This window comes from Chryseobacterium sp. Leaf404 (genome assembly GCF_001424145.1).
Taxonomy (GTDB): domain Bacteria; phylum Bacteroidota; class Bacteroidia; order Flavobacteriales; family Weeksellaceae; genus Chryseobacterium.
Genome location: NZ_LMQM01000010.1, coordinates 71269 through 128939 on the forward strand (window position 1 = coordinate 71269; position 57671 = coordinate 128939).

The 57671-nt window shown below is 36.3% G+C and carries 62 protein-coding genes and 2 pseudogenes (1 of these 64 running past the window's edge); 40 read left to right on the forward strand and 24 right to left on the reverse strand.

Features of this window, described 5'->3' with window-relative positions:
* From ASG31_RS18540 to ASG31_RS06010, 6 genes and pseudogenes are all read left to right on the forward strand, one after another.
* Positions 1–460: transposase (locus ASG31_RS18540; protein ID WP_185113198.1), on the forward strand; the 460-nt coding region annotated here is incomplete at its 5' end.
* A 107-nt stretch (positions 461–567) separates the two neighbouring features.
* A pseudogene (locus ASG31_RS05990) lies at positions 568–1164 on the forward strand (transposase); the annotation flags it as partial.
* 6 nt (positions 1165–1170) lie between these two features.
* Positions 1171–1524: a transposase gene (locus tag ASG31_RS05995; protein ID WP_056029216.1), complete on the forward strand. Its 354-nt coding sequence runs from the start codon at positions 1171–1173 to the stop codon at positions 1522–1524.
* 158 nt (positions 1525–1682) lie between these two features.
* Entirely contained in the window at positions 1683–3173 is a 1491-nt protein-coding gene (locus tag ASG31_RS06000; RefSeq protein WP_056029219.1) for a hypothetical protein, read from the forward strand.
* 123 nt (positions 3174–3296) lie between these two features.
* The gene (locus tag ASG31_RS06005) at positions 3297–3752 is read left to right on the forward strand and encodes a hypothetical protein (RefSeq protein WP_056029222.1); all 456 of its coding nucleotides are present in this window, start codon (positions 3297–3299) and stop codon (positions 3750–3752) included.
* Positions 3753–3966: 214 nt separating this feature from the next.
* On the forward strand, positions 3967–4656 hold the full coding sequence (locus ASG31_RS06010; protein ID WP_056029228.1) for a DUF421 domain-containing protein: 690 nt from the start codon (positions 3967–3969) through the stop codon (positions 4654–4656).
* A gap of 53 nt (positions 4657–4709) precedes the next feature.
* On the opposite strand, the gene ASG31_RS06015 is transcribed toward ASG31_RS06010, so the two are convergent.
* The 7 genes from ASG31_RS06015 to ASG31_RS06045 form a co-directional block, all read right to left on the reverse strand.
* A complete protein-coding gene (locus ASG31_RS06015; protein WP_056029231.1) occupies positions 4710–5126 on the reverse strand; it encodes a hypothetical protein in 417 nt (138 codons plus the stop codon).
* 111 nt (positions 5127–5237) lie between these two features.
* Positions 5238–6527, reverse strand: coding sequence for a cryptochrome/photolyase family protein (locus ASG31_RS06020; RefSeq protein ID WP_056029234.1), 1290 nt, complete (start codon positions 6525–6527; stop codon positions 5238–5240).
* The gene (locus tag ASG31_RS06025) at positions 6499–7206 is read right to left on the reverse strand and encodes a lycopene cyclase domain-containing protein (RefSeq protein WP_082504498.1); all 708 of its coding nucleotides are present in this window, start codon (positions 7204–7206) and stop codon (positions 6499–6501) included. The genes ASG31_RS06020 and ASG31_RS06025 overlap by 29 nt, the downstream gene beginning before the upstream one ends.
* Complete coding sequence (locus ASG31_RS06030) at positions 7203–7661, reverse strand: sterol desaturase family protein (protein WP_056029239.1); 459 nt, start codon at positions 7659–7661, stop codon at positions 7203–7205. Before ASG31_RS06030 ends, ASG31_RS06025 begins: the two co-directional genes overlap by 4 nt.
* Complete coding sequence (locus tag ASG31_RS06035) at positions 7658–8119, reverse strand: SRPBCC family protein (RefSeq protein WP_056029240.1); 462 nt, start codon at positions 8117–8119, stop codon at positions 7658–7660. The genes ASG31_RS06030 and ASG31_RS06035 overlap by 4 nt, the downstream gene beginning before the upstream one ends.
* A gap of 9 nt (positions 8120–8128) precedes the next feature.
* The gene (locus ASG31_RS06040; RefSeq protein ID WP_056029243.1) at positions 8129–8965 is read right to left on the reverse strand and encodes a phytoene/squalene synthase family protein; all 837 of its coding nucleotides are present in this window, start codon (positions 8963–8965) and stop codon (positions 8129–8131) included.
* 9 nt (positions 8966–8974) lie between these two features.
* Positions 8975–10438 carry a phytoene desaturase family protein gene (locus tag ASG31_RS06045; RefSeq protein ID WP_056029246.1) on the reverse strand — a complete coding sequence of 488 codons (1464 nt, stop codon included), beginning with the start codon at positions 10436–10438 and terminating at the stop codon, positions 8975–8977.
* A gap of 547 nt (positions 10439–10985) precedes the next feature.
* Here ASG31_RS06045 and ASG31_RS06050 point away from each other — a divergent pair.
* The 6 genes from ASG31_RS06050 (at position 10986) to ASG31_RS06075 (ending at position 16649) form a co-directional block, all read left to right on the forward strand.
* Positions 10986–11624, forward strand: a complete 639-nt coding sequence (locus ASG31_RS06050) for a TetR/AcrR family transcriptional regulator (RefSeq protein ID WP_056029249.1) — start codon at positions 10986–10988, stop codon at positions 11622–11624.
* A gap of 87 nt (positions 11625–11711) precedes the next feature.
* On the forward strand, positions 11712–12797 hold the full coding sequence (gene dnaX / locus ASG31_RS06055) for a DNA polymerase III subunit gamma/tau (protein ID WP_056029252.1): 1086 nt from the start codon (positions 11712–11714) through the stop codon (positions 12795–12797).
* A gap of 116 nt (positions 12798–12913) precedes the next feature.
* The gene (locus tag ASG31_RS06060) at positions 12914–13411 is read left to right on the forward strand and encodes a hypothetical protein (RefSeq protein WP_056029255.1); all 498 of its coding nucleotides are present in this window, start codon (positions 12914–12916) and stop codon (positions 13409–13411) included.
* 382 nt (positions 13412–13793) lie between these two features.
* Complete coding sequence (locus ASG31_RS06065) at positions 13794–14873, forward strand: chorismate mutase (protein ID WP_056029258.1); 1080 nt, start codon at positions 13794–13796, stop codon at positions 14871–14873.
* A gap of 108 nt (positions 14874–14981) precedes the next feature.
* On the forward strand, positions 14982–15914 hold the full coding sequence (gene rsgA, locus ASG31_RS06070) for a ribosome small subunit-dependent GTPase A (RefSeq protein WP_056029261.1): 933 nt from the start codon (positions 14982–14984) through the stop codon (positions 15912–15914).
* Positions 15915–16232: 318 nt separating this feature from the next.
* Positions 16233–16649, forward strand: coding sequence for a nucleoside-diphosphate kinase (locus ASG31_RS06075; RefSeq protein WP_056029264.1), 417 nt, complete (start codon positions 16233–16235; stop codon positions 16647–16649).
* Between the two features lie 287 nt (positions 16650–16936).
* On the opposite strand, the gene rpe is transcribed toward ASG31_RS06075, so the two are convergent.
* Positions 16937–17587 (reverse strand): ribulose-phosphate 3-epimerase, encoded by a 651-nt coding sequence (rpe, locus tag ASG31_RS06080; protein ID WP_056029268.1) that lies wholly within the window; start codon positions 17585–17587, stop codon positions 16937–16939.
* A gap of 86 nt (positions 17588–17673) precedes the next feature.
* Positions 17674–18750 carry a M28 family peptidase gene (locus tag ASG31_RS06085; RefSeq protein ID WP_056029274.1) on the reverse strand — a complete coding sequence of 359 codons (1077 nt, stop codon included), beginning with the start codon at positions 18748–18750 and terminating at the stop codon, positions 17674–17676.
* Between the two features lie 53 nt (positions 18751–18803).
* Between ASG31_RS06085 and ASG31_RS06090 the strand changes: the two genes are divergently transcribed.
* Positions 18804–19511, forward strand: coding sequence for a DUF4294 domain-containing protein (locus tag ASG31_RS06090; RefSeq protein ID WP_056029277.1), 708 nt, complete (start codon positions 18804–18806; stop codon positions 19509–19511).
* 20 nt (positions 19512–19531) lie between these two features.
* Here the strand turns inward: ASG31_RS06090 and ASG31_RS06095 are convergent, their stop codons facing one another.
* Together ASG31_RS06095 and mnmD are read right to left on the reverse strand one after the other, a co-directional pair.
* Positions 19532–19948, reverse strand: a complete 417-nt coding sequence (locus tag ASG31_RS06095) for an NUDIX domain-containing protein (protein ID WP_056029280.1) — start codon at positions 19946–19948, stop codon at positions 19532–19534.
* A 121-nt stretch (positions 19949–20069) separates the two neighbouring features.
* Positions 20070–20744 (reverse strand): tRNA (5-methylaminomethyl-2-thiouridine)(34)-methyltransferase MnmD, encoded by a 675-nt coding sequence (mnmD, locus tag ASG31_RS06100; RefSeq protein ID WP_056029282.1) that lies wholly within the window; start codon positions 20742–20744, stop codon positions 20070–20072.
* An 83-nt stretch (positions 20745–20827) separates the two neighbouring features.
* Here mnmD and ASG31_RS06105 point away from each other — a divergent pair, with 83 nt between their 5' ends.
* The 9 genes from ASG31_RS06105 to ASG31_RS06145 all read left to right on the forward strand — a co-directional run bounded on the left by ASG31_RS06105 (position 20828) and on the right by ASG31_RS06145 (position 28312).
* Positions 20828–21901, forward strand: coding sequence for a branched-chain amino acid aminotransferase (locus tag ASG31_RS06105; RefSeq protein WP_056029285.1), 1074 nt, complete (start codon positions 20828–20830; stop codon positions 21899–21901).
* Positions 21902–22018: 117 nt separating this feature from the next.
* Positions 22019–22528: an FKBP-type peptidyl-prolyl cis-trans isomerase gene (locus ASG31_RS06110; RefSeq protein ID WP_056029288.1), complete on the forward strand. Its 510-nt coding sequence runs from the start codon at positions 22019–22021 to the stop codon at positions 22526–22528.
* A 78-nt stretch (positions 22529–22606) separates the two neighbouring features.
* Complete coding sequence (locus tag ASG31_RS06115; protein WP_117585836.1) at positions 22607–23611, forward strand: peptidylprolyl isomerase; 1005 nt, start codon at positions 22607–22609, stop codon at positions 23609–23611.
* Positions 23612–23678: 67 nt separating this feature from the next.
* A complete protein-coding gene (locus tag ASG31_RS06120) occupies positions 23679–24245 on the forward strand; it encodes a hypothetical protein (protein ID WP_056031298.1) in 567 nt (188 codons plus the stop codon).
* A 255-nt stretch (positions 24246–24500) separates the two neighbouring features.
* A complete protein-coding gene (locus tag ASG31_RS06125) occupies positions 24501–24914 on the forward strand; it encodes a hypothetical protein (RefSeq protein ID WP_131725508.1) in 414 nt (137 codons plus the stop codon).
* A 92-nt stretch (positions 24915–25006) separates the two neighbouring features.
* Complete coding sequence (kdsB, locus tag ASG31_RS06130; protein ID WP_056029298.1) at positions 25007–25729, forward strand: 3-deoxy-manno-octulosonate cytidylyltransferase; 723 nt, start codon at positions 25007–25009, stop codon at positions 25727–25729.
* 117 nt (positions 25730–25846) lie between these two features.
* Positions 25847–26509 (forward strand): hypothetical protein, encoded by a 663-nt coding sequence (locus tag ASG31_RS06135; protein ID WP_056029301.1) that lies wholly within the window; start codon positions 25847–25849, stop codon positions 26507–26509.
* A gap of 12 nt (positions 26510–26521) precedes the next feature.
* Positions 26522–27100 carry a glutathione peroxidase gene (locus ASG31_RS06140; RefSeq protein WP_056029304.1) on the forward strand — a complete coding sequence of 193 codons (579 nt, stop codon included), beginning with the start codon at positions 26522–26524 and terminating at the stop codon, positions 27098–27100.
* A gap of 423 nt (positions 27101–27523) precedes the next feature.
* Entirely contained in the window at positions 27524–28312 is a 789-nt protein-coding gene (locus ASG31_RS06145) for a hypothetical protein (protein WP_131725509.1), read from the forward strand.
* A 42-nt stretch (positions 28313–28354) separates the two neighbouring features.
* Here the strand turns inward: ASG31_RS06145 and ASG31_RS06150 are convergent, their stop codons facing one another.
* From ASG31_RS06150 to ASG31_RS06180, 7 genes are all read right to left on the reverse strand, one after another.
* Positions 28355–29719, reverse strand: coding sequence for an MATE family efflux transporter (locus tag ASG31_RS06150; RefSeq protein WP_056031302.1), 1365 nt, complete (start codon positions 29717–29719; stop codon positions 28355–28357).
* Between the two features lie 69 nt (positions 29720–29788).
* Positions 29789–30973 carry a sigma-54-dependent transcriptional regulator gene (locus ASG31_RS06155; RefSeq protein ID WP_056029312.1) on the reverse strand — a complete coding sequence of 395 codons (1185 nt, stop codon included), beginning with the start codon at positions 30971–30973 and terminating at the stop codon, positions 29789–29791.
* 346 nt (positions 30974–31319) lie between these two features.
* Complete coding sequence (locus ASG31_RS06160; RefSeq protein WP_056029314.1) at positions 31320–31979, reverse strand: YggS family pyridoxal phosphate-dependent enzyme; 660 nt, start codon at positions 31977–31979, stop codon at positions 31320–31322.
* A 163-nt stretch (positions 31980–32142) separates the two neighbouring features.
* A complete protein-coding gene (locus ASG31_RS06165) occupies positions 32143–34665 on the reverse strand; it encodes a copper-transporting P-type ATPase (RefSeq protein ID WP_056029317.1) in 2523 nt (840 codons plus the stop codon).
* Between the two features lie 89 nt (positions 34666–34754).
* On the reverse strand, positions 34755–35315 hold the full coding sequence (locus tag ASG31_RS06170) for an AraC family transcriptional regulator (RefSeq protein ID WP_056029320.1): 561 nt from the start codon (positions 35313–35315) through the stop codon (positions 34755–34757).
* Positions 35299–35712 (reverse strand): acyl-CoA thioesterase, encoded by a 414-nt coding sequence (locus tag ASG31_RS06175; RefSeq protein ID WP_056029323.1) that lies wholly within the window; start codon positions 35710–35712, stop codon positions 35299–35301. Before ASG31_RS06175 ends, ASG31_RS06170 begins: the two co-directional genes overlap by 17 nt.
* 83 nt (positions 35713–35795) lie before the next feature.
* Positions 35796–36209 (reverse strand): DUF6157 family protein, encoded by a 414-nt coding sequence (locus tag ASG31_RS06180; RefSeq protein WP_056029327.1) that lies wholly within the window; start codon positions 36207–36209, stop codon positions 35796–35798.
* 254 nt (positions 36210–36463) lie between these two features.
* On the opposite strand from ASG31_RS06180, the gene ASG31_RS06185 reads away from it, so the two are divergent.
* A complete protein-coding gene (locus ASG31_RS06185; protein ID WP_056029329.1) occupies positions 36464–36862 on the forward strand; it encodes an RNA recognition motif domain-containing protein in 399 nt (132 codons plus the stop codon).
* A gap of 78 nt (positions 36863–36940) precedes the next feature.
* Here the strand turns inward: ASG31_RS06185 and ASG31_RS06190 are convergent, their stop codons facing one another.
* Both ASG31_RS06190 and ASG31_RS06195 read right to left on the reverse strand, forming a co-directional pair.
* On the reverse strand, positions 36941–37408 hold the full coding sequence (locus ASG31_RS06190; RefSeq protein ID WP_056029332.1) for a BlaI/MecI/CopY family transcriptional regulator: 468 nt from the start codon (positions 37406–37408) through the stop codon (positions 36941–36943).
* 9 nt (positions 37409–37417) lie between these two features.
* The gene (locus tag ASG31_RS06195; RefSeq protein ID WP_056029335.1) at positions 37418–38020 is read right to left on the reverse strand and encodes a phosphatase PAP2 family protein; all 603 of its coding nucleotides are present in this window, start codon (positions 38018–38020) and stop codon (positions 37418–37420) included.
* Between the two features lie 125 nt (positions 38021–38145).
* On the opposite strand from ASG31_RS06195, the gene pdhA reads away from it, so the two are divergent.
* The 4 genes and pseudogenes from pdhA to ASG31_RS06220 all read left to right on the forward strand — a co-directional run bounded on the left by pdhA (position 38146) and on the right by ASG31_RS06220 (position 43215).
* The gene (gene pdhA / locus ASG31_RS06200; RefSeq protein ID WP_056029338.1) at positions 38146–39150 is read left to right on the forward strand and encodes a pyruvate dehydrogenase (acetyl-transferring) E1 component subunit alpha; all 1005 of its coding nucleotides are present in this window, start codon (positions 38146–38148) and stop codon (positions 39148–39150) included.
* A gap of 80 nt (positions 39151–39230) precedes the next feature.
* Positions 39231–40856, forward strand: a complete 1626-nt coding sequence (locus ASG31_RS06205; RefSeq protein ID WP_056029341.1) for a pyruvate dehydrogenase complex dihydrolipoamide acetyltransferase — start codon at positions 39231–39233, stop codon at positions 40854–40856.
* A gap of 149 nt (positions 40857–41005) precedes the next feature.
* A pseudogene (locus ASG31_RS18865) lies at positions 41006–41866 on the forward strand (GLPGLI family protein).
* A 113-nt stretch (positions 41867–41979) separates the two neighbouring features.
* Positions 41980–43215, forward strand: coding sequence for a PQQ-dependent sugar dehydrogenase (locus ASG31_RS06220; protein WP_056031305.1), 1236 nt, complete (start codon positions 41980–41982; stop codon positions 43213–43215).
* Between the two features lie 342 nt (positions 43216–43557).
* Here ASG31_RS06220 and pncA read toward each other — a convergent pair whose 3' ends face one another.
* Positions 43558–44163: a bifunctional nicotinamidase/pyrazinamidase gene (gene pncA, locus ASG31_RS06225; RefSeq protein WP_056029351.1), complete on the reverse strand. Its 606-nt coding sequence runs from the start codon at positions 44161–44163 to the stop codon at positions 43558–43560.
* 147 nt (positions 44164–44310) lie between these two features.
* On the opposite strand from pncA, the gene ASG31_RS06230 reads away from it, so the two are divergent.
* The 5 genes from ASG31_RS06230 (at position 44311) to ASG31_RS06250 (ending at position 47293) form a co-directional block, all read left to right on the forward strand.
* Complete coding sequence (locus ASG31_RS06230; RefSeq protein WP_056029354.1) at positions 44311–44856, forward strand: YfiT family bacillithiol transferase; 546 nt, start codon at positions 44311–44313, stop codon at positions 44854–44856.
* 8 nt (positions 44857–44864) lie between these two features.
* Positions 44865–45311: a DUF1569 domain-containing protein gene (locus ASG31_RS06235; protein WP_231433719.1), complete on the forward strand. Its 447-nt coding sequence runs from the start codon at positions 44865–44867 to the stop codon at positions 45309–45311.
* On the forward strand, positions 45308–45694 hold the full coding sequence (gene ytxJ / locus ASG31_RS06240) for a bacillithiol system redox-active protein YtxJ (protein ID WP_056029357.1): 387 nt from the start codon (positions 45308–45310) through the stop codon (positions 45692–45694). The genes ASG31_RS06235 and ytxJ overlap by 4 nt, the downstream gene beginning before the upstream one ends.
* Positions 45691–46281 (forward strand): Crp/Fnr family transcriptional regulator, encoded by a 591-nt coding sequence (locus ASG31_RS06245; protein ID WP_056029359.1) that lies wholly within the window; start codon positions 45691–45693, stop codon positions 46279–46281. The genes ytxJ and ASG31_RS06245 overlap by 4 nt, the downstream gene beginning before the upstream one ends.
* A gap of 211 nt (positions 46282–46492) precedes the next feature.
* A complete protein-coding gene (locus tag ASG31_RS06250) occupies positions 46493–47293 on the forward strand; it encodes a hypothetical protein (RefSeq protein ID WP_056029362.1) in 801 nt (266 codons plus the stop codon).
* Positions 47294–47489: 196 nt separating this feature from the next.
* On the opposite strand, the gene ASG31_RS06255 is transcribed toward ASG31_RS06250, so the two are convergent.
* Positions 47490–48203 carry a hypothetical protein gene (locus ASG31_RS06255; protein ID WP_056029365.1) on the reverse strand — a complete coding sequence of 238 codons (714 nt, stop codon included), beginning with the start codon at positions 48201–48203 and terminating at the stop codon, positions 47490–47492.
* 171 nt (positions 48204–48374) lie between these two features.
* Between ASG31_RS06255 and ASG31_RS06260 the strand changes: the two genes are divergently transcribed.
* From ASG31_RS06260 to ASG31_RS06270, 3 genes are all read left to right on the forward strand, one after another.
* The gene (locus ASG31_RS06260; RefSeq protein ID WP_056029367.1) at positions 48375–49211 is read left to right on the forward strand and encodes an SDR family NAD(P)-dependent oxidoreductase; all 837 of its coding nucleotides are present in this window, start codon (positions 48375–48377) and stop codon (positions 49209–49211) included.
* A 69-nt stretch (positions 49212–49280) separates the two neighbouring features.
* Complete coding sequence (locus ASG31_RS06265) at positions 49281–50201, forward strand: helix-turn-helix domain-containing protein (RefSeq protein ID WP_056029370.1); 921 nt, start codon at positions 49281–49283, stop codon at positions 50199–50201.
* 10 nt (positions 50202–50211) lie between these two features.
* A complete protein-coding gene (locus ASG31_RS06270; RefSeq protein WP_056029373.1) occupies positions 50212–50568 on the forward strand; it encodes a bleomycin resistance protein in 357 nt (118 codons plus the stop codon).
* 54 nt (positions 50569–50622) lie between these two features.
* On the opposite strand, the gene ASG31_RS06275 is transcribed toward ASG31_RS06270, so the two are convergent.
* Complete coding sequence (locus ASG31_RS06275; RefSeq protein WP_056029376.1) at positions 50623–52218, reverse strand: S8/S53 family peptidase; 1596 nt, start codon at positions 52216–52218, stop codon at positions 50623–50625.
* 165 nt (positions 52219–52383) lie between these two features.
* On the opposite strand from ASG31_RS06275, the gene ASG31_RS06280 reads away from it, so the two are divergent.
* The 5 genes from ASG31_RS06280 (at position 52384) to ASG31_RS06300 (ending at position 56179) form a co-directional block, all read left to right on the forward strand.
* Entirely contained in the window at positions 52384–53508 is a 1125-nt protein-coding gene (locus tag ASG31_RS06280; protein ID WP_056029379.1) for a DegT/DnrJ/EryC1/StrS family aminotransferase, read from the forward strand.
* The gene (locus ASG31_RS06285; protein ID WP_056029383.1) at positions 53508–53942 is read left to right on the forward strand and encodes a hypothetical protein; all 435 of its coding nucleotides are present in this window, start codon (positions 53508–53510) and stop codon (positions 53940–53942) included. Before ASG31_RS06280 ends, ASG31_RS06285 begins: the two co-directional genes overlap by 1 nt.
* An 85-nt stretch (positions 53943–54027) precedes the next feature.
* Positions 54028–54609 carry a hypothetical protein gene (locus ASG31_RS06290; protein WP_056029386.1) on the forward strand — a complete coding sequence of 194 codons (582 nt, stop codon included), beginning with the start codon at positions 54028–54030 and terminating at the stop codon, positions 54607–54609.
* Positions 54610–54685: 76 nt separating this feature from the next.
* Positions 54686–55708: a UDP-glucose 4-epimerase GalE gene (gene galE, locus ASG31_RS06295; RefSeq protein WP_056029389.1), complete on the forward strand. Its 1023-nt coding sequence runs from the start codon at positions 54686–54688 to the stop codon at positions 55706–55708.
* Between the two features lie 15 nt (positions 55709–55723).
* Positions 55724–56179, forward strand: coding sequence for an adenylyltransferase/cytidyltransferase family protein (locus tag ASG31_RS06300; RefSeq protein WP_056029392.1), 456 nt, complete (start codon positions 55724–55726; stop codon positions 56177–56179).
* Between the two features lie 76 nt (positions 56180–56255).
* Here the strand turns inward: ASG31_RS06300 and ASG31_RS06305 are convergent, their stop codons facing one another.
* A protein-coding gene (locus ASG31_RS06305; RefSeq protein ID WP_056029394.1) for a TonB-dependent receptor domain-containing protein crosses the window boundary here: on the reverse strand, positions 56256–57671 show its 3' portion. It continues 1098 nt past the right edge of the window; the window shows 1416 of its 2514 coding nt (coding positions 1099–2514); its start codon lies beyond the right edge, outside the window — the gene reads right to left on this strand; the stop codon is at positions 56256–56258.

Genomic DNA, 57671 nt, shown 5'->3' on the forward strand with positions numbered 1-57671 from the left:
GGATCACAATACCGTGAACCGTTTTCGTACCCATAAACTTGAAGCCGCCTTCAAAAATATTTTCTCCCAAGTGGTTTTGCTTTTGGCAGAAGAARGTTTGGTGAGCCTGAAACAGGTGTTTGTAGACGGAACCAAAATTGAAGCACAGGCGGGTCGCTACACTTTTGTCTGGGCAAATGSTATTAAAACCAACAAAGAAAAAATGCTTCGTCAGCTGGAAGAACTCTGGAAATACGCTCAAAGTGTGGCAAAGGAAGAAGATAAAGACCCTGAACCGCCGGAGTTCAAAGAGATCCTATTAAAACCAACAAAGAAAAAATGCTTCGTCAGCTGGAAGAACTCTGGAAATACGCTCAAAGTGTGGCAAAGGAAGAAGATAAAGACCCTGAACCGCCGGAGTTCAAAGAGATCAGCAAAGAAAAAATCCGRCAAACGGCAGAAAATATCAATGCCAAATTAAAAGGCAGCGGGGGTAAAACCGATTCCGACAAAAAAGCAAAAGCCAAACTGAATTACATTAAAAACAATTTTGAGAAAAACCTCGATAAATACGAAGCTCAGGAAGCTATTTTAGCAGAGCGGAATTCCTACAGCAAGACCGATGAAGATGCTACTTTCATGMGRATGAAGGACGATCACATGATGAATGGACAGCTCAAACCGGCTTATAATGCACAGATTTCCACAGAGAATCAAATCATCGTCAATTATACAATCCATCAGCAAACCAATGATATCAATACKTTGGAGCGTCATTTGGAAAATTTTGAGAAATTGTTTGGTAAAAAAAGAATGGAAGAGTTGGAAGAACTCACAGCCGATGCAGGTTACGGAAGCGAGCAGAACTACGAATTATTGGAACAGAACAATATTACACCATTTGTAAAATACAATACCTTCGACAAAGAGCAGGATGCCCATTATCAGGCGAAAATTATTGGAACAGAACAATATTACACCATTTGTAAAATACAATACCTTCGACAAAGAGCAGGATGCCCATTATCAGGCGAAAMACAAGACTTTCAGCAAAGAAAATCTGCATTACAAYRRGGAAGRMGATTTTTATATCTRTCCGATGGGACAAAAGATGGAAAAAACGCACGAAAGCACGCGCAAAACCAAGACCGGTTATCCTCAAAAGCTCTCCCATTATCAGGCTAAAGTCCGATGGGACAAAAGATGGAAAAAACGCACGAAAGCACGCGCAAAACCAAGACCGGTTATCCTCAAAAGCTCTCCCATTATCAGGCTAAAAACTGCGATGGATGCCCAATTAGAGGYGTTTGCCACAGTTCCAAAGAAAACCGAAGCATCGAACGGAACCATCATTTGGAAGATTACAAAGAGAAAATACGAAAGCTTTTAAACAGTGAAAAAGGCATTAAAAAAAGAAAGCAACGCTCGGTTGAAGTAGAACCTGTGTTTGCACATCTCAAGCATTGCAACAATTTTAAGCGGTTTACCCTCAAAGGTCTGAAAAAAGTAGAATTGGAGTTCGGTTTACACGCTTTAGCACACTAAGAAAGAAAGTTGCCTAAAGAGGACAACTTTTTCTATTTTYCAAAATAATATACATTTTACTGAAATAAAAAATCCGCCTCAAATTTTGTTGTGAGACGGATTCTTTTGTTTTGAGATTAAAAAATATAAGGTTTATATTTGCAGAAACAACGAACACGATGACCGGATCCGGACAGGAAAAGCTTCCCATTTACGCATTTTTTATTGCCCTCATTGTCAAAATATTTTTTCTGCTCACGCACCACATTCAGGAAGATGCTTTTATCACATGGAGAGTTGCCCAAAATCTTATGAATTATGGCGTAATCGGCTTCAACGGAGCCACCAAAATTTCTGCTTCTACTACGCATCTCTACGTTTTTGTTTCATATTTCTTCAATTTAATATTCGGTAAAGAAAATTTTATCGAACCTTTATTGATTTTCAATTCGATACTTTTTACGGTTGGAAGTGTTCTGCTTTCGCATCTTCTTTTTAGAGACAACAGACATAAAGCTTTATTCATCGTGCTTTTCGGTCTTTTACCTCCTTCAGTAAAAATATCAGTTCTTGGGATGGAATATGGAATTCTTTTCTTCCTGGAAATGGCTTTGCTGTATTATGGTTTCAAAAAAGAGAAAAAATGGGCTCTTTTGCTTTTGCCGTTGCTCATTATGTTTACCAGAATAGATACCGTTATTTTCCTAGGGATTACGTTTATCGTAGATTTAATCTGGACCAGAAAGATAAGATGGAATTATATTTTCGGAGGAATTTCAGCCTTTGCGGTTTCGGTTTCTTTCAATTGGTTTTACTTCGGCGAGTTTGTTAATAATACAATTGTTGCCAAAAAACTGATGTACGAAGGCAATTTTACCCTGAAGCAAAACTGGGAGTATTTTAACCTGAATTATGGTAATTTCTGGGGAATGATCAAGCTTCCCGCAGATTTTAATCCCATCACTGTTTTTGTAGCTGTTTTTGAATTGCTGTGTTTTATTTATCTGGTAAGACAGAGAAACAACAGAAACTTTTTTCTCTGGATTATTTTTCTTTTCGGATGGATAAAGCAGATTGTTTTTCTCTCTCAGAAAAGTCTTTTTGATTGGTATTACTGGGTTCCGCAGATACTTTTATTTGTTCCGGTTATTATTTTTGTTCTGGAAGTTAAAGAGAAAAAAAACCTTTGGCTGTCTTTACTGATTTTGTTTTACATTGTACCGATGGCAGTTTTCCAAACCGTACATTCATTGGCAACAGGAAATGGCGAATGGAATTACAGAAGACACATCGGGCTTTATCTTGATATTTATGAAAAAGATAAAAACCAATGGATTTTGCTGGAGCCCGCAGGTTATGTGCCCTATTTTTCAGGTTTAAAAACTATTGACGAAGTAGGTTTGACAGATAAAAAAATTCAGAAAGAAATTGTAAAAGACAAAAAAAATTACTGGCTGAATACTGTCATCAACAGAAGCCCGAAATACCTCCTTTCTTACAAAAATCTATTTGACGGAAAAGATTCAGCCTTTTATAAGCAAAATTATAAACTGATTAAAGAATTTAGAATTAAAGATCATTTACACAGTGAGAATACGGTTTTACAAAAGATTTACCGTCTCAAGCCTTCAGGTACAGATTATAATCTTTACGAAAGAATTAAAAAATAATTTCTGATGAACTTTTTAATCAATCGCTGTTAATCTTTTAAAATTAAAGCATATACATTCAATAATAACTTTGCGTACATAAGAATTATTGTTAATTTTGCATCTTAAACTTTTCGTTAAATTATGCAAGCCGCAGATGATCAGATAAAAAAAGTAGGTTTTTACATCAAACCCTTACCTGAATTCATTGCTCTTAACAACCATTCCCGTTTATTTGTAAAACATCAGTATTTTGGAATTATCATTTCTGCGGAAGACTTTATTTTAAAAACAGATGTGGGAGAAAGAGCGGTAAAAGCAAAATCGGTAATTTACATCGGCCCGGGGAAAACTTTTCAACTGCTCGGTAATGTATCAGAAAGGTCATCCTGTATTGTTTTCAGATCCTGTTTTTACGAAAAGACACCTCAGGACAGTTTTTCATCAACTCAAAAATTTTCTACAATACCAAATCAGATTTTTTTGTGGTTCCCATTTGCAAAAACTGCTTTTCTGAAAACAAATCTCTTGCAAAAAGGGTCAATGTTTTTAAAGCGAAAGAACCAAGCCTGTACATTTCTGCCGCTCATAATCTCATAGAATCTTTACTGCTGCATGCTTTTGAAAAGGAATAAGTTGAAATAATCATTGAAGACGAAAAATTTCATACAGTTTAGGCTTCAATGATGAAGGTAATTTTACCAATTTTCTTAAAAAACATACTGGCAAAATCCCCAGCGAAATGGGCGAAGTAGGATAGCAGGCAATTCTGCGGCTTGCTTTTTGAAGTTTTAATGTCTTTTAAAACTTTACTATGCAAATCGATTGGAATGAACTTTTTTTAGGTTCCGAAAGCTGGGACTTTCTTCTCCAGATTATCTTCCGTACAGCGGTGATGTTTCTCACTATTATTTTTGGCATCAGACTTTTAGGGAAAAGGGGCGTCAAACAACTTTCTATATTTGAACTTGTGGTTATTATCGGATTAGGCTCTGCAGCAGGAGATCCGATGTTTTACCGTGAAGTGGGTCTGCTGTCTTCGATTGTTGTTTTTGCTGTAATCATTCTTTTTTATTCTTTCGTTGTCTATCTTATAGGAAAATCTAAAAAGATTGAGATTCTGCTGGAAGGGAAACCTGTACTCTTGATCAAAAACGGGGTTTTTGCTATAGAAAATTTTAAGAAAGAAAAATTAGGCAGCGACGAATTTTTTGCTGAATTAAGAATGAAAAGTATTTCTCATCTGGGCCAGATAGAAACAGCAATAGAAGAAACTTCTGGCGAAATAAGTGTATTTTACTACGACGACGAAGATGTAAAGTACGGTCTTCCGGTGCTGCTACATTCGCTGGAGAAATCAACTACTGTTTTTTCAGAAGAAAGAAATTACTCCTGTACCTTCTGTGGCTTCACGGAAATTAAAATACCCAATGCTGATAATACCTGTGAAAACTGCGGGAAACATCATTGGATACCTTCGATAAACCGACGCAGGATTACGTAAAAAAAAAAGTTCTGACGTTAATCAGAACTTTTCGTTTTAAAACCTTTTAAATCTTAGGCAACAGCCGAATTGTCAAGTTTAATATTCTTGAAGATCGGCTTTCCGATAAGACTTGAGAAGATATTCTGTACCTCATGAATGTATCTGCATCTCACAGAGTTACCATAAATTTTCAGTCCTTCCAAAACTTTTTTTGCCGTAAGGTCAAAGTCGTATTTGATAAACTGTTCAGGTCTTTCATACCTGATTCTTTGTGCCGAGCTGTAAGTTTTCTGGAAACCAAGCTTCTGCAACCAGTCTTCGTCAATCAGAATCGGATCAATGGATTCCGCCGGTACGGTAAAACTTTCTAAATCATTATCGATTTTAACGGAATACTGACCTTCTTTCGGCTGCAAAATTTCCTTCACTGAATAAATTTGATTTTTATACTGAACCAAATTTGTAATTTTAAGATCTATTATATTCATAATGATGATGTGTTAATGGTGTATGTAACAACCTTTACAAAATATATGCCCCAAATAGTATCTGTGTGGTAGCTGTACAGATTTTAATCTCTTTTTAATATGAAATAAAGATCAATCTTCTTTGACAGCAGTTTTATAAACTTCAAGTGCCCGTTCACGGGCTTTTTTATGATCCACCATCGGATCTTCACTGTAGTCTTTGGGAAGCCATTCTGCACGATATTTTCCGTCTTTGTCAAATTTTTTCTGCTGCTCTTCAGGATTGAAGATTCTGAAGTAAGGTGCTGCATCACAGCCGCAACCTGCAGCCCACTGCCAGTTTCCGTTGTTGGAAGAAAGTTCGTAGTCTAAAAGTTTTTCAGCAAAGTAAGCTTCTCCCCAGCGCCAGTCTATCAGCAAATGTTTGGTAAGAAAACTTGCTGTAACCATTCTCACTCTGTTGTGCATAAATCCGGTTTCATTAAGCTGTCTCATTCCTGCATCTACAATTGGGTAACCCGTTTTGCCTTCGCACCAGAGCTTAAATTCTTTTTCATTATTCCGCCACTTAATGTTTTCATATTTTTCTTTAAAAGATTTGGTCACTACTTTTGGAAAATGATATAAAATCTGCATAAAAAATTCACGCCAGATCAATTCACTCAGCCAGACTTCGTTATGCAGGGTGGCAAAATCTACGCATTTTCTCACAGATACAGTTCCGAAGCGCAGGCCAACTCCCACTCTTGTAGTAGCGTCAAGACCGGGAAAATCTCTCATCTTATCGTAATCTTCGATGCTTTCTTTTGATAATTTCGGAACAGAAAATTCGATATCAGTTTTTTCAAAACCTATCTCTTTCAGACTGAGGATTTTAAAGGACTTATTTTGGTAAAATTTAGAAAAATCAGTTGTATTGTCCTGAATTTTTATCTGTTTAAAAGCTTCTTTCCATTTTCTGGAATAAGGTGTATAGACGGTATAAGGTAGGCCATCAGCTTTTACTACTTCATCTTTTTCAAAAATAATCTGATCTTTATAATCAGACATTTTGATATTTTTCTTTTCTAAAAACTTTATGATTTCAGAATCTCTCTCAATGGCCTGAGGTTCATAATCTCTGTTTACAAATACTGCTTCAACATCAAATTCCTGAGTTATTTTTTTGAAAGCATCAATCGGTTTTTCAAAATAAGTTTTGATGCTGCTTCCATGTTTTTTAAGTTCATCATTCATCTGTTCTAATGCCTGATGGAAATAATCTACCCGTTTATCTGCTTTGTTTTCCAGATGTGAAAGGATTTCTTTATCAAAAATAAATATCGGAAGTACAGGATTTTTCTGTTTTAAAGCTTCAGAAAGTGCCGTATTATCATCTAAACGCAAATCTCTCCTAAACCAGAATATATTTATTTTGCTCATATTTTTTAAATTTTAAAAAGAAAAAGAGATTCCAGAGAATCATCTCCAGACCATAGAAAAAATCTTCTACGGGAATGGTAAGAATTCTGAATCCCATAAATTCGTCGGGATTATAATTCACAACAGGGGAGGGAAGCCCGGTTCCTGTGAGCAAACCATTGACAAGCAAGAAGCCGGGACTTAAAATCACATAAATAATTACCCCTTTGCCCAGCCAATCGACTTTAAGAAGATATTTTAAGACCAAAATACTCAGAGCGCAGGTCACAAATGCAGTGAACGTGTAAAGCTGCTCGTAGAAATAAATTGCCAGCGCCAGTAGGGCAAAAGTGATGATATGAAGAAGTGGATTTTCAATTTTTTTCACCCATTTGAATTCAAAAAATTTATCAAGACAGAAATACGTGAAGATACAGGCAAAAGGAATACAGATAAAAAAAAGTATTTCCTCAATGGGAAGATTGTAAACCAAAAGCCCTAAAGTATATTGATGGCTGAACCACCACACTCCATTGGCTGTAAATATCATATCCCAAACCACAAAAAACATCGCCACAAAAAGCGATGAAAGTATGAACGCCCGAAAATATCTGTTGAATTTGATCTTGTGATGAAACGAAAAAATAAAACAGATAAAAACTGCAGAAAAGTTGATCAGCAAATAAGTAAACTGCATCATCTCAAATTTTTTTTGAAGAACATTTTAAAATATTTAACGGGTACCCAAAGAAATCCAAAGCATTCTCCATATTCTTTGCCCGTGTGTTTGTGATGCTGTTTGTGAGCCCTGCGGATGGCCAGCAGGTAAGGATTCTGGGTATTTCTCAAAATCTTGAATCGCTGGTGTATAAAAATATCGTGTACAAAGAAGTACGCCATACCGTAAAGTGTGATTCCTAATGCAACGTAAAAATATGCGTTGAAGCCATTGATGGTGCCGAAATACATCAGAATAATGGTAGGAATGGCAAAAATCAGAAAAAAATAATCATTGCATTCTATGTGTCCTTCATTTGAATGATCGTGATGATCTCTGTGAAGAAACCACATAAAACCGTGCATCACGTATTTATGAATGCACCATGTAATTCCTTCCATTGTAAAAAATGTGATGATGACAATTAAAAAATTCATCTTTTGTAAAATTTTGTTTCAAGAATTTTGTAACGGAAATTAAATATATTTTCGAGCTTGTTTTTCACAAGAATATTATGTGCGATTTCTCCTAAAAAGCCCAGTGGGAGTTCGTAGGTGACAATATCTGTCATTAAAACACCATTTTCATTTTCAGTGAACTCATGATGATGATTCCAAAGTTTGAAAGGCCCTTTCTTCTGAAAGTCTGTAAAGCTTTTATTTTTCTCAACCTGAGTAATTTCAGTCTGCCAGTCGAGTTTGATCCCGAAAAGTGGCGAGATGTAGTAATCAATTAGCATTCCTTCATAAATTTCGTCGTCATAAAGTTCTGTGCGAACAATGAAACTCATATCCTCCGGCGTGATATCTGAAAGATTTTTGGCAGCAGAGAAAAATTTCCAGGCGGTAGAAATATCACATTGTAGCTGCTGTTTGCGTTTAAGTGTGTGAACCATAAGACTTTATTAAATAACTGCGATTTTATACTGAAGATAACTGGTCATCATAACAGAAATTTTTCTCCCGTTTGAAATCCTGATTCTCTTTTTTAAAATAGCTGTTGCCGGTGTTCTTCTTATTTTGTTGAATAAAGAAATGTAATATCTGTAGGCCAGATATACACCAAATTTTGATGATTTGGGAAGCATTCTGATGCCCTCGAGCGCAAGTTTGAATTCATTTTGGATATCTTCCTCAATCTGTCTTTTCTCTTCCACATCAAAATTAAGAATATTGACTCCGGGGAAGTATGTTCGTCCCAGAATTTCAAAATCATCATTCATATCTCTCAGGAAATTCACCTTTTGGAAAGCAGATCCCAGCTTCATTGCGAAGGGTTTAAGCTTTTCAAATGCGGCAGAATCTCCATCCACAAAAACATGCAGACACATTAGTCCCACTACTTCTGCAGAGCCCAGAATATATTCGTTGTACAGTTCAGAATTATAATCAATCTTATCCAGATCCATTTCCATACTCCGGAGAAATTGGTGGATTAACTGTTGATCAATGTTGTACTTAACCACAGTTTCCTGAAAAGACTGCATCATCGGATTAAGTGATATCCTTTCAGATAAAGCTTCTTCGGTCTGTTTTTTAAATCTTTCCAAAAGTATTCTTTTATCATAGCCATCAAAACTGTCTACGATTTCATCTGCAAGTCTTACGTATCCGTAAATTGCATAAATTGCATTTCTGATCTTCGGAGAAAGTGCTAAAATCCCGAGAGAAAAACTGGTGCTGTACTGCTGTGTAGTCTGTTTACTGATCTTAAAAGAAAGGTCATCAAATTTTTGTTTCATAGTTTTTAATTATAGGGTGGCTTGATGCGCTGCAATTTTTCCTGAAATAATAGAAGGCGGAACTCCAGGACCCGGAACAGTGAGCTGACCGGTGTAGAAAAGGTTCTTTATTTTTTTATTTTTTAAAGAAGGTTTCAAAACCGCAGTTTGATTCAGAGTATTGGCTAGTCCGTAAGCATTTCCTTCATAGGCATTATAATTTTCTTTAAAATCATTAATGCAGAAGCTTTTATTATATATAATTTTTTGAGTCAAATCCTCAAAGCCCGTGTGTTTTTCGATTCTTTTGATCATTTGAGCGAAGTATTTTTCTCTCATATCTTCTGAATCTTCAATGCCTGTGGCTATGGGCATAAGCAGAAATAAATTTTCACATCCTTCCGGTGCTACTGATGGATCCGTCTGTGAGGGTGAGCATACATAAAACAACGGCTTTGAAGGCCATTTTTTATCCGTATAAATTTCGCTAGTGTGCAGATCCAAATCATTCTCAAAAAATAAAGTGTGGTGTTTAATTTTCACCCTTTCACTTATTCCCAAGTAAAAAATCAGGCAGGAAGGTGCAAAGGTCTTTGATTTCCAGTATTCAGATTTATAATTTTTTTCATCTTCAGAGAGGAGTTTGGTTTCTGTGTGATGATAATCGCAGGAAGCAATTACAGAATCAAATTCCAGCATTTTCCCGTTAACCAAAAGTGATTGTACTTTACCATTTTCGTTAATAATCTTTTCTACCGGAGAATTATTGTGAAAAGTTACGCCTAAATCCTCACAAATCCTCATCATTCCATCAATAATTTTATAAAAACCACCCATTGGATAGTAAGTGCCGAGTTTGTAACCGCCATAGTTCATTAAACTGTACAGCGCAGGGATGTTTTCAGGCGAAGCTCCAAGAAATATAACCGGAAATTCCATCAAAGTGCGGAGCTTATGATTTTTGAAATATTTTCCTACAAAACTTCTAAAATTGGAAAGCAGATCGAGTTTTACAGCACTTTTCAAAATTTTAAGAGAAAAAAATTCTGTCCATGAAAAGCAGGGTTTTGTAACGAAATCTTTCATTCCCACTTCATACTTATACTTTGCATCAGCCATAAACTTTTCGAGATTCTGGGCTGCTCCTGGCTCTATTGACTCAAAAAGGGTCTTCATCTCATCAAAATTTTCAGGCAAATTCAGATTACTGTCTGAAAAAACCATTTCGAATTGAGGATTCAGAGAGATAAGTTCATAAAAATCTGATGTTTTTTTACCGAAATCAGCAAAATAATCATCAAAAATGTCTGGCATCCAATACCAGCTTGGTCCCATATCAAAGACAAAACCGTTTACAGTCTCAAACTGACGTGCTCTGCCACCAAAAGTTTCGTTTTTTTCAAATATATGTACCTCATGACCACTTTTTGCAGCATACGAAGCTGCAGACAGGCCTGAAAAGCCAGAGCCGATAACGGCAATTTTACGTTTCATCTCGATTTTGGGGAATTTCTTGTTTTTTTTACATTCAATATATCTGCCAAATTCATTTAATTATGGGCGTTCAGAAAAAAAATGTGGTATTTGATTAAAATATTTTGAAAAAATGAACCGTGCGTATCAGAATTTTATATCTTTACAACATATTATTCACTGTCTCTTCAGATAACTTGGAACAGATTTTGGATAGCTTACTAAGCCAAACCTCACAAGATTTTATTAGTTTTTTTAAACGAAAAATATAATTTAATTACAATACACAACGAAGGAGGATTATTTTAATTGGTGATTTCAAATTTCTTTACGGAACAAGGAAAAATTATAATGAAATGAAGATTAAACGTATGTTTAAAATCATTTCAGACAAATGAGATTTTTATGTGCTGAGATGGTATTTTTACTGATGCAGGCAATCCATAAATTTTTAAACACAGATAAAGAATAAAAATTATTATGCTCACTTTAAATTTAAAATAATAAGTAAGTCTTATAAATTTTAAAAATGAAAAATTGCAACATTGCATAAATAATAAACAAAAAAATGCCAAGAAAAGTAGTACAGGGTCCTATCCGTGATAAGGAGAAGACCAAACAGAAGCTCCTGGGAGCTGTAGGAAAAATCCTGAAAACCAAAGGATATTCAGGTTTAATGGTAAGTAAAATTGCTGCTGTAGCAGGATACGACAAGAAACTTATCTATGAATATTTTGGTAGCACAGATAAACTGATTGACGAATATATTAAGTCTCAGGATTACTGGAGCAATTTTAACGGAGAGAAGGATATGGATCTTTCAGATGGTGGAAAAGAAATGTCTAAAATGGCAATGATTAACCAATTTGAAAATCTTAAAAAGAATAAAGAGCTTCAGAAAATTTTAGTGTGGGAACTATCTGAAAACAGATCTGTACTGAAGAAAGTAATGGAAGAACGCGAAGTAATTGGCGAAGAACTCCTTAAAAATATTACAGATCCTCATTTTGGTGATGATGCAACGAGATATCGTGCCATGACTGCCCTTATGGTAGCCGGAATTTATCACCTTAATCTTTACACCGCATATAACGGAACCACTTTCTGCGGGATTGACCTGAAATCTGAAAGCGGAAGAAAAGAAATTGAAGGTGCTATTGAAGAGATGGTGGATTATGCCTACGCGAAAAAAGCAGGAAAAAAGTAAATCTTCGTTACTGAAGATTTACTTTTTTGTCTAAAAATCTGAGGTATTTAATTTTCAGATTAAAACAATTATTCTTAATTTTGGGCAATGGAAAATTTTATAGTATCTGCAAGAAAATACCGCCCACAGCAGTTTGACACTGTAGTAGGGCAGTCTCACATTACAGATACTCTGGAACACGCCATTGAAGAAAATCAGCTTGCTCAGGCTTTGTTGTTTTGTGGGCCAAGAGGTGTGGGTAAAACGACCTGTGCCAGAATTCTTGCCCGCAAAATCAATGAAAAGGATGGTTCCGTTTCAGAAGATGGTTTTGCTTACAATATTTATGAGCTCGATGCCGCTTCAAATAACTCTGTTGATGATATTCGGGAACTTATTGATCAGGTAAGATATGCACCGCAAGTCGGTAAATACAAGGTTTATATTATAGATGAGGTTCACATGCTGTCTTCTGCAGCATTCAACGCATTTTTGAAAACTTTGGAAGAACCTCCTGCTCACGCCATTTTCATTTTGGCAACGACAGAAAAGCATAAGATTATTCCAACTATTCTTTCCAGATGTCAGATTTATGATTTCAAGAGAATTACAATTCTTGATATTCAGGAACATTTAAGACAAATCGCCAAGAAAGAGTCTATTCAGTATGAGGACGACGCACTATATCTTATCGCCCAGAAAGCTGATGGAGCTTTGAGAGATGCACTTTCTATTTTTGACAGACTTTCTACGTTTTCCCATAAAAATATTACTCTGGCAAAAGCTGCTGAAGTGCTTAATATTTTAGATTACGATCAGTATCTGAATATCGTGGATTTGGCCAGAGAAAACAATATTCCAGCGGTGCTTTCAGCATTTAACGAGATTGTAAAAAGAGGATTCGACTCTCATACTTTTATAGCCGGTCTCGGTAATCATTTCAGGGATTTAATGATGGCACAAAACGCGTCAACTATAGATTTAATTGAGGTTGGCGAGCAGACGAAATCCAAATTTGCAGAGCAGGCAAAAAGCTGGAGTCCGCAATTGCTGATCGATGGAATTGAAATCTGCAACCACGCAGATATCAACTACAAAAATTCTAAAAACCCAAGACTTACTGTTGAAATCGCTTTGATGCAGCTGTCTTCACTTACCGATGGGGCAGATGTTCTTAAAAAAAAAAGTTCTTAATACTGGCGCCTTTTCTGGATGAAAAACTGGAAATAAAAAAGCCAACCCCGGAAAAAAGGCCTGAACAGGTAAAAACAGAGATCCCTGAAGTAAAAATTCCTTCAGCGGAAATCAGTGTGCCAAAAAAAGTAGCAAAACCTTTGGCAAGACCTGCTTCGAAAGTTGGTTTGAGTATTTCTTCTTTTATGAATCAAACCGAAACTGTAAAGAAAGAAGAAGTTGTTGCTACTAAAAATGAAGATTTACCAAAAAATCATTTCACAGAAACCGATCTCCAGGCGGAATGGAATCTTTTGTTAAAACAGTTACAGAACAAAAATGTCTTTGTCTTTAATGCAATAAAAGGTTTTAGACTTACAAAAAAGGATGAGAATGTGATTGAAGTATTGTATCCTTCTGATTCTGCAAAAACTGAATTTGACAAAATCAGTGGTGAATTTTTTAATCATTTTAAAACGAAAGTTCATAATTTTTCGATAGAAATCGAGTACAAAAGAGACTTTGAAAATCTTAAGGTTGAAGTTTTAACCAAAAGAAAGATTTACGAAAAATTTATAGAAAAAAATCCGCTTCTGAGAGACCTTGATGATCTGATGAGGTTTGATTTAACTTAAATTTTATATATTTGTTGAACTATTTTCCTTACGGAGATAGATAAATTTAAAAAATAAATCATAATAAACTGATTTACGGGTGTTATTAAAATTTTAAATGAAAAATTTTTCAATTATAACTCTGTCTTCTAGCTCATCTTTTGGGTGTCAGGCTACTGAAATTATCAGTGGTTATTTTGGTTTGTTGGCAAATTATTATCGAAATTTAACTGGTTATTACCGTCATTATTGGTATAGCTAAATAAATTTCTTTTCCTAAAAACAAAACTTATTCTACTGAGTTTTCTGTTTCCTTAAATTTTTTTTAACGGCAATTTCGAAAAGAATTATAACGCATTTATAATTTGAATTTTCATGTATTTAAAACAAAAAAATAATTAATATGACACTTAAAGATTTAAACAGCAATTGGATCGAGGATCTGTCTCAACCGCTTATGATTGCAGGCCCCTGCAGTGCTGAAAGTGAAACGCAAATGCTGGAAACGGCAAGACGTATCAGAGAAACCAACGTTAATGTGCCAATCTTCAGAGCGGGAATCTGGAAGCCCCGCACCAAACCAAACGGCTTTGAAGGGGTAGGGGTGATTGGTCTCAACTGGCTGAAAAAAGTAAAAGAAGAATACGGTTTTAAAACTGCAACAGAAGTGGCCAATGCTCATCACGTTGCTGCAGCTTTGGAGGCTGATGTTGATATTCTCTGGATTGGAGCGCGTTCTACGGTAAATCCGTTTACGGTACAGGAAATTGCAGAAGCTTTAAAGGGAACTGAGAAAACAGTTTTGGTAAAAAATCCTGTAAATCCTGATCTAGCCCTTTGGATTGGTGCATTGGAAAGACTTTTAGGTCAGGATATTAAAAATCTTGGTGTTATTCACAGAGGTTTTTCAACCTACCAAAAAACGAAATACAGAAATAATCCCAACTGGCAGATTGCTTTGGATTTTAAAAGTCAATACCCAAAAATTCCGATGTTAATTGATCCTTCACACATTTGTGGAAACAGAACCGGCTTGGCAGATGTAACTCAGGAGGCATTAAATGTAGGTTACCAAGGTGCAATCATTGAAAGTCATTCTAATCCTGACGAAGCCTGGAGCGATGCCTCACAACAGATCACACCGGAAGTTTTGGCAGATTTAATCAACAATCTTAAGGTAAGAAATTCAGATTTTTCTGGTTTCGAAGGTGAAATGGGAAGGCACAGAACCTTAATTTCTGACCTGGATTTTCAGATTATTGAAATGCTTTCACAGAGAATGAAAATTTCAGAGAAAATTGGTAAACTTAAGAAAGAGAATGACATCGCTATTTTTCAGCCCGCAAGATGGAAAGAAATTACAGAATATGCTACTCAGAAAGCTACTGAGACTGGGATGTCTCCGGAATTTATAGAGAAAATTTTTAAATCTGTGCACGAAGAATCTATTGAAGTGCAAAACAAAGTGATGATTGACAAATAAAATTTTCATCACATAAAATTTGGGATTATAGGTCTGAAGAGCCAGTTAAAACAAAATGTTTTCTGCTTTTCAGACCTTAATTATTTATATTTGCATCAATATAAAAAAGTGAAAGGAAAAATCATAAAATCCACAGGAAGCTGGTATCAGGTATTAGAGCTTGATACTGATAAAATCTTTGAAGCAAGAATTAGAGGGAAGTTTAAACTGATTAAAACCCGCCTCACAAATCCCCTTGCTGTGGGCGATTATGTAGAATTTCAGCTCGAGCAGGATGATGTTGCATGGATTACAAAGATTGAAACCAGACACAATTACCTGATCAGAAAATCTGTCAATCTGTCAAAAGAAGCGCACATTATTGCTTCAAATATTGATGTTGCCTGTTTTATATTTACTTTAAAACATCCTGAAACGTCACTCGGTTTTCTGGATCGTTTCCTCGCCTGTTGCGAAGCTTACAATATTACACCGTTGATTTTATTCAACAAAATGGATGTTTTGAGTGAAGAAGAAGTGGAGGATGTAAAAGATATTGAGTTTCTGTACAATGAGATTGGCTACAACAGTCTTGAAATTTCTTCATATTCTAAACTAAATCTAGACGGTTTACAAAACTTATTGAAGCTCAAAACTTCCGTTTTTTTCGGTCATTCAGGATGTGGAAAGTCTACTTTGGTGAATGCTCTGCAACCTGATTTGAATCTAAAAACCTCAGAAATTTCTGATACGCATCTCAAAGGAAAACATACTACCACATTTGCCCAGATGCACTTCTGGCATTTTGGCGGAAATGTGATTGATACACCCGGTGTGCGCGAATTTGCGATGATTGATGTTCAGAAAGAAGAGATTCAACATTATTTTCCGGAAATCTTCAGGAAGAGAGAAGAGTGTAAATTTCACAATTGTCTGCACATTAATGAACCGAAGTGTGCTGTTTTAGCTTCATTAGAAACGGGCGAAATACAGCATTCCAGATATGCCAACTACATTAAACTGATGGACGAGGCAGAAGAAGAGGAAGCAAACACCTACTGATAGAGATTGGGTTTTTAACGGTTTTCTAATGTTTCATAAAGAAATGTTGATATTTTGGCTTATTAATTATTTCCATTTGCTGATTTGATAAAAAAAAGCACAAATTAATGCAAATAAAAAACCCAGCCGAAGCTGGGTAAAAACTAATAACCATGAAAACTCAAATTAAACATGAGAATCACAATCTAATAAACAATTACTGTGCCAAAGGATTGTGCTTAAAATCTTAAAAAAAGTTATTTTCCTGTTAAAAAAAACTTAAAAACAGATTTTTCATTTTTTTTCGTATTTTTGTGCAAATAATTTAAAAATAATTTTATGTCTAACATTACATTCACCATGATCAAGCCAGATGCAGTAGCAGACGGACATATTGGTGCAATTTTGGGGAAAATTTCTGAGGGAGGTTTCAAAATTAAAGCTTTAAAATTGACTCAGCTTACTGTGGCTGACGCTAAGAAATTCTATGAAGTTCATTCTGAAAGACCTTTCTACGGAGAGTTGGTAGAATTTATGAGTTCAGGGCCGATTGTAGCTGCGGTTTTAGAAAAAGATAATGCAGTTGAAGATTTCAGAACTTTGATTGGATCTACAAATCCTGCTGAAGCTGCTGAAGGAACTATCAGAAAAATGTTTGCAAGAAGCATCGGTGAAAATGCTGTACACGGTTCAGATTCTGATGAGAATGCTCTGATTGAAGCGCAGTTCCATTTTTCAGGAAGAGAGATTTTCTAAGAAAAATTGAATTTAAATAATATTAATTCCGGGAATTTCCCGGAATTTTTTGTTATATGTGAAAAATAAATAATTATTTCTGAAAAAAATTTAATAGTACCGTATTTTTACGGATTGACTTGTATCAAAAGTTTAAAGATATTTGTAATGAACAAAACGAAAGTTTTTTCACCAACTAAAAACTAAAGCACTAAACTAAAAACTGTAACCACAAGAATTCTCTTAACTTGAGATGAGAAAGGCTGCCAATTGGCAGCCTTTTTTGGCATTTTAATGAAATAATTTTTTTAAACTTTCAGAAGTTCAATCATCTTTTCCGGGCTGTCTGCGGAGAAAACAGCATTTCCGGCAACCAGTACATCAGCGCCGGCATCAAAAAGTTTTGCAGCATTGTCAATATTCACACCACCATCAATCTGAATGAGAGCTGTGGAGTTGTTGCTTACAATCAGATCTTTAGTTTCAGCGATTTTTTTGTAGGTATTGTCAATAAATTTCTGTCCGCCAAAACCTGGGTTTACACTCATCAGTAATACTAAATCTACATCTGCAATAATATCTTCAAGCATCAAAACCGGCGTGGAAGGATTTAAAACTACTCCCGCTTTTGCACCCAAACTCTGAATGTGATTAACCGTTCTGTGAAGATGAGTACATGCTTCATAATGTACAGAAACCAAATCGGCTCCGTGACTGATGAATTCTTCAACGTATTTTTCCGGCTCTACAATCATCAGATGTACATCTACAAATTTTTTGGCATGCTGCTGAATGGTTTTCATCACAGGAAATCCGAAAGAAATATTTGGGACAAATCTTCCGTCCATCACATCCACATGCAACCAGTCTGCCTGCGAACTGTTAAGCATTTCGATGTCACGCTGTAAATTTCCAAAGTCCGCAGACAGAAGGGAGGGCGCTATAAGCTTAGTTTTCATTTTTACTTTCTATTTACTTTTATCTTTTACTTTCACCTTTATTCTTTTTTACCTGGCTCTTATTATATTACCTGGCTCTTTTACCCTTAATGATACTTCAGTTTCATCTCAGGTTTAATTTCCAGAAGAGTTTCGTAGATTAATTTAATGACATTGCCGACGTCTTCTTTAGAAACCATTTCTACTGTTGTATGCATGTAACGCAGAGGCAGAGAAATCAATGCGCTCGGAACTCCACCGTTTGAATGGGCAAAAGCGTCTGTATCTGTTCCTGTGGCCCGGCTTGCAGCAGCTCTCTGATAAGGAATATTTTTAGATTTAGCCGTTTCAATAATTAATTCCCTTATTTTATGATGCACGCTCGGAGCAAAGAAAACTACCGGGCCGTCTCCACATTTCTGATCGCCTTCTTTCTTTTTTTCAATCATGGGCGTTGTGGTGTCGTGTGTAACATCGGTTACGATGGCAATATTTGGTTTAATTGTATCAGCAATCATATCTGCACCGTACAAACCAACTTCTTCCTGCACAGAATTGGTAATATACAATCCAAACGGAAGTGCTTTTTTATTATCTTTCAGAAGTCTGGCAACTTCGGCGATCATAAAACCACCGATTCTGTTGTCTAATGCACGGCAGACAAAATAACGGTCATTCATTTCGAAAAATTCATCAGGATAAGTGATCATACAGCCTACATGAATTCCAAGACCTTCAACTTCTTCTTTTGATATGGCACCGCAATCGATAAAAATGTTTTCTATTTTAGGTGTAGGTTCGTTTTGGTTGGTACTTCTTGTGTGAATAGCCGGCCATCCGAAAACGCCTTTCACAATACCTTTTTCGCCGTGAATATGCACAACTTTTGAAGGTGCAATGGTTTGGTCTGAACCCCCGTTTCTGATTACATAAATTAGTCCGTCATCTGTGATATAATTTACATACCATGAGATTTCATCAGCGTGAGCTTCAATCACTACTTTGAATTCTGCATCAGGATTAATGATTCCGTAGCAGGTTCCGTAATGATCCACTTCAATTTTATCTACGTAGGGTTTGATGTAATTCATCCAGACTTCCTGGCCTTTTTGTTCGTAGCCTGTAGGTGATGATGTATTGAGATACTGTTCTAAAAACTTTAGAGATTTCTTTTCGAATTTCATATAGAAAGGAATGATTTTTGCGTTGATTTTCTTTGATACGAAGTGTAAAAATAATGATTTTAAATAAAATTTTCTTCCCTTTTTTTGTTTTTTTTGCGATAACTGTTCATGCTCAAATCGGTGATACTCTTGGAATAAGACCTTTGAGTAAGTATCCCCAAGATCAGCTTAAAACGGACGAATACGGCCAAAAGTACTTCTACGACGAAAGACAAAAAGCAAGAATTTACGACATCAATGGGGAAACTGTGGTGGTAATGGATGAGTTGCGTCTGGTAAATAAACCGAAATTTAATAATCAACTTGACAAAAACTTCTATCTTTTCTTAAATAAGAAACTTTACAGGGTGTATCCGCTATTTCTTACAGCGCTGCAGCAGTACAGAGACATTCAGGCTGATATGCAGGATATGGATTCTGCTGCCAAGAAAAAGTTTGTAAAAGACCGGCAGAATATATTGGCAGACCAATATGAAAAACAGCTCAGAGATTTAACTACCACTGAAGGTCAGGTTTTTGCCAAACTAATGAACCGTGCTACAGGCAAAAATGTTTTTGAAATCATCAAAGAGATGAGAGGTGGCTGGAGCGCTTTCTGGTGGAATGTGAAAGGTAAAGTTGCAGACATTGATTTGAAAGCTCAATACAATCCGAGAGTTAACCGGACGGACGAATTTTTAGAATCCCTACTGCAGTCGAACTGGAATTCTGGATATCTGCAGCCCTACGCAGGCGCGAAGGATTTCAGATCACCAAGATAAAAAAATTCCTGTAACTGATTTTACAGGAATTTTTCTTTTAATTTATCGAAAACTATTTTGTCTACCGGAAGTGGGAAAGGGTTATCTGGTGTGTCAATATCAATCCACTCTGTGCGTTCAATACAGGGATCCATGATCAGAAAATCTTCCTCGTTGATTATTTTTACCAGATAATAAACAGTAAGAAGCTGCTCATTTTCTCTAAAGCGGGAGGTTAAAAAATGTTCCTGCGTGTAAAAATGTTCAAGGACTTCAATTTTTACATTCAGTTCTTCATCAAATTCTCTGTGAAGGCAGTCGGTGAGTCCCTCACCTAATTCAAGTCCACCTCCGGGAAGTTTCATCAACGGCTCGCCGGCATATTCTTCAAATAATGTAAGTACTTTTTTATCTTTCACGGCACAGGCGTACACCCGCACATTGATTTTATCTACCATATATTAATATTTGTATTGCTAATTTAAAGATTTTGTTTCGTATTAAACCTCATAAAATCCAATTAATCACCGGTAAATCTGAAACATCTAAATTTTAAATCTTAAATATTGAATTTTAAATCTAAAGCTTCCACGCGTTAATCATTTCGCGTTTTCCTGGAGGTCCCTGTTTCTTTTCCACATTAAAATTGAGTTCTTTCAGAATCCTCCTCACACTTCCTTTCGAGGAATAGGTTGTTAACAGTCCGTTCACATTCATTTTCTCTGAAACCATTTCAAATAAAGGCTTTTCCCAAAGATCTGGCTGTACTCTCGCACCAAAGCAGTCAAAATAAACAAGATTAATTTTGGGTAAGTCTATGTCTTTCAGAGTGAAAAAGTCGCATTTTATTTTTTTTAAATTAAAACCAGGTACAATTTCAATCAAATTATCCCAGTTTGACTGATGAATTTTCTGATAAATATTTTTTAATTCATCGTTATCAAAAAGTTCGAAGTAGGCCAAATCATTAATTTCAGATTCATTAATCGGATATTTTTCAAGAGTATAATAATTGATCTTATGATTTTTATCAGTTTTTAAATATTCATTAATACTTACCAAAACATTCAAACCTGTGCCAAAACCGAGTTCTAAAATATTAATTTCGCAATCATTTATTAAATTCAATCCATTTTTAATAAAGACGTGTTCTGCTTCCTGAAGAGCACCGTGGTGTGAATGGTAGTTTTCGTTTAAACCATTGATATATAATGTTTTACTACCATCGTTCGTGGTTTTTATTTCCCTTTTCACGCTTTTTTTGTCAAATTTAATGTAAAATTTTTATATTTAAAAAATTATATTAAATTTGTAGAACATCATAAAAAATTTAAGAAATGATAATTCAAAAAACAGAAAACTCCAGAATTTCTACATTCGACCCTAACAATTTTTCTTTCGGAAATGTTTTTGCTGATCACATGGTGATATGTGAGTACGAGAATGGAAAATGGGGCGATGTGAAAGTGGTTCCTTACGGTCCGATACCTTTTACTCCGGCGATGATGGGAGTAAATTACGGACAGGCTTGTTTTGAAGGCATGAAAGCCTATAAAGACAAAGACGGACAGGTTTTCCTTTTCAGGCCTGAAAAGAATTTTGAGCGTATCAATAAATCTGCGAAGCGTCTTGCAATGCCGGAAGTAACAGAAGAAATGTTCCTTGACGGGTTGAAAGCTTTGGTAAATATAGACAGAGAATGGATTCCTCAGGGTGAAGGTAATTCTTTATATATCAGACCGCTGATTTTCGCTACAGAGGAAGCTTTAAAAGCGAGAGTTGCCAATAAATATATGTTTGCAATCGTGGCTACACCGGCAAAAATGTATTACACAGAACCTATTTCAGTTAAAATTTCAGATCACTATTCAAGAGCGGCAAGCGGTGGTGTAGGTTCTGCAAAAGCGGCAGGAAACTATGCAGCATCTTTCTATCCAACTCAGTTGGCGATTGAAGAAGGTTACGACCAAATCATCTGGACAGACGATGCTACTCACGAATACTTTGAGGAAAGCGGAACGATGAATGTTTTTGTAAGAATCAACGACACAATTTATACACCACCTACATCAGAGAAAATTCTGGATGGTGTTACCAGAGACAGTTTCATTCAGTTGGCTAAAAAGAGAGGTTTTGAAGTTAAAGTTGAGCCTATCAAAGTAAAAGATGTGGTAGAAGCTCAGAAATACGGAACTTTAAAAGAAGTTTGGGGCGTTGGTACCGCCGTGGTAACTACAGTTTTCCAGGCTTTAGGTTATAAAGGTGAAAAATTAGAGCTTCCGAGACTTTCAGATGAAGAAAGTTTTGCTGTTACTTTAAAAAATGATCTTGTAAGTTTACAGACCAATTTAACCGAAGATCCTTTCGGATGGAGAGTTTTAGTGGAAAAAAATGTGTTAGAAACAGTTTAATTCATTTAGCATAAAATATAAAGCCGGGATTTTTCTTGGCTTTTTTTGTTTTTATATGTTCTCATAATTGCGTATTTTCGCATCGGTTTATATAAAATCATTACTAAATAATCTGCATTGAAAAAAATAGTTTTTTTATTAATTATCATTTTGGTGGGCTGTAAAAGAAATACAACGGTCTATCCCCCTGTGGGTGGCGTTTTAAGCCAATCTGATCTTAAAACTTCTAAAGAGAGAACCAAAAATCTCAATACTTTGGAAAGACAGCAGATTCAGGATTGGATGGGTAGTCAAAAAACCAGGTATTATCCTACAAAACTCAATTACTGGACTGATGTGGAAGGGTTTGACAGCAGAGAAAAGAAAGCAGATGATGTGGAAGTATCTTATTCGTATGAGCTGTATGATTTTGACATGACAAAAATTTACGAGAAACCTTTTGCCCGTAATCATGCAAGATTTGGCCACTTTGATGAAATTAAAGCCGTTGAAAATGCTTTGAGATATATGAAAGCGGGAGAGGAAGTTACTCTTCTGGTGCCTTCGTCACTGGCTTACGGTACTTTTGGTGATCAGAATAAAATAGACAATGATGTACCTTTAATTATAAAACTGAAATCAATATAAATGAAACTTCTAAATAAAAATATAATACTTGCAGCGGCAAGCATTTCGCTGATGAGCTGTACTCCAATCTATAAAAAAATGAACGTAGAAAAAGAAACTTACGAAAGTCTTGACAACGGACTTTATGCTAATCTTCAGACAACGAAAGGAAACATGATCGTGAAGTTGGAAGATAAAAAAGCACCGGTAACTGTAGCCAATTTCGTTGGTCTTGCAGAGGGAAAAATTGATAACAAAGCAAAAGGGAAAGGCGTTCCTTACTATGACGGAACTATTTTTCACAGAGTGATCAAAGATTTTATGATCCAGGGCGGTGATCCTAAGGGAACTGGCGCCGGAGATCCTGGTTATAAATTTGAAGACGAAAAAAATGACCTTAAGCATACAGGAAAAGGAGTGCTTTCTATGGCGAACTCTGGACCAAACACCAATGGTTCTCAGTTTTTCATTACTGAAGTGGCGACACCGTGGTTAGACGGGAAACACACCATTTTTGGTAAAGTGGTAAAAGGTCTTGAAACGGTTGACGCAATTGCAAATGTGGAAAAAGGTCCTCAGGATAAACCAAAAACTGATGTAGTACTTGAAAAAGTAGGAATTTTCAGCAAAGGGGATGAGTACAAAAATTACGACGCTGCGAAAACTTTCAGCGAAGGTAAATCTAAAATTGCTGCCAACAACAAAGCAATGGCTGAAAAAGCTGAAGCAGAAGCCAATAAAAATCTGGAAGCTCTGAAGGCAGGAATGCAGAAAACTGAATCTGGTTTGTATTACAAAATTACGAAAACAACAACAGGAGCAAGCCCTAAAGTAGGTGACAATGTTTCTGTGCATTACGCAGGAAAACTGGTTAACGGTACTGAATTCGATTCGTCATTCAAAAGAAATGAACCTATCGAAATTCCTATCGGGATGGGTAGAGTAATTAAAGGTTGGGACGAAGGAATTCTTTTACTGAAAGAAGGTGAAAACGCTACACTATTGATTCCGCCAGCGATGGGTTACGGTGCAAATGGTGCAGGAGGTGTTATTCCGCCAAATGCATGGTTGATTTTCGACGTTGAATTGGTTAAAATTAAATAATCAGACAATAAAATTCATAAAGCCATTCGTAAGGATGGCTTTTTTTATATTTTTACTGAAAAAAATTATGAAGACAAAACTTTTAATGAGCCTTTTTGTATTGATGAGCCTGCTTTTTTCTGCTCAAAACACTGATCAGAAAATGATTTCAAAGTCATTTTCGTCTTTTCTGGAAACTTTAAAATCTAAAGATATTGATAAGGCTGTTGACAATATATATCCTAAATTTTTCACTTTCTTTCCAAAAGATCAGATGAAAATGATTCTGAATATGACCTACAACAACCCGATTATGAAGGTTGAAATCATGAATTATAAAGTCACACAGGTGGGCAGTCCTGAACTGATAAACGGAGAATATTTTTCTATTGTGGATTATTCTACAAGAATCCGTTGTAACGCTGAAGGCATGCAGGAGGAAATGAGAAATAAGATCAAAGATGTACTGGTTCAGAAATACGGAAAAGGAAGTGTGGTCTACTATCCCAATGAAATGGCTTATTACATCAACGCAAAAACAAAAGCCTGTGCCATCTCAAAAGACAGAAAAAACTGGAAATATATTTTGGTGGAAAGGGAAATGAAGCAACAATTAAACAAAATTCTTCCAAAGAAGATTTTGGATAAGATTTAAATTAATTTATCTAGTTTGTAGGAAATTAGATTTGGTTTAAAGAAATTTTAAATGAATTTAAAAAGCCGGTTTTTAGTTGAAACCAAAATGTTGAGTTTTCTCACAGTCGGAATTATCATTTTGGTTATTCTTTGTGTCTGGATTTCTGGTATACAGTCTCACAGAACTTTGTTTCAGAATTCGATTATCTCAACTTCTGTTTTGGCTGTAGCTTTTTTTCTTTTTGTAAGTTTAGGATTGTATTTTGGTTTAAAATTGAAAGAAAATGTTGGTGCTATCGTCAGTAGAGAAAAGCTGAAAAGCCTTGCCGCCAAAAGACCTAAGCTTGAAGCTATCGATGGAGATTTTCCCGATATCGGCGATGGAGACGGCTGTGCCGGAGTTATTTTATCAGTTATTTTATGGTTTTTTATAGGTTTGGTTGCTGTATTTCTTCTTTATTTTCTGGGGATTTTCATTTGGGCTACAGTGCTTATCTTGATTGCAATGCTCTACTGGATTTTCTTCCGTGCGTTACGTTTGGTCTTTAAAAATTCAAAACATTGTAAAGATGATTTATTGAAAAGTTTTGGATTTGGTATTTTTTATTCATTCTTATATATATCATGGATCTATGGAATAATTTTCCTCCTTAATTTTTTACAGCATTCTGAAAAAGTAACTTTTTAAATTAATCATTCCACCTGCAGACAAATTCTCTCGTTTGCAACGTCATCTCAAAAACTTTTGCGACTTTTGTGTCTGAATTTTAAAGAAGATTTATGAAAATTATTGCAGTCATTCCCGCTCGCTACGAAGCTAGCCGTTTTCCCGCAAAACTGATGCAGATTTTAGGAGAAAAAACCGTGATCACAACAACGTATCAAAATGTGGTGGAAACAGGTTTGTTTGATGAAGTTTTTGTGGCAACAGATTCTGAATTAATTTTTAATGAGATCGAAAAAAACGGCGGAAAAGCAGTAATAACGGGACAACACGAAACAGGAAGCGACAGAATTGCAGAAGCCGTTCAAAACATAGACTGTGACATCGTTATCAATGTTCAGGGGGACGAACCTTTTTTAAAGCTTGAACCTTTACAGCAATTAATTGAAGTGTTTAAAGAAGATGAAAATCAGGAAATTTCTTTAGCTTCATTAAAAATAAAACTTCACGAAAAAGAAGAAATCGAAAATCCGAATAACGTAAAAGTGATTACGGACAATAATGGTTTTGCCCTGTATTTCAGCCGTTCTGTAATTCCTTTTCATCGGGAAATTTCGTACGATGTAGATTATTTCAAGCACATCGGAGTTTATGCTTTCAGAAAACATGCGTTAATTCAATTCTCAAAACTCGAAATGAAACCTCTGGAAATCTCCGAAAAAATAGAATGCATCCGCTATCTCGAATATGGAATGAAAATTAAATTGATCGAAACCAATTTCGTTGGAGTAGGCATTGACACGCCGGAAGATCTGGAGAAAGCAAGGAAATTAATTTGAAAATGTATCAATTAGATAATTTGAAAATGCTGTTGTTAATTTTTGCATTTTCAAATTATTTCATTCTCAAATTTTCAAATTAAAAAGACTTATATTTGACTTGATAAAAATGATTTAATGAAGAGAATTCTTTTAATATTCGTCCTTATATTTTCACAAAACATTTTCGCTCAGACTGCTAAGGAGATTATCGATAAAAATATCGAACTGTCGGGTGGTTTAACGCAGTGGAAACTTCTGAACTCTGTTTTACTTCAGGGGAAAGTGATTTTGGGTGTGAAAGATGAATATCCTATAAAAATCTATCAGTCACGTCCCAATTTAACTAAAACTGCCATCACCATTGGCGGCAAGGAGACGGCGATTGAAGGCTACGACGGCACTAAAGGTTACGCCATGAATTACGCTGCAAACAAGCTTCAGGAGTACAAAGAATATGTTTCCGAGAGTTTTGACAACGATTTTATTGATTGGGAAAATAAAGGTTTTGAGGCAAAATATTTAGGAAAGGAAAAAATCGGGAATATCTACTGCCACAAAGTGGAACTGACCAAAAATGTGAACAAAAACATCTATTTTTTTGATACCAAAAACTTCATGCTTTTGAAAGAAATAAAAAAAGATGATACTTTAGTGTATTCAGACTATAAAAGGGTAGGGAATTTGATGATGCCTTTCAGGATTGAATCTTCCAGCGCCAAAAAAGACGGCGACTACGTGATGATTCTCAACAAGGTGGAAATCAATAAAGTGTTTCCTGCCAGTACTTTTAAATTTTAATACAATTTTAATATGAAAAAGATGTTCATTCTGCTGCTTTCTTTTGTAGCATTCGTCAACAGTTTCGCTCAGAAAAAATCTGAAGCTTTGAAAACCAAAACCAAAGAACTTATGGGAAAATCAATTTACGATTACAAAGTAAATGCCCTTGAAGAAGGCAAAACCATTAATTTCGCTGACTTTAAAGGAAAGAAAATCCTAATCGTCAACACGGCCTCAGAATGTGGATTCACGCCTCAGTACAAAGATCTGGAGCAGATTTCAAAAGAATATGGAGATAAATTGGTCGTAGTAGGATTTCCTGCCAACAATTTTGGAGGACAGGAACCAGGAACTAACGTTGAAATCGGTGCTTTCTGTGAGAAAAACTATGGTGTAACTTTTCCTTTGGCAGCAAAAGTTTCTGTTAAAGGTGACGACATAGCTCCCATCTTTAAGTTCCTTACAGAAAAAGATTTAAACGGTGTAAAAGACAGTGACATCCTCTGGAACTTCACCAAGTTTCTTGTGGACGAAAACGGTAATCTTATCGGTTCTTTTAAAAGTGATGTGAAGCCTACTGATGAGGCAATTGTAAAGTATTTGAAATAAAATTCTTTTGGATTATAAATGAAAGCAACCTGATTTGGGTTGCTTTTTTTGTGGTAATATCAATATTCTAAGGGTCTGTTTAAATTTTTATTAAATCAATAAATATGGTTCAAAAACTCTTCGGCAAGTTCAGAGTGACACCATTAAATTGAGCGGTTAGTCTTAGTTTTGTCAGTCTAAACCTGTCGAAGACTCAATAAATCAAACTAGTAAAAATCAATATATTCAAACTGTTTTAATAGTTTTAAACAGGCTCTCATACGGAATTCAGGGCTTTGATGGGACCAAATTCCCTAAGAAAGAGGCGAGGGGTTTCCAAAATTTTTTTCATGGATTTAAAGTTAAAGATTTTAAAGATCAGACCCATGAAAATATTTAATTTTGAAAATCATTTTCAAATATATCTTTTCATTATTTTTGGGTATGAAAAAACTGATAATGATTTTGATGTTGATTTCTTCTATGAAATCATTTGCGCAGGATTCTTATTTTCTGGGAAAGACCAATTACTGCACTCCCGAGAAAGAAGATTCTAAAAAGAAATTTGATGCTGCTATTTTAGCATTGAATTCTCCCAAATATTACAATGGTGTAACGCAGATGTTACTGAAAGCCGTTAAAGAAGATCCCACCTATTGTGACGCACATTTTCTGGCAGGTTATTATTTCCGTTTACAGGATATGCAAAAAGAAGCTACTGTTTTGTATTACATTGCAGACAGTCTTTCGCAGAATAAAGCTCCCATTTTTAAGCAAAATCTTGCCATTCAGTTTATGAGGCTGGGTCAGGTAGAAAGAGCACGTGAAAAATATGAAGAAATGATCAGGTACTTTCCGGAAAATCCTGAAGGATATTACGGGAAAGCCAATACCTCCGTTGTAATAGGTGACTACGAAGCTGGGATTACCAATCTGAAAAAAGCCGAACAGCTTTACAGAGGAAGCATGAAGGACGACGGTAAATACATGTATGGAATTCTTTACGCTCTTAACGAAAAATATAAAGATGGACTTCTGTATCTGGAAGACGTGTACAGCAGTTATAAGAACGATGATAATTATGTTGCCCTGTATGCGCTTTCACAGATTAAGGTAGGGAAAAGTAACAATGATGAGAAGCTGATAAAAAAAGCCAGAAAAAATTACGATAAAATAAAAGGAAAACCGGTTACCGAAGATGTGATAAAGAAGCTCCAGGCGGAATTTCCGTAAAAGCTAAGATAATAAAAGCGGACAAATTTTGTCCGCTTTCTTTTATAATTTATTCGATTCAATTCTTTTTGATGATAAATTCAGGAAGCGTCTGACGAGCATACACGCAGAAATTGTCAATCCTAAACCAAGCGCAATCCACATTCCGAAAGCACCCATTTTCATCGTAACGCAAAGCACATATCCTAACGGAATTGTAATCAGCCAGTAAGCGATGAAAGTGTAGATAGAAGGAACTTTCACATCCTGCAAACCTCTCAGTATTCCCAGAGTCGTTACCTGAATTCCGTCTGAAAGCTGGAATAATGCCGCAATGATCATCAGTTTTGATGCGAGCATGATGACTTCCGTTTCTTCCGGTTTTGTGAAAAATGTGGGCAGAATATTTCTTCCTAAAACAAATACCAAACCACAGAAACACATGAAAAGGAAAGCGATTTTAAGATTATTGATTCCTATTTTTCTTAATTCTATGAAGTTCTGTTCGCCCAGTTTTCTTCCAATCATCACTGTTGATGCTACACTGAAACCTATACACAGATTAAAAGTAAAGGATGCCATGCTTAATGCAATTTGATGTGAAGCAATATCGTGAGCAGAAACCAGTCCACAGATGAACGCTGCCGCTGCGAAAGCCGTCACTTCAAAAAACATCTGTAAAGCAGTAGGGAAGCCTAATCTCAGCATTTTTTCAAACATTTCTTTAGAAAAGACCTGCATTTTCAGTGAAAAATCTTTGATGTACCGTCTCGTTTTCGGTTCTTTAATTAAAACGAAATAAAGGAAAACAACCATGAAAATTCTCGCAATCAAACTCGCTGTGGCAGAACCTTTCACGCCCATTTCGGGGAAAATCCAAATACCTTCTATTAAGACATAATTTAAAACAATATTAATCACATTCGCAATAATCGTTGCTTTTGTAACCCCAATCGTAAACGACAAACCCTCTGAAACTTCTCTTAAAGTCTGAAATGCCATAAATGGAACAATGCTGATGGCCATAATCCAAAGAAAACCCACTGTGTCGGGAATAATTTTTTCTGGCTGACCGGAGTGATAGAGCAGTGGTAACCCCGCAAAAAGAACAAGCATCAAGATAATCCCAACGGTCATATTAATCACAAATCCATGACTGAAAACTGAGTTAATCGTTTTATGATCATGCTGAGAATGTGCCTCAGAAACCAATGGCGGAATGGCAAACGAAAAACCCAATGCCAGAACAAACATCGAGAAAAATACGGCATTACCCAGTGAAACTGAAGCCAGCGCGTCGGCTCCTAAAAGTCTTCCTACAATAATATTGTCGAAGAGGTTTACAGAAACCTGCCCCACCTGTGTAAGCATTACAGGAAGAGCCAGAGTAAGGGCTTCTTTCGTGTAATTTTTATTTAAAAAGTTCATAATAATAACAAAAAAAATCTGCAGCATAAATACTGCAAATTTTTATTATTTAAGAGAATTAAGTATTAATTATTTTCTCACAAAACTTGCAACATCTTCCTGCGAAACTGTTGTTCCACCAAGAATGATTAATCTCTCCACCACGTTTCTCAGCTCACGGATGTTTCCTGTCCAGGAAAGTTCTTCCAAAGCTTTAATAGCTGAATCATCAAATTTTTTCAGAGCAGTTCCATGTTCGTCAGAGATCATTCCGGCAAAATGCTCAACGAGTAATTTGATGTCCTGTTTTCTCTCATCCAAAGGCGGTACATAGATTTCAATTACTGAAAGTCTGTGGTACAAATCTTCTCTGAATCTTCCGGCTTCGATTTCCTTTGCCATATTTTTGTTGGTTGCAGCCAAAACTCTTACGTCAACCTTAATTTCTTTGTCGCTTCCCACAGGAGAAACTTTACTTTCCTGCAGAGCCCTCAAAACTTTAGCCTGAGCAATTAAACTCATATCACCAATTTCATCCAAAAAGATAGTTCCGTTATTGGCCTGCTCAAATTTACCTTGTTTGTCTTTAATAGCTCCTGTAAATGAACCTTTTACGTGACCGAAAAGTTCAGATTCAATAAGTTCAGAAGGTATTGCCGCACAGTTTACTTCTATCATAGGACCCCTGTTTCTTTCACTCAAATTGTGAATAGCATGAGCCACCAGCTCCTTACCGGCACCGTTAGGTCCTGTAATTAAAACTCTTGCATCAGAAACAGCCACCTTGCCAATCATCTCCTGAATCTTTTTTAAAGGCTCAGATTCACCAATCATCTGGTATTTTTTGTTGACTTTCTTTTTAAGCGTTTTATTTTCGTTCTGAAGGTTTTTATTTTCTTTTTTAAGTGTTTCTTTAACCAACGCATTTTTTACGCTTGTAATCAGCCTGTTGATATCGATAGGTTTTGAAATAAAATCGTAAGCTCCGTCTTTAAGACATGAAACGGCAGAATCGATATCGGCATGACCGGAAATCATGATGAAAGTGCTCTCAGGTTTCAGCGCCATACTTTGTTTCAAAAGTTCTGTACCCGATAATTTAGGCATCTTAATATCAGAAATGATTAAGGCGAAATCTTCTTTTTCAATATGCTTGAGACCTTCCAGGCCGTCTTCGGCAACAATAAATTCGTAATCTGTAAGTTCATCAGAAAGAATACTGTGGAGTACTCCGGAAATAGCTTTTTCGTCTTCTACGATAAGGATTTTTTGCATAGTCGCAATTTAATTAAATTTTCGCTGATAATTAGCAAATATTATTCCTAAAAATATATTAACTACTATTAAACGAAAATGTTTTGATAGTTCTTTTGTCTTGAAACAAAAGAACCAAAAGTTCAAGACTTGGAAATTTCGGCTAAAATTTTAAAGTATTTTCTAAAATTTCCAAAACTCGGGCGGAAATAGTAATTTGTGCTTTTAAGAATAATTTTTGCTGCCACTCAAACAGTGGAGATTTCTTAACGAAAATAATTTAAAATTGCTTAACGCCTCCAATTCCTATGTCACAAATGAAATTCAAGTCATGTGCGGATACTAATTATTAAAGAGTGATTTAAATTTATTTCGTATAATCCCTTCTTCCAAAAATAGCAGAACCAACGCGCACTGAATTGGCACCGCACTCAACCGCAATCGGAAAATCATCGCTCATTCCCATAGACAGGGTTTTTAATGGATGTTTACCGTTAAGTTTATCGAAAAGATTTTTTAAAACTGAAAATTCATTTTTAATTTGATTTTCATCTTCCGTGAAAGTCGCCATGCCCATCAAACCGTTGATTTCCACATTTGAAAAATCTCCACCGATAAACTTTTCAAATAAGTTTTCAGCTTCCGAAACTTCAAGTCCGAATTTTGAGTCTTCCTCAGCGATTTTCACCTGCAGCAAAACCTTTATTTTACGGTTGTTTTTTGCAGCTTCTTTGTTGATTTCATTTAAAAGTTTCTCAGAATCCACACTTTGAATGGTGTCTACAAATTCAGCGATGTATTTTACCTTGTTGGTCTGCAAATGCCCAATGATATGCCACTGGATGTCTTTGGGAAGCAGAGGATATTTTTCTGTCAGTTCCTGCACTTTATTTTCGCCAAAAACCTTTTGTCCGAAATCATAAACCTCCTGAATTGCCGAAATGGGATGCGTCTTTGAAACCGCTACAAGCTCCACATTTTCCGGAAGCTGTTTTTTTATATCGTTGTAATTTTCCTGTAAACTCATGAGGGCAAATTTCTGAAATTTTAATTAAAAAAAACAATTGTGATTAACTTTGTCAAAGCTTTTTGCGGGTAGAAACTGCTTTGACAAAGTTTTTTTTGGAATTTTCTCGATTATAAAACTTTGTCAAAGTAAAAAGTTTGAAAACATAACTTTGACAAAGTATCTACACCTTCAAATCAACAGAATTTAAGCGTAAAGAGTTTAGAATTACTGATAATGAGCTGAAACTCATCGCAGCTGCAGCAATCATTGGTGAAAGGAGAATTCCAAAAAACGGATACAGTAATCCGGCGGCAATCGGGATGCCTAAAACGTTGTAGAAGAAAGCAAAGAACAGATTTTCTTTAATATTTTTCAGCAGTTTTTCGCTTAGAATTTTTGCTTTTGCGATACCGGAAATATCGCCTTTCAGTAATATGATTTCAGCAGTTTCAATGGCAACATCAGTTCCGGTTCCCATGGCAATACCGATATTGGCTCGGGCGAGGGCAGGAGAATCGTTGATGCCGTCACCTGTCATTGCGACAATTTTTCCCTGTAGCTGAAGTTTTTTTACCTCATTCAGTTTATCTTCGGGAAGGCAATTGGCTTTAAAATTTTTTATTCCTAACTCCTGGGCAACGGCTTTCGCTGTATTTTCGTTGTCGCCCGTCATCATGATAATTCCAATACCTTCATCTAGCAGATGTTGAACAGCTTTTCGCGAACTTTCTTTAATTTTATCGGTAAAACTGATAAATCCTAAAACCTCATTTTCCTGAGCGATGTATGAAATTGTATGTGCTTGAGATTGAATTTCGGCTGCTTTCAATTTCAAATCTTCAGAGATCTGAATTTGATTGGATGCTAAAAGATTTTCATTTCCTAAATTAACCATTTTCCCGTTGATGATTCCTTTAATTCCTTTCCCTGAAATATTTTCGAAACTGCTCACTTTTTCCGCGGAAATATTTTCTGATTGAGCATTAATAACAACCGCATTTGAAAGTGGATGTTCAGAATTTTGATTTAACGAAAATGCAAGTTTTAAAATTAAGTTTTGATTGCCGTCTGCAGATTCAATGTGTTCCAGAGAGGGCTTTCCTTCGGTTAAAGTTCCTGTTTTGTCGGTAATTAAAAAATTTACTTTATTCATTTGTTCAAGAGCTTCTGCATTTTTAATGAGGATGCCGTTTTTTGCGCCTTTGCCGATTCCTACCATCAAAGACATCGGCGTTGCCAGGCCTAAAGCACATGGACAGGCAACAATCAATACCGCAACTGCGTTCACAAAAGCAAAAAGAGTTTTTTGGTTTTCAGGACCGAAAATCTGCCATAAAATAAATGTTAAAACTGAAATTAAAATGACAACAGGAACAAAAACTTTAGCCACTTTATCCGTCAGTTTTTGTATTGGTGCGCGGCTTCGGCTGGCATCATTGACCATTTTAATAATCTTTGCCAACAAGGTTTCATCGCCCACTTTTTCAGCTTTCATCACGAAGACTTGATTTCCGTTGATGGTTCCGGCACTCACTTTAGAATCAACATTCTTCTCTACGGGAATTGGCTCGCCGGTAATCATGCTTTCATCAATCACGGAATTGCCTTCGATAATTTTTCCGTCGACAGGAATTTTTTCGCCGGGTTTTACTTTTAACAGATCTCCAATTTTTACTTCAGACAAAGGAACTTTTTTTTCTTCACCATTAATCATCAGATTGGCTTCATCAGGAGAAAGATTCATTAATTCTTTAATTGAATTTCCTGTTTTTTTGTGCGCTAAAGCTTCCATGAGCTGTCCTAAAATTACCAAAGTGAGAATCACGCAAACTGCCTCAAAGTAGAGAGGAATTTCATGGTTGTGACCACGGATTTCGTGTGGAATAGAATTTGGAAAAATCAAAGCGACGATGCTGAAAATGAATGCAGCTGTAACGCCCAGAGATATTAAACTGAACATGTTTAAAGTCAGCGTTTTGAACGAGATCCAGCCTCTTTTCATCAGAAACCATCCCGAATACAGCAGAACAGGAAGTGTAAGAATTAATTCAAAAATGCCCTGAATTTGATGGGAAATAGGAAAATTAATAAACATTCCGCCCATCGAAAGAATAAAAACAGGAATGGTAAATGCCAGAGAAATAAGTAATTTCCGTCTCAAAACAGAGTAAGTCTCATCAGAATCATCACCGTTTTTATCAGGATATTTTACGAGATCCATACCGCAAACCGGACAGCCAACATTGGAATCATAGACTTTATCACCTTCACAAAACATGGGGCAGTAGTATTTTCCAGCCATTTCATCAGTAATGGGCGATGAGTAATCAGTAATATTTTCAGATTGGTTATTGCTTATTACCAATTTCTCATCAATTATTTCAAGATGCATGTGGCAGACAGGGCAACCAACGTTGGCCTCATAGACTTTATCACCTTCACAGAACATCGGACAATAATATTTTCCAATATTGTCTTTAAAATTTTCGGGAAGATTTGTTGATGAAAATTTAGGCTTATAATTGGGATCTTTTTCCAATTTTTCCTCAATGGGAATGAGAAACATGTTGCAGGTGGGGCATCTTTTACCCTGTTGAAAATACACTTTTTCGCCCTCACATTCCATCGGGCAGTAGTAGACCGAACTTGGGGAGATTCTTTCGCTTGGATGCGGTTTTTTATGTTGATGAGATTTGTTTTCCATTGTTTGAATTTACGATACAAATTTCAGGAAAGCAAACGGGAATCTGTTATAGATTTAAGGATTATGTTTACAGAATTGAGGTTTTAAGTTTAAATTAAATCTAAAGCTCTACGGTTATTGATTTTAAGTTTTTTAAATTCGGTCGGGGTAAAACCAGTGATTGACCGGAACTGGGCAGACAGATGCTGAACGCTTTTGTAGCCAAGCATTCCTGCAATTTCGGTAAGGGTAAATTCATTGTAGAGCAGAAGTTCCTTCACTTTTTCAATCTTTTGGAGAATGAAAAACTGTTCAAGAGTTACAATTTCATTTTGTGAAAACATTTTCGAAATACTGCTGTACTCTTTATGTAAATTAAAACTTAAAAATTCTGAAAGAACAAAGTTTTCGGAAATATTTAATTCACTTATTTTATTGATAATCAGATTTTTAATTTTCTCTACAAGTTGATGAGTGGAATCTTTAATTCGTTTAAAACCAGTTTGTATCAGTGACTTTTCAATTTTATCTAAAACCTCCTCCGGGATTTCTTCCACAGTTTCAACTTCACCTAAATGAATGGATTGAATATCTGTTTTTTCACTCTCGAAAATTTTTGCTACTGCCGAAATGCAGCGGTTGCACACCATATTTTTAATGAAAATCTTCATCGTTGTCTTTTGATTTTAGCCTGTCTTTTACAAACTCTACTTTTGTTTTGCCATGCGGCTTGGGGTTTCCGTCTTCATCAAGGTTTACCATCACGATTCTGTCGACTGTAATGATCGTTTGGTGCGTCATTTTATTTCTTACCTGACAGGCCAAAGTTACAGATGTAGAGCCGAATTTTGTCACTTCAATACCAATTTCAATAATATCTCCCTGCTTGGCAGAACTCACAAAATTAATTTCTGATATAAATTTAGTGACGATTTTTTTATTTTCAAGCTGAATGACGGCGTAAAGAGCAGCTTCCTCGTCAATCCACTGCAGTAAACGTCCTCCAAATAGTGACTGATTTGGATTTAAATCTTCAGGTTTTACCCATTTTCTCGTGTGATAATTCATTGAATGTAAGTCTAATTTAGTGGGTTAGTTGATGAATGGATGTATGGATGAGTCATTTAGATTATATACTAATTGATATCGCTTTAATTTCTTTTTGAACGCATAGCTTTTACTTTGTGAACAGAATCGTCTTTTAGAAATTGGGTGTATTCTTCAGATTCCGTGCTGAAAATTGCAATTTTACTTTCGTGGTTATGATGAATTCCGAAGCCATATCTTTTGCAGAGAACTGAAGAGCGTAGGCAGGGTTGTCCCTTTGAGAAAAATTTTGCCCTTTCATTATCTCTTTCCTCATCCGTTAAGTCTTTTTTTCTGGCGAAAACTTCAAAGACTACATCATCAGAACTGTAGTGATAAGGTTTACTACGGATCATTTCGTACTGAATTTCTCCAGCGGTTGCCGTTTTTCTGCTCGGAGGTGCCTCTGAGAACTTGACCGGGCAGTCTGCAGCTACTTCAATAAATGTATTCTGATAATCTGTTGTATGGATTTTCATCTGTAAAACTCAATTATGACCTCTAATTTATGAAAAAAAACAATTAAAAACTACACAAGATGGTTATATAAAGTGCGGATTCATCAGTAATTAAAGATTATTTTAATATTTATGCAAATGATTAAAAAAAAACTTGATTTTGAAATTTTTAATTGTATCTTGCAGACGTTTATATTTGGAATCAATATTTGTTCATTACTGTATGTTGTTTTTCTTTTATATACCAAATCTTTACTAATTTAATTTTTTTTACAATGAACATTTTTGTTTCAAACATCAATTACGCAACTAAAGAACATGAGTTGCAAGACCTATTTTCAGAGTTTGGAGAAGTTTCTTCAGCTAAAATCATTACAGACAGAGAAACTGGTCGTTCAAGAGGTTTCGGATTTATCGAAATGGGCGACGAGGAAGGACAACAGGCTATCGAAGCTTTGCATGAGAAAGAATTTAACGGAAAAGCGTTAAACGTTTCTGAGGCTAAGCCAAGAGAAGATAAACCAAGAAGAAGTTTTGACAATAACAGAAGCGGTGGCGGTGGCTACGGTGGCGGTAACAGAAGCGGCGGTGGCAGCGGTTACGGAGGAAATAACAGAGGCAACGGTGGAGGAAGTTACGGTGGTGGAAACGACCGTGGCGGAAATCGTTGGTAAAAATTAAGGCGGCTTTTTTAAAGCCGCTTTTTTTGTATAATGATCTGAGAATATTCTCAGATTTTTTTGTTTGACAGATTAATCTTTTTTCTTTTTCTTCTTTTTATCCTTTGCCTTCTTATCTTTTTTAGGATTCAGAATTTCATCAGCAATTTCTAATCTTGGAGCCTTCATTTTCGGAGCTTTTAAGTCTAAATCGTGATCGAAATATTCATTCAGATCTTCTTTTACAACCAGATTTTCCCTTAGCAGAAAAGCAATAATCTCTTTGCCCGAATTATCAAAAAAGTTTTCCGATATTTCTTTCAACAGAAAATTTCTGTAATCTTCAACGGGAACCAAAACACTGTATCTGAAAATCCTTCCTTCTTTTTCGGTTTTTAAATATCCTTTTTCAACCAGAATTTTAAGATACGTTGAAACTGTATTCTGGTGCGGTTTCGGATCAGAATGTTGCTCCATAACATCTTTAAGATAGAATGAATGAAGCTTCCAGAAAAGTCTCATCAGATTTTCTTCTGCAGAAGTAAGGTGATTGATCTTCATATAAATAATTTAATTCCTGTATTGTATATCGCAATAAAGATAGAAAAAAGAAACTGAAAAAGCTATAAATGCCCCTAAAATAACCTCTTTCGGCGTGTGTCTCTTCAAAATAACCCTCGTTAAACCCACCAGAACTGCTATAAAAAGCCATAGGAATCCCATGTAAGGTTCGATGTTATAAAATAATGCAGCCACAAAGACATTGAAAGCAGTGTGCATCGAACTTTTAATAAAATAATTGCTGATCTGCAATGCCAGCAGCAGAATCAAAATAAAAAGCATCACAAAATCCACCTGATTGTACATCAGATAGGCAATAAGGATATAAAATACAACACAGAATCCTATAAAGAAATAAAGCGTTTTTCTCTGCGTGCGGTTTGAAACATCCATATTGGTGTAGAGCCCTGTTTTTACATGATAATAAATCCAGCCTACTACAGGCAGGATAATCATCAGCAGAATCGGTAAAAAATGGGTGAGAGACTGTTTGATGTTATATTCATGCACGCTCATATACACGAAAAAAAGGACAAGAGAAACCAAAGGGTTAAAAAAATCTGATATAATTCTCGAAATTTTGTGTAAAGATGATGTCTGTTTTTCTTCCATTTTAATTTTAATGATGTAAATATAATATTATACGGAAAAAAACAGTTGCTTCATATATAATAAAACAAAGTTTTTTTTATATTTTTGCTCAACTATTTCATAATAAATAAGCAAGAAGCTAGCACATGAAAGAATTTTCTAAAGAGGTGTACCTAAAGTGGTATGAAGATATGACTATGTGGAGAAGGTTTGAAGACAAATGCCGTTCTCTCTATCTAAAACAAAAAATAAGAGGTTTTTTACATTTGTACAACGGTCAGGAGGCTATTCCTGCTGGTTTTACGCATGCAATGGATTTAACAAAAGACAGTATGATCACTGCATACAGATGTCATATCCATCCAATGGCAATGGGCGTTGATCCTAAAAGAATCATGGCAGAACTTTGTGGTAAAGCTACAGGTACTTCCGGTGGTATGGGTGGTTCTATGCATATTTTCAGTAAAGAACACAGATTCTACGGTGGTCACGGTATCGTAGGAGGTCAGATTCCTTTAGGAGCAGGTATTGCTTTCGCAGATCAGTATTTTGACAGAAAAGCAGTAAACATCTGTTTCTTCGGAGACGGTGCTGCAAGACAGGGATCTCTTCACGAAACTTTCAACATGGCGATGAACTGGAAACTTCCTGTAATTTTCGTTGTTGAAAACAATCAATACGCGATGGGAACTTCTGTAAAAAGAACAGCCAATCACGAAGATATCTATAAATTAGGTTTAGGTTACGAAATGCCATGTCTTGCTGTAGACGCAATGGATCCTGAGAAAGTGGCTGAAGCTGCTTACGAAGCTATTGAAAGAGCAAGAAGAGGTGACGGGCCAACTTTCATCGAAGCAAGAACTTACCGTTTCAGAGGTCACTCTATGTCTGATGCTGAGCCTTACAGATCTAAGGAAGAAGTGGCAATCGCTAAAAATGACGACCCTATAGAACTGATCAAATCAAGAATCCTTTCTAACAGCTGGGCTACAGAAGAAGAACTGGAAGCTTTGGATAACAAATCAAGAGATTTCGTTGAAGAATGTATTGAGTTTATGGAAAACTCTCCATATCCTGATACTGAGAAAATCTACGAGTACGTTTACGCTCAGGAAAACTATCCGTTCTTAGATAAATTTGAAAATCAATAAAATTAAATTAATTTGAAATTTGGCATTTGAGTTTCCCTAATCTCAAATCTCGAATCTCAAAATTCAAATCAATATAAATTATGGCAGAAGTAATTACAATGCCACGTCTTTCCGATACAATGACGGAAGGAAAAGTGGCTAAGTGGCATAAAAAAGTAGGAGATAAGGTGAAAGAAGGAGATATCTTAGCCGAAATCGAAACCGACAAAGCAGTACAGGATTTTGAATCTGAAATTGAAGGAACACTCTTATTTGTAGGTGTAGAAGAAGGAAATGCAGCAGCTGTAGATTCTGTTTTAGCCATTATCGGTAAAGAAGGTGAAGATATTTCTTCATTAACAGGAGGAAGTGCTCCTGCAGCTGAAGGTTCTTCTGAAGAGAAAAAATCTGCGGAAGAATCTAAAACTGAAAACGAAGCTACAAGTGTAGAACAGACTTCAGCAGAAGTTCCTGCCGGTGTGGAAGTAATCACAATGCCGAGACTTTCAGATACAATGACTGAAGGTAAAGTGGCTAAATGGCATAAAAACGTTGGAGATACCGTAAAAGAAGGAGATCTTCTTGCTGAAATCGAAACAGATAAAGCCGTTCAGGATTTTGAATCTGAATTTAACGGCGTTTTATTAAAGCAGGGCGTTGAAGAAGGTGGTGCTGCTCCTGTTGATACCGTTTTGGCAATCATCGGCCCTGAAGGTACTGATGTTTCTGCTGTAGGATCATCAAAGCCGGCGGAAAAATCATCAGAAAAATCTTCCGACAAACCAGCAGAACAGAAATCTGAAACAAAAACTGAAGAAAAACCGGCTGCACAGGCGTCTGCTTCTTCTTCAGACAGAGTGGCAATTTCTCCTTTGGCTAAAAAAATGGCTCAGGATAAAGGAGTTGACATTCATTCAGTACAGGGTTCCGGTGAAAACGGAAGAATCGTTAAGAAAGATATTGAAAACTACAAGCCTTCTGAAAAAGCTGCTGCAACAGCATCTGCGCCAAGTGCATCTGCTCAGGTTGCTGTGAATTTTGTACAGGGTGAAGATACTGAAACTCCAAACTCTCAGGTAAGAAATATTATCGCAAAACGTCTTTCTGAAAGCAAATTTACTGCTCCTCACTATTACCTGATGGTGGAGATCAATATGGATAAAGCGATTGAAGCAAGAAAAGAAATCAACACACTTCCGGATACGAAAATTTCTTTCAATGATATGATTATTAAAGCGACTGCAATTGCTTTAAGAAAACATCCGCAGGTAAATTCAAGCTGGGCAGGAGACAAAGTAATCCACAGAGGAAATATCAACATCGGTGTTGCGGTGGCAATTCCAGACGGATTGGTAGTTCCGGTGCTGAAGAATACAGATCATATGTCTTACACTCAAATTTCTGCTGGCGTAAAAGATATGGCTGGAAGAGCGAAGAGCAAAGGTCTTAAGGCAAACGAAATGGAAGGTTCTACTTTCTCAATTTCGAACCTTGGAATGTTTGGTATCGAAACTTTCACAAGTATCATCAACCAACCAAACTCTGCAATTCTTTCTGTAGGTGCGATTATTGAAAAACCTATCGTAAAAGACGGTCAGATTGTAGTAGGAAATACAATGAAGCTTTCACTGGCATGTGACCACAGAGTAGTGGACGGTGCTACCGGAGCTCAATTCTTACAGACTTTAAGAACTTATTTAGAAAGCCCGTTATCTTTATTGGTATAACATCTTTTTAGATTTATGAATACAAACCTCTCAATTTTGGGAGGTTTTTTTTGTTTTAAATAAGATTGTCACCAGTTCAATTTTACATTTAGAAATTAAAATTATTTTGCAGGAAAAAAATAATATCCTATTTTAGTGAAAAAATATAAATGAAAAAAATAATTCTTGCAACAGTTTCGTTTTTATGCATTTTCAGTTACGCCCAGAATCAGCGTTTTTCGTATGAATATAAATTCGTGGTAGATTCATTGGAAAAAGATAAAGTAGAAACAGAAATAATGCTTCTGAAAGTCTATTCCAAAGGATCACAGTTTTACAGTAAAGCGACAGCAGAGGCAGATTCTACAAGGCTTGCTGAGATTTCAAAACAGATAAGTTCCGGAATTATAAATATGAAAGGTATGGCAACCGGCGGAAAAGTAAGGCATCACGTAGAAAAAAACTATCCGGATTATCAGATCAGTTACTTTATAAAATTAGGGGGCGAAGAATACATGATGGCTGAAACCAGAAAACAGGAATGGAAAATCTCACCCGAAAAACAGAAAACAGGAGAGCTGATGACACATAAGGCCACCTGTAATTTTGCCGGAAGAAACTGGACTGCATAGTTCGCAGCAGACATTCCGATACAGGATGGCCTTTACAAATTTCATGGTCTTCCAGGGCTGATTGTTAAAATTGAAGATGAGACAAAATCACATTTCTACGAATTAAAAGGAATTCAGAAGATGAATACTGATACTGCTTTCAAAAGTTTTAAGGATAAAAAAAGATTTAACGCTTTGATTGTCTTAGATCACAAAAAATTTAAAAAAGCATATCTGGATTACAGAGCAGACCCAAACAAAGGAACCAGGCAGATGATGGCGTCAGGAGTTATCTACCGCGTGACCGATGCATCAGGAAATCCTGTAGACATGAATAAAATAATGAAAGATCGCGAGAAAAAGCAGATTGAATCCAATAAAAAGAATAATAACCTTTTAGAAGTAGATCTGCTGAAATAATAACATAATGCCCGGAATTAAATTTCGGGTATTTTGTTTGGCCAATCAGAGAATGGATGGCTTGCATTTTGTTGCTGTGTAAAATACTTTCACCAGCACAAAAAAAATATTTTATGAAATTACAAAAGACTTATCTACTGCTTGCAGCTGCATTTTTCACTTTCAGCTGCACCGCAGAAATGGAAGAAAATCTACCTTCTCCACCGGACGAGGCACTTCTTGCTCCTGTAGAAACCAATCCTGCAAATACATCGTATGCTCCCGCTTTTCCAGGCCAGACAAGAGCAGGGGGAGTAAAAACCGTAACACCCATTAAAACTGAAGTCATTGCCACCACTTTATCTTCACCCTGGGGCATAACATCAATGCCCGACGGCAGATTACTCGTGACCCAAAAAACAGGCGCAATGAAAATTGTTACAGCCACAGGAGCGGTGGGAGCGGCTATCACAGGAATTCCGGCAGTCAATTCAAATGGGCAGGGCGGTCTTTTAGGGTTGTGCCTCGATCCTCAATTTGTAACAAACAGAATGATCTACTGGGTCTTTTCTGAAAATGTAGCAGGAGGAACAGTAACTTCAGTTGCTAAAGGAAAACTTTCCACAAGTGAAACAGCAATCGAAAACGCAACAGTAATTTACAGAGCAGCTCCATCAGCATCAGTCGGAAATCTGCATTACGGAGGACGAATTTTATTCGATTCCACCGGAAACCTTCTGGTAAGCACCGGAGAGCGTTCAGATATTACTACCAGACCCCTCGCACAGTCTGTGAGTGCGGCCTTAGGTAAAATTATCAGAATTACAAAAGACGGTCAGCCGGGACCCGGTAATCCAACTTTCGCAGGAAGCGGTTCTCTGCCAGAATTATACAGCATTGGCCACAGAAATCCTCAGGGAATGGCAATTCATCCTACAACCGGTGAGCTTTTTCAAAGCGAGCACGGCCCGAGAGGAGGTGATGAAATCAATAAAGTAACCGCCGGAGCCAACTACGGATGGCCAACGATCACTTATGGAATAGAATATGACGGCGCAACGATTGGTTCGGGAATTCAGCAGCAGGCAGGCATGCAGCAGCCGGTTTATTATTGGGATCCTGTGATTTCACCAAGCGGAATGACCTTCTACAGGGGAAACAATATTCCAGAATGGCAGAACAATCTCTTCGTAGCGGCCTTATCCGGTAAACATATCGTAAGACTTGTGATTAAAGACAGTAAAGTTTACGGTGAAGAAAGACTTCTGGCAACAGAAGACCAACGTTTCAGAGACATTACACAAGGCATTGACGGTGCTTTATATGCAGTCACAGACGGAGGCAGACTCTACAAAATATCAAAACAGTAAACACAAAATCTCCGTAATGGAGATTTTTTTATGTTCCTTACTGTGAAACTGAAAATTGATTCTGTAATTTTATTTTTTTAGGAGCCGGGAACCTGCTTTCCGCTACTACTCCTCACGCCACCACTTTTCCCCTCGCCAGTTGCGGGGTAACCGCTGCAATCAGGGCTAGTTACGATTCGTAATTAAAACCACTTGATATGCCGAAACACCTTAATTTGCACCCCAAATCCCAAATCACAAATCACAAATCTCAAACCTCAAACCTCAAATCAGCAAATGTCATTCTGAGCGAAGCCGAAGGCCCGAATCTTGCACCCCGAAGCCCGCCTCCAGCACCCAAAATCACCCTAAAACCGTAACCCCTTTCTGAAGCAATTCAAAAATCGCGTCTTTACCATTATCAGGTTTTACATTTACTGCCCGTGTTCCGTTGAAGTGAACGCAGGTAACATATCCGTTGGCAACGGCATCTGTAGCCGTAAATTTCACACAGTAATCCAAGGCCAAACCAACGATTTCAACCAGTTGGATGTCGTGGTATTTTAAAAAATCGTCAAGCCCCGTTTTCATAAAATGATTATTATCCTGGAAACCGCTGTAGCTGTCAATTTCAGAATTTGTTCCTTTCTGAACCGTGTGCGTGGCTTTTTCAATATTCAAATCAGGATGAAACTCTGCACCTTTTGTTCCCTGTACGCAGTGGTCTGGCCACATAAACTGCGGAACTCCGTTCAGAATGATGCTTTCACCCACTTTTCTGTTGTTGTTGGAGGCAAAACTTTTGTGATTGGCAGGATGAAAATCCTGAGTAAAAACAATCTGGTCATACTGGTTTTCTTCCATTAAAAGATTGATGTAGGGAATAATTTCTTTAGCATTGGGAACCGCAAGAGAGCCGCCTTCACAGAAATCATTCTGTACATCTACAACGATAAGAGCTTTTTTCATATATAATTTTTTTAATTGAGAGCCTTAAAATTTAACTTTAAAAATACTGTAAAATCATTTTAAAACTCTTCTTATTTTCGATAAATTTACAGCAGACTAAACTCAAATATTTGTCCAAAATAAAATTATCGGACAAATAGACACGCTATGGAAAACTTACAAAATCTCAGCAGTAGACAATATCCAATCGGTCATTTTAACGAACCGCAGGACATCACAGATATTCAGTTAGATGAATACATAAAAGTCATTAAAAACTTTCCCGGAAAACTGAAAACTTTAATTGAAAACTTCTCAGACGAACAGCTCGATACACCATACCGTGAAAAAGGCTGGACGGTGAGACAGCTCGTCAATCATCTTGCAGACAGCCATTCCAACAGTTTTATCAGATTTAAATTAGCCCTTACTGAAGAAAACCCAGTGATAAAGCCCTATGAGGAAGCCAAATGGGCAGAATTGCAGGACAGTGCATCGATCAGCATCAAACCTGCAATGAAAATGCTGAAAGGAATCCATCAAAGATGGTCTCATCTGCTGAAATCGCTTACAAACAGACAGTTTGACCGCACTTTTCATCATCCCGAGCAGGGCAGGAACTATAATTTGAGAATCTGTCTTGCACTTTACGTCTGGCATTGCAACCATCACTTTGCCCACATAGAAAATCTGAAAAACGAACAGGGTTGGTAAGAAAAAGTTTGCATACAACAGCCGATTTTCTTGAGATAAAGCAGAGAATATCAAATTTAAAACCTGAAGCAGAAAGGAAATGGGGTAGGATGAATGTAGCACAGATGCTTACACACTGCAGTAAAGTTTTAAAAGTTCCAATGAAAAAAACAGTGCTGCCCAAAACATTTTTCCTTTTCAGATGGATAGGCATTTTCACGAAATACGAAATGAAAACCTTCAATAACGGAATTCCGCCAAATATGCCTACTTTTAAAAAACTAATCATTAATTTTGACTGTGATTTTGATGTTTCGAAAAAAGAGCTTCTGAAAACCCTTGATGAGTATGCAGAATTCAGAAAAAACGATAAATTTCTTTCTGAGCACCAGTTATTCGGAAAAATGACAGACGAAAACTGGGGTTTTATGGAGTACAAACATCTTGAACATCACTTAAAACAATTTAGCGTATGAGTTTATTTGGAAAAATATTTGGCGATAAAAAGGAAGAAAACGACAGCAGTCTGCCTTTATGGAAACTGATTGAAAGCGAAAATGATCTGGCAAAAGCGGTAGAAGCTTCTGAAAATAAAAAAGTGGCCATTTTTAAGCATTCCACAAGATGTTTCATCAGCAAAACGGTACTTAAAAATTTTGAAGCAGAACTTCATGACAGCGAGAATAACGATGCGGAATTCTATTTTTTAGACCTGATCGCCTACCGAGCAGTTTCCAATAAAATTGCCGAAGATTTCAATGTAAGACATGAAAGCCCGCAGCTCATTGTATTTGAAAACGGAGCAGTAAAAAATTCAGCATCACATCAGGATATTTCTTTAAGCCAGATTACAGAATGAGCAACATACAGAATTATTTAGCCAACGTATTTGAAGTTCCCGCAGAGAAGCTTAATCTTTGCAGCATCCAGTACGAATCGAGAAAAGTGAGTAAGCACGAGTTTCTTTTACAGCAGGGCGAGATTTGCCGCAACACTTTTTTTGTGGAAAAAGGTCTCCTCAGAATGTATTCTATCGACAAAAACGGGAAAGAGCACATCATACAGTTTGCCCCGGAAAACTGGCTGATGGGCGACAGAAGCAGCCTGTATTTTAATGAAAAATCCAAATATTTTATAGAAGCTGTTGAAGATTCTGAGATTTTATTTCTGAATCCCGATTTCTTCAGCAAACTTTTGGAGGAATTCCCGAACAGCATCGAAAGAAATGATCTGATTATACAGAAACATGTGCGGAGTCTTCAGGATAGAATCAATTCTTTGCTCGGCGAGACAGCAGAGGAACGTTACATGAAATTCACAAAAATGTATCCCGATCTCATGATGAGAGTGCCTCAATGGATGATTGCATCGTATCTTGGGATTACTCCTGAGAGTTTGAGCCGTGTGAGAAAAGAACTGGCAAGGAAGAATTTTATTACAGATTAGGATAGGAATGTATCTAATCTTTTTTAAAGAAACTGAATTTGCAATAAAATTCATTTTATAATTATCACAGAAAGACAGATACTATTTACTGTATACAATCCCTTTTATTTAATCATGAAAGGGATTTTTTATTGTAAAATACCACAAAATGACGATTGTCTGGAGGTTTAAAATTATGTAAATTTGATAAATACCTCAAAAACTAATATCTATGAAAACTTTAATTGGCTTAACCTGTAAAGTGCTTTCTGTAGTTCTAATTATTTTAGCGTTCCTTGAATGTAAAAATGGTGATAAAGAAAGCATGTCTTCAGATTCTGTGGAATCTTCTAAAGACTCTACTCAGAGTAGTGGAATAGATTCAACACAGACAAGTCTGGATACCTTATCAATAAAACCTGATTCTTTAATTACAAATAAAAGTATTGAGAACAATATATCTTTAGCAGATGATATTAGAGCAAACACAGCAGTTTATGCTCCGCAGGAAATGACAAAAAATCAAACTTACACCGTGTTTGCAATGGTAAGTCTAAAAGAAATTGCGTTAGTTAAGAAACGTTTAATCGAACATGCAGACAAGTTAAATGATCAAAAAATTTTAGAGACTGATATAAAGTACGCAAAAACAACATTTTCGACTAATAAAATCAAGGTTTCATTAAAATGTGATGATGAAGTTTTTAAAATTATAGATTCAGATGACGGAATCATTAAGGCAATTGATGATAAAAATGATGAGATTTTTTGGAAATGGCACATTAAAGCAAAAAACTACACTTCCAAATCACCTCTAATTTTTATTTTTCAGTCAGTAGATAATGACGAAGTGCTATTTGAACAACAGTTTGATGTAGATGTGAATGTGTCTGTCAAAAATACTTTTGGGGGATATTTTCAGTATTTAGCAGACGAGCTTAAATATACGATACCGTCAATCATTCTTCCTCTGATAACATTTGTATACGGAGTGTTTTTAAGAAAAAGAAAGAGTGCAAAGAAAGAAGTTTAAGGTAAATTAAACGTTGTCAAGGTTAATATTCAGAATTTAAATAACCTTACAAGGATTATCGGGAAGCAAAAATTTTACTAACTGTTTAATTTTTTTCTGCTATGTAGTGCTATTTGTTTAGGATGTACCGATGATACACCGATGATATTCCCAAAAATGGCGAAATGATGACAGAATTTTCAGACTGTTTAATTTTTTAGGGTAAAATATACTGACCAAATTTAATCAGCCAGAGATAAAATCCTAAACATCCACCTAACAAGCCTGCGCAGAGAAAGGTTAAAACCTGATTTTTAGGTAGCAGACGGAGAACGGTAAACAAAACGATTAAACCAATAATCCCTGTAATGCTGTGAATTGTCCAGATGTTGAGGTCTAAAAACCGTGCAAGTCTCAGCTCATCACCTCTCATTGATTTTTCGCCTGTAAAAATGTAATTAAGAGTCCATCCAAAGGAATTTGCGCTCTGCCTTAACCAAAATAATGAGCAGAATACCAGAATCCATCCTGTAAAAGTAGTTTTGTTGAAAGAGAAAAGTTTTTTACGGTAGATCAGCAGCAAAACAAACCCAAAAGTTCCGGTAATCATTGTTTGAAGAGGTCCGCCAGCGAGGATTTTAATTCTGTCATTTCTGAATTCTTTTCTTTTAATATCAAACTCCTCTTTTTCTGGAAAATTCAGATTGTTCTTAATTTCGTAAGCGTATTTTTGATAGATAGAATTCAAATAGCTTATTTTTTTATCACTCTCAAAATGTGTGCTTTGGTAATCGATTGTTGCATCATAACCCAAATATTCAGCAACAGCGTAATGTCCCAGTTCATGGCTTAAAGTTCCCACCACTGTCATGATGATAAACGTGAAGATGAGGATTAAAAATAATTTAAAATCAAAATAAAAATATTTCATCGAATATGTTTTACTTACGAATATAGTTAATTTGAAATTGATTCCATTTGTTAATAACCATATTCGGACAAGGAGTAATTTGGCTACAAAATCCGTTGAATCGGTTTAATTTTTCTATGCTTATAATCACAACTTTGTCCTGTAAATAATTAACAACAAAAACAAATTATTATGAGCACAAAAAAAGTATGGTTCGTTACAGGAGCCTCGAAAGGATTAGGTTTGGCATTGGTTCAGAAACTTTTAGCTGAAGGTTACAGCGTTGCAGCAACCTCAAGATCATTGAAAAGTTTTGAAGGAAGTATTGAATCTTCACAGAATTTTCTTCCTCTGGAAATGGATCTTCTGGATGAAAACAATGTGAAAAAAGCGATCACGGCAACAGTGAAAAAATTTGGAAGGGTAGATGTCATCGTCAATAACGCCGGGTACGGGCAGCTTGGAACTCTGGAAGAACTTTCCGATGAAGAAAGCCGCAAAAATTTTGACACCAACGTTTTCGGTTCGCTGAATGTCATCCGTCAGGCAATGCCTTTTCTTAGAAATCAAAAGTCAGGTTACATTATGAATGTAGCATCGATTGGAGGGATTACGGGAGCTTTTCCGGGGTGGGGCGTGTATTGTGCAACTAAATTTGCTGTGGCTGGTTTTACAGAATCGCTTGCGTATGAGGTTGCAGAATTTGGAATCTATGCAACGGTGGTTTATCCGGGGTATTTCAGAACTAACTTCCTTGATTCGGGATCAATGACGGTTCCTGAAAATCCGATTGCTGAATATTCGGCTGCAAGAGCTGTGGAGGCAAAACATAAAGAAGAAATAAACGGTAATCAGCCGGGAGATCCTGATAAAGCAGCTTCAGCTTTTATTCAATTGGCGGAAATGCAGAAGCCGCCGATTCATTTTGTGATGGGGACTGATGCTGTAGGTTTAGCCAAAGATAAAATGAAAACGCTGAATGCAGATATCGATTCAGCTTTGGAACTGAGTACTTCAACTGATTTTTAAAGTTTTAATTTTAACCCAAGAGATAGAGCGGTCTGAAAAGATTTGCTCTATCTTTGATATTATTTTATCATGAAAAATAAGAAAATTCTTACCCTCAATACCATCGCAGAATTTCACGCGATTGCCGGTCTTCCAAAACCTGAACATCCTTTGATCAGCGTGTTTGATTATGTTGATGTCACGTATCAGACTGATGAAAAAAGCATTACATGGCTGCAGCATTTTTACTGCATTGGTTTAAAAAGGGATCTTTCAGGAAAATTCAGGTATGGTCAGCAGCAGTATGATTTTGATTCGGGGATTGCTTCTATGGTTTCGCCGGGGCAGATTGTTGAGATTAAAGTTCCTGCAAAAAATGAAGATAAACCAACAGGAATTATCATGTGTATTCACCCTGATTTTCTGTGGAACACTTCTCTGGCCAGGAAAATTAAAGAATATGTTTTCTTTGGATATGCAGTGAACGAGGCACTTTTTGTTTCTGAAAAAGAGGAAGAAATTATTTTAAGTATTTTTAAAAATATCCAAAGGGAATATCACAACAATATTGATGATTTTACCCAGAATATCATCGTTTCGCAGATTGAGGTGATGCTTAATTATTTTGAAAGGTTTTACCAGAGACAGTTTATCACAAGAAAAAAAGGAAATCACCAGATTCTCGAACGTTTTGAATCTGAAATTGAAAAATATTTCAATGACGGAAAACTGCTGGAAAACGGACTTCCGTCAGCAAAGGAAATTGCCGAATCGCTCAACATGTCGTCGAACTATCTTGGGAGTCTTCTAAAATCTCTTACCGGACAAAGCACGCAACAACATATTCATCAAAAACTAATTGATAAGGCAAAGGAAAGGCTTTCTACCACACAACTTTCTGTAAGCGAGATTGCCTACGAACTGGGCTTTGAACATCCGCAGTCTTTCAGTAAACTTTTTAAAAGTAAAACCAGTCAGACTCCTTTAGAATTCAGAACTTCTTTTAATTAAATTAGAAATTATGCTTACTCAAATCCACCCAAAGCTTCCAATGCGGAACAAAGCTGAAACCAAAAAATATTATATTGAAAAGCTTGGTTTCGAGCAGTTGGGTTCTGATGATTTTCCGGATTATTTAATGCTTAAAAAAGATGAAATCGAAATTCACTTTTTTCTATTTACTGATCTGAATCCAAAAGAAAACTATGGTATGGTTTACATCAGAGTTTCAGGTATTGATGCTTTTTACCATTCGCTGGTTGATGAAAGAGTAGAGATTCATCCTAATGGAAGCCTACAGACAAAATCTTGGGGACAAAAAGAATTTTCGCTTTTGGATCCTGATTCTAATCTGTTGACTTTTGGGGAAAGTTTCTGAATAATATTTGTGTTCCTACCTTTAATTAAATGTAGTCAAGTAATTTCAGCAAATTTATTCCTTCAAAAACTTCCCATAAAAAACATCATCCTTTGTCTGAATCTTCAGATAATAAGTTCCTTTCGCAAAATCAGAAACTTTAAAAGATTTTTTGTTTTTTTCTGTTGTAATTATTCTGCCTAAATTATCGTAAATCTGGACAGAAAGAATCTCTTTTTCAGAAACAATATTCAGAATGTCTTTTACAGGATTTGGGAAAATTGAAATTTTGTTTTTCTGAACCAGTTCCGAGGTATTCAAAACCGCATTAAACAAGCTACCGAAATTTAAAATTCCGTAACCCATCTGATCGGTGTGGCTGGGTGCCAGTGAAGCAGATGAACGTAAAGAATTTCTCATTGTATCCCTGTTCATCGCAGGGAATGCCTGAATAAGACATGCAACGCCACCGGCAGCCACAGGTGCGGCAATTGATGTTCCTGTCACAGTGATGGTTGAGCTTCCGTTAACGGTAACGGCGGCCGTTCCTCTTGCTGAAGCATCAGGTTTTACAACGCCTGCCGAATTGGGTCCGTATGATGAAAATGGTGATGAATTTCCCGCTCCGTCCACACTTCCAATGGTGAAAACTTTGGAGTTATCTGCCGGAGTCACGATGTAATGCCACGGCTGTTCGCCAGAGTTTCCTGCTGCAAACAGCACAAAAATACCTTTATTCACTGCAATTTCTGCTCCCCGCGCAATGAAAGAAGTAATACCATTCATCTGAGAATAGGTATAACTGTATTTCGGATCATCAAAGATGGCGTAACCTAAAGAAGTTGTTATTAAATCCACTCCCTGTCTGTCGGCTTCTTCCGCAGCTTCAATCCAGTACATTTCTTCCTCGGGAACTTCTGCTGTTGCATCTTCACTTCGGTAGAGATAGAAATTGGCATCGGGTGCAGAGCCAACAAACTGATCCTGAACAAAGCCGCCAATCGCTCCTAAAACAGCCGTTCCGTGGGCATTCAGATTGTGTTCATAAATATTTGAAGTTTTGGTTACAAAATCATAACCTGCTTTTATCTGGTTATTTGCCCAAAGTCTTGAAAACGTCATCCCGTTATCTACGCTCGGAAAACCGGAATCAATGACTGCTACCGCGATTCCAGTTCCTGTGTAGCCCGCAAGGTGAAGGGGTTTCAGATTGATCTGATCAATCTGATCCAATCCGGAACCATAATTAAAAACCGTATTAATATTTTGAAATTCCTGAAATTTATTCTGATTTTGAACCTTCAGAGTAAGAGAAGAATTTTTAGCAAAACTTTCCACCGACTGTACGAATGGTAATGCTTTGATTTGATTAACTTGTGCCTGATTTACAGTGACAGCAACACCATTCAGCCATTTTGATTTATCAGCAACCGTGAGTCCGAGATTCTGGACGGCCTGCACGTAAGAGGTTTCCAAAGGTGCGTCCTGATCATTCAATGCAATCCCCAAAGACGTTCTTCTGTTGAGTGATTTTTGAGTGAGTTCAGAAAGTGGATTGGCATAAAATGCCGCCTTATTCGGCTTTCCGTTAAAATACACAAAAACAAGCTCGGTCTGTGCCGAAACTGAAACCGAAAGTCCTAAAACAAAAGCGAGTATAGATTTTTTCATGTATTTATTTTTAGTAAAGATAAAACAAAATGAATAAAATTTTTGGCAGGATTTTAAAATCCGTATTTTTACGGAAATATTTATTTTTAAAGTCGCCGGATTTAGAATTAATCATAATTTGATGATTGGGCGATTACAAAATTTTAAAAACAAAAAAATCTACATATGAAAAAGATTCAGATGGTTGATCTGCAAAGTCAATATTATAAAATAAAAAACGAGGTAGACAATGCTGTACTTAATGTAATGGATTCTGCGGCTTTCATCAACGGCCCGGAAGTAAAATCTTTCCAATCTGAACTGGAATCTTATCTGGATGTAAAACACGTCATCCCATGTGCCAACGGAACTGATGCTCTTCAGATTGCACTGATGGCATTAGACCTTCAGGAAGGCGATGAAATCATCACTGCAGATTTTACTTTTGCCGCAACGGTGGAAGTTATTCATCTTTTAAAACTGAAATCTGTTTTGGTAGATGTAGATTATGATACTTTTACTATTTCTCCCGATGCAGTAAGAAAAGCAATTACTCCCAAAACAAAGGCAATTATCCCCGTTCATATTTTCGGGCAGGCATCCAATATGGAAGAGATTCTGAAAATTGCTGAAGAAAATAACCTTTTCGTCATCGAAGACAACGCGCAGGCTATAGGCTCAGAATTTACTTTTGCTGACGGTTCTACTAAGAAAACCGGAACAATGTCAACTGTGGGTACAACTTCTTTCTTTCCGTCTAAAAATCTGGGTTGCTACGGCGACGGTGGCGCGATCTTTACCAATAATGACGAGCTCGCTCACCGATTGAGAGGTATTGTAAACCACGGAATGTACGAGAGATATTATCACGATGAGGTAGGCGTAAATTCAAGATTAGACAGCGTGCAGGCAGCAATTTTAAGAAAAAAACTTCCTCACCTTGATTCTTACAACGATGCCAGAAGAAAGGCCGCTGACTATTACGACGAAGCTTTTGCCGGAAATGAAAATATTCTAACCCCAAAAAGAGCAGAAAATTCTACTCACGTTTTTCACCAATATACTTTGAGAATTCTGAACGGAAAAAGAAACGACCTTCAGAAATTTTTAACTGAAAAGGAAATTCCTGCAATGATCTATTATCCTGTAGCTTTAAGAAAACAAAAAGCGTATTATCAGGAATCCAACGACGCAGATTTTGTAAATACAGACAGACTTCTGGATCAGGTAATCTCTCTTCCAATGCATACAGAACTGGATGATGAACAACTGAAATATATTACGGACGCTGTTTTGGAGTTTATGAATTAATGAAAAAGAGAATTTTCAGATACAGAGCAGTAGGTATAATCTTATTTTTAACCGAACTTTTTATTTTGCTGTTATTCGGTGAAGGTACAATGATCAGTTTTGAAGAACTGAAAAACTCCGAAAGTTTAACCTGGGAGAACATTAATCTACCCTTCGCTTTCGCAACATCTCTTACAGCCCTCACCTGCTTGATCGCTATCTGCATCAAAGATAAAAGAAGCATAAAACTTTTTAATATCCACTACACCATCATAGCGGTCTTCTTTGTCTGCGGATATCTTAAACAGATTTTTGAAGGAGCAGATCCTGACGAAGATATTTTTAAATTTACAGCTGTATTCGCCGTTCTTGCCATACTTTTTTTGGTAGTGAATCTATTGAAACAAAAGGATGTAAATTTTGTTGATATAGAGGATATCGGAAGTAATGCGTAGTTTACTTTGTCAAAGCTTTTGGGCATGAGGTGTTGCTTTGACAAAGTTTTCAGATAAAAAAATGAACATACACAAATGTTGAACAATGGAAATCAGAGAACAAAATCTGGAACCGGATAGTTTTTATCACATCTATAACAAAGGAGTCAATGGCGAAAGAACTTTTTTGTCAGATGAAAATTATAGATTTTTCCTTTCGAAGGTTAAGCTTTTTCTCAGTCCGGTATGCGATATTTATGCGTACAGTTTGATGCCTAACTATTTTGATCTTTTGGTAAAGATAAAATCCGAAGATGAATTTCCTGATGAGCTGAAAATTAAGAATTTTCACACTACCGGTTTACATTCTTATGATTCTGTGATTAGCAAACAGTTCAGTAAATTGATAAGTTCCTACTCACAGGCTTTTAACAGATTTAATAAAGTCCGGACAGGTAATTTATTTGAGTCACACTTTAAGAGACTGAAAATAGAAAGTGAGGAAAATTTGAGAAATACAGTCGTTTCAATTCATAAAAATTCTCTCAAAATTAGCGCAGATTATGAGAATTATACATATTCATCTTATAAAGATATTCTGCTTAACGAAAACTTTACAGTGAAGGCAAATCTTGTGATAACGATATTTGGAGATTTGGAAAATTTCAAATTAAATCACAGTAAATAAAAAAACTTTGTCAAAGCACAAAAAAACATCTTTAAAGCTTTGACAAAGTATCAAAAATTATACATTAAACAAAGACATGGCAATATTAGTAACAGGAGGTCTTGGATACATTGGTTCGCACACGGTTGTAGAATTGATTAGTAATAATTATGAGGTGATCATCGTTGATGATCTTTCGCATTCAGAAAAATTCATTTTAAATAATATTGAAGAGATTACGGGTAAGAGGCCGATTTTTTATCCATTTGATTTAAAGAGGAAAGAACTTCTGAATCAGGTTTTTGATGCCCATATAATTGATGGGTGCATCAATTTTGCTGCGTTTAAGGCGGTAGGAGAGAGCCAGGTAAAACCTGTTGATTATTACGAAAACAATTTATTTTCATTAATCAATATCCTTCAGGAATTTAAGGAGAGAAATCTTTCGAATTTCATCTTCAGCTCATCATGTACGGTTTATGGGCAGGCGGATGAAATGCCGATTAATGAAAATACGCCGCTGAAAATGCCGGAAAGTGTTTACGGTAAAACCAAACAGATGGGAGAGGAAATCTTAATTGATTTTGCAAAAGCGTACAATAGAAAGATCAGTCTTCTTAGATATTTCAACCCAATTGGTGCTCATGAAAGTGGTATTCTAGGTGAATTGCCTATAGGAGTACCCAATAATCTTGTCCCTTACGTAATGCAGACGGCATCTGGTATCAGAGAAAAACTGAGCATTTGGGGAGATGATTATCCTACAGACGATGGCACGGCGGTGAGAGATTATATTCATATTACTGATTTGGCAAAAGCACACGTGGCGGCATTAAAAAAACTTATAAATGATAATTCTGATGGTTCGGTTATTGATATATTTAATTTGGGAACCGGAAAAGGATCGTCTGTCTTGGAAGTGGTGAAAGCATTTGAAAAAGCAAATGATGTTTCAGTACCTTATCAGATTTGTGACAGGAGAGAGGGCGACATTACAATCGCTTATGCCAACGCTGACAAAGCCGAAGAGATACTCAACTGGAAAGCCCAGACATCGCTTGAAGAATCTTTAAAAACGGTTTGGGAATGGCAGAAATATTTAGAAACAAAAACAAATTAAATTATAGATCGATACATGAAAACTGAAAGAATAGGCATTACATTTTCCTCATTTGATTTACTGCATGCAGGACACATCAAGATGCTTGAAGAAGCAAAAACGGTTTGCGACTACCTGATTGTGGGCCTTCAGATTGACCCGTCACACGACAGACCAAACAAAAACAAACCTACGCAGACAATTGTTGAAAGATATATTCAGTTAAAGGGTGTGAGTGCTGTAGATGAAATTATACCGTACTACACCGAGCAGGATTTGGAAGATATTTTAAAATCTTTTGTAATTGATGTAAGAATCATTGGAGATGACTATGCCGACAGAGATTTCACAGGAAAGCAATACTGTAATGATAACGGAATTGAGATTTTCTATAATAAAAGAGACCACAGATTTTCAACGAGTGATTTAAGAAAAAGAATCTACGAAGCTGAAAAAGCAAAAGCAGAAGGCGTGGAAGTAGCAGAAAAATAATACTGTTATTTTATACAAAAAAAGAGTTCGGTAAATATAATTACTGAACTCTTTTTGTTTTTGTCAACATTCAAATTTACATTGGTCCCTGTTGGTCGTCGCCGCTTGCATTTGAGTTGATATCTTTTTTACGTTTTGGCTGATCCACTTTTTCGTTTCCTTGCTTAAATCTGTAGGTAAGAGAAACAGAAAACTGTCTTGGCTGCCACTGCATATATGAATCTCTTGTGAAACCGGATCCGTATGTGGTAGATCTCATTGCCCGGGTATTAAAGATATCCTGGATGTTGAAAGATAAAGTTCCGTCGCCCTTCCAGATTGTTTTTGAAGCTCCGAAGCTCAATGCATACATATCTTTTCTGTCTAAACTCTCAGTTTTCTGACCACCTCTGTAGAATCCCTGAAGCTGGAAATTTAAAGTCTTGTCAATTTTCACTGTTGAAGTAAGCCTTGCTCTTGCTGCAAAACCACTTCCGTTAAAGTTTTGCGATTCAGACATGAGTGAAGGGTCAAAGTAAACTCCTTTGGTATTGTATCCAAAAAGATCCACATTTCCTAAGAACTTAAGCCATTTGGTAGCATCCCAGTTAAAATTTAAGTCTAATCCATATCTGTCATCACTACCAACATTTACAGGTTTAGTATGAAAAACTGTAGTTGGAACATTATTAATATCCTCCTGCTTATTGTAAGTGATGATTTTTACATCAGCTGTCTGATGTCTGTAGTAGAGCGTAGGATTGATCGTAAATTTACTTTTTGAAATGCTGTATCCTAATTCGTACGAGTCAACGTAAGAAGGATTGAGGTCAATATTACCGTCAAAAATATTCTGGTTATCGCTGTAACTTGGATTTGGAATCAGAAAGTAAGATCTTGGTCTGTCAATTCTTCGTGAATAATTTAAAAGGAACTGATTGTCTTTAGCAACTTCGTAGCTCAGGAAAACGCTTGGGAAAAGATTATTGTAATTTTTTACGTTCTGCTGACCCATTCCCGCTAAATTCCGGTAATTAATATCAATTCTTGAATTTTCATTTCTCACACCTAATTGATATCCCAGTTTACCTATTTTGCTTCTGAACTGAACATATCCTGCATTAAACATCTCCTCATATTTTGCATTATAAGTATAATCATCAAGATAAAGGGTGAATGGTAATGAGGAAGTATTCTGCGTTACAATATTCTGATAATTGTTTGCATTCACATCTATTCTGTACCCAGCTTCCAGTTTAGAATTTTCACCAATTGGCAATTCATAGTCTGCTTTACCAATCAAGGTTTTATTTCTTGTTTTCTGCCCTATGATGTTCTGAAGATCAAAACTGTTGTTCTGCGTCTGAAAGATATCACTGTCATTATTGGAGCGGTTGCTTTGGAGACTTACTGAAAGAGATAAATTCTGTCCTTTATCATTAAATTTATGATCTACGCCAAAATCACCCTGAAATGCGAGGTTATTATTAGTACCGGTACTCGTTCTGTTTCG

Coding starts and splice junctions, on each gene's coding strand:
- ASG31_RS06195 (WP_056029335.1), bottom strand. CDS start 38,020: ATGGAAGAAAAACAGACATCATCTTTACACAAAATTTCGAGAATTATA.
- ASG31_RS06095 (WP_056029280.1), bottom strand. CDS start 19,948: ATGGTAGATAAAATCAATGTGCGGGTGTACGCCTGTGCCGTGAAAGAT.
- ASG31_RS06260 (WP_056029367.1), top strand. CDS start 48,375: ATGAGCACAAAAAAAGTATGGTTCGTTACAGGAGCCTCGAAAGGATTA.
- ASG31_RS06170 (WP_056029320.1), bottom strand. CDS start 35,315: ATGAAGATTTTCATTAAAAATATGGTGTGCAACCGCTGCATTTCGGCA.
- ASG31_RS06135 (WP_056029301.1), top strand. CDS start 25,847: ATGAAGAGAATTCTTTTAATATTCGTCCTTATATTTTCACAAAACATT.
- ASG31_RS06205 (WP_056029341.1), top strand. CDS start 39,231: ATGGCAGAAGTAATTACAATGCCACGTCTTTCCGATACAATGACGGAA.
- ASG31_RS06050 (WP_056029249.1), top strand. CDS start 10,986: ATGCCAAGAAAAGTAGTACAGGGTCCTATCCGTGATAAGGAGAAGACC.
- ASG31_RS06045 (WP_056029246.1), bottom strand. CDS start 10,438: ATGAAACGTAAAATTGCCGTTATCGGCTCTGGCTTTTCAGGCCTGTCT.
- ASG31_RS06015 (WP_056029231.1), bottom strand. CDS start 5,126: ATGAATATAATAGATCTTAAAATTACAAATTTGGTTCAGTATAAAAAT.
- ASG31_RS06085 (WP_056029274.1), bottom strand. CDS start 18,750: ATGAAATTCGAAAAGAAATCTCTAAAGTTTTTAGAACAGTATCTCAAT.
- ASG31_RS06280 (WP_056029379.1), top strand. CDS start 52,384: ATGAAAAAGATTCAGATGGTTGATCTGCAAAGTCAATATTATAAAATA.
- ASG31_RS06160 (WP_056029314.1), bottom strand. CDS start 31,979: ATGAGTTTACAGGAAAATTACAACGATATAAAAAAACAGCTTCCGGAA.
- ASG31_RS06000 (WP_056029219.1), top strand. CDS start 1,683: ATGACCGGATCCGGACAGGAAAAGCTTCCCATTTACGCATTTTTTATT.
- ASG31_RS06155 (WP_056029312.1), bottom strand. CDS start 30,973: ATGCAAAAAATCCTTATCGTAGAAGACGAAAAAGCTATTTCCGGAGTA.
- ASG31_RS06035 (WP_056029240.1), bottom strand. CDS start 8,119: ATGGTTCACACACTTAAACGCAAACAGCAGCTACAATGTGATATTTCT.
- ASG31_RS06190 (WP_056029332.1), bottom strand. CDS start 37,408: ATGAAGATCAATCACCTTACTTCTGCAGAAGAAAATCTGATGAGACTT.
- kdsB (WP_056029298.1), top strand. CDS start 25,007: ATGAAAATTATTGCAGTCATTCCCGCTCGCTACGAAGCTAGCCGTTTT.
- pdhA (WP_056029338.1), top strand. CDS start 38,146: ATGAAAGAATTTTCTAAAGAGGTGTACCTAAAGTGGTATGAAGATATG.
- rpe (WP_056029268.1), bottom strand. CDS start 17,587: ATGAAAACTAAGCTTATAGCGCCCTCCCTTCTGTCTGCGGACTTTGGA.
- ASG31_RS06030 (WP_056029239.1), bottom strand. CDS start 7,661: ATGAATTTTTTAATTGTCATCATCACATTTTTTACAATGGAAGGAATT.
- ASG31_RS06150 (WP_056031302.1), bottom strand. CDS start 29,719: ATGAACTTTTTAAATAAAAATTACACGAAAGAAGCCCTTACTCTGGCT.
- ASG31_RS06165 (WP_056029317.1), bottom strand. CDS start 34,665: ATGGAAAACAAATCTCATCAACATAAAAAACCGCATCCAAGCGAAAGA.
- ASG31_RS06105 (WP_056029285.1), top strand. CDS start 20,828: ATGATAATTCAAAAAACAGAAAACTCCAGAATTTCTACATTCGACCCT.
- ASG31_RS06185 (WP_056029329.1), top strand. CDS start 36,464: ATGAACATTTTTGTTTCAAACATCAATTACGCAACTAAAGAACATGAG.
- ASG31_RS06065 (WP_056029258.1), top strand. CDS start 13,794: ATGACACTTAAAGATTTAAACAGCAATTGGATCGAGGATCTGTCTCAA.
- ASG31_RS06275 (WP_056029376.1), bottom strand. CDS start 52,218: ATGAAAAAATCTATACTCGCTTTTGTTTTAGGACTTTCGGTTTCAGTT.
- ASG31_RS06290 (WP_056029386.1), top strand. CDS start 54,028: ATGGAAATCAGAGAACAAAATCTGGAACCGGATAGTTTTTATCACATC.
- ASG31_RS06270 (WP_056029373.1), top strand. CDS start 50,212: ATGCTTACTCAAATCCACCCAAAGCTTCCAATGCGGAACAAAGCTGAA.
- ASG31_RS06005 (WP_056029222.1), top strand. CDS start 3,297: ATGCAAGCCGCAGATGATCAGATAAAAAAAGTAGGTTTTTACATCAAA.
- ASG31_RS06115 (WP_117585836.1), top strand. CDS start 22,607: ATGAACGTAGAAAAAGAAACTTACGAAAGTCTTGACAACGGACTTTAT.
- ASG31_RS06075 (WP_056029264.1), top strand. CDS start 16,233: ATGTCTAACATTACATTCACCATGATCAAGCCAGATGCAGTAGCAGAC.
- pncA (WP_056029351.1), bottom strand. CDS start 44,163: ATGAAAAAAGCTCTTATCGTTGTAGATGTACAGAATGATTTCTGTGAA.
- ASG31_RS06255 (WP_056029365.1), bottom strand. CDS start 48,203: ATGAAATATTTTTATTTTGATTTTAAATTATTTTTAATCCTCATCTTC.
- ASG31_RS06285 (WP_056029383.1), top strand. CDS start 53,508: ATGAAAAAGAGAATTTTCAGATACAGAGCAGTAGGTATAATCTTATTT.
- ASG31_RS06020 (WP_056029234.1), bottom strand. CDS start 6,527: ATGAGCAAAATAAATATATTCTGGTTTAGGAGAGATTTGCGTTTAGAT.
- ASG31_RS06220 (WP_056031305.1), top strand. CDS start 41,980: ATGAAATTACAAAAGACTTATCTACTGCTTGCAGCTGCATTTTTCACT.
- ASG31_RS06250 (WP_056029362.1), top strand. CDS start 46,493: ATGAAAACTTTAATTGGCTTAACCTGTAAAGTGCTTTCTGTAGTTCTA.
- ASG31_RS06180 (WP_056029327.1), bottom strand. CDS start 36,209: ATGAAAATCCATACAACAGATTATCAGAATACATTTATTGAAGTAGCT.
- ASG31_RS06010 (WP_056029228.1), top strand. CDS start 3,967: ATGCAAATCGATTGGAATGAACTTTTTTTAGGTTCCGAAAGCTGGGAC.
- ASG31_RS06265 (WP_056029370.1), top strand. CDS start 49,281: ATGAAAAATAAGAAAATTCTTACCCTCAATACCATCGCAGAATTTCAC.
- ASG31_RS06120 (WP_056031298.1), top strand. CDS start 23,679: ATGAAGACAAAACTTTTAATGAGCCTTTTTGTATTGATGAGCCTGCTT.
- galE (WP_056029389.1), top strand. CDS start 54,686: ATGGCAATATTAGTAACAGGAGGTCTTGGATACATTGGTTCGCACACG.
- ASG31_RS06040 (WP_056029243.1), bottom strand. CDS start 8,965: ATGAAACAAAAATTTGATGACCTTTCTTTTAAGATCAGTAAACAGACT.
- ASG31_RS06175 (WP_056029323.1), bottom strand. CDS start 35,712: ATGAATTATCACACGAGAAAATGGGTAAAACCTGAAGATTTAAATCCA.
- ASG31_RS06145 (WP_131725509.1), top strand. CDS start 27,524: ATGAAAAAACTGATAATGATTTTGATGTTGATTTCTTCTATGAAATCA.
- ASG31_RS06090 (WP_056029277.1), top strand. CDS start 18,804: ATGATTTTAAATAAAATTTTCTTCCCTTTTTTTGTTTTTTTTGCGATA.
- ASG31_RS06230 (WP_056029354.1), top strand. CDS start 44,311: ATGGAAAACTTACAAAATCTCAGCAGTAGACAATATCCAATCGGTCAT.
- ASG31_RS06025 (WP_082504498.1), bottom strand. CDS start 7,206: ATGATGCAGTTTACTTATTTGCTGATCAACTTTTCTGCAGTTTTTATC.
- ASG31_RS06245 (WP_056029359.1), top strand. CDS start 45,691: ATGAGCAACATACAGAATTATTTAGCCAACGTATTTGAAGTTCCCGCA.
- ytxJ (WP_056029357.1), top strand. CDS start 45,308: ATGAGTTTATTTGGAAAAATATTTGGCGATAAAAAGGAAGAAAACGAC.
- ASG31_RS06140 (WP_056029304.1), top strand. CDS start 26,522: ATGAAAAAGATGTTCATTCTGCTGCTTTCTTTTGTAGCATTCGTCAAC.
- dnaX (WP_056029252.1), top strand. CDS start 11,712: ATGGAAAATTTTATAGTATCTGCAAGAAAATACCGCCCACAGCAGTTT.
- ASG31_RS06300 (WP_056029392.1), top strand. CDS start 55,724: ATGAAAACTGAAAGAATAGGCATTACATTTTCCTCATTTGATTTACTG.